Here is a 55,978-nt window from a genome sequence, read left to right on the forward strand (position 1 = left end):
CCGGAGCGCGACCGCGGTCGTGCCTGCGCCGCCGTGGTGGACGACGACCGCGCACCGTGGGAACACGGTGGCGTGATCGACGTGGCTTTCGATGCGCACGTCGTCGGACTCGGCGGCCGCGCGTATCTCGGCGCTCAGGTCGGTCCAGCCCGCGCAGATCAGCAGCCGGCGCCCGAGGCGACGAGCGACCGTGAGAAAGGCCTCGAGGGTGGCCTTCTGCCCTCGCATCGGCATGCTGCCGAAGCCGACGTACAGCGGGTCATCACCTGCGTCCAGCCACGTCATCAGGTCGTCGCCGGGCTCCGGTTCGTCGGGCTGGGGGTCGAGGTATGGGCGGAGACCAGCCGGCAATTCGATGAATCCGACTGCCGGACGCCGGCGGAGCCGGCTGTCGCCGTCCCACGTCGGGTCGTCGCGGATCGCGAACATCGGATCGTAGGCCTGTAGTTCGACCCCGGGTATGTCCTTCATCCGTTTGGCGAACTGCCGCGACACCTTGGGCAGACCCAGCTGGGCGCGCAGTCGGTTCTCCCGGCGTCGGCCGAGCAGCGAGGTGACCGCATCGAACAACACCCAGTTGGCGAGGACCGCGGCGCTGTTGCGGGCCGGCAGGCGCCCGATGAACGGAGCCACCCGACGGTTTCGTCGGACGGGCGCGTGGTGGATCGACACCAGCGGGACACCGGCTGCTTCGGCGTAGGCGAGCGCCTGGACCTCGGTGTTGTACCCGGTGACGATCACATCGGCACCGTCGACCACCGTCGACATGTCATCGACGAGCCGATCCCAGCCGAAGACGTGCGCGGCACCGAGGTCGCGCATACGACGGATGGGTTTCCCTTCCGTCTCCCGGCGGATGCGCCGCACTTTCTCCATATGGGCGCGAGAATCGACCCCGAGGGGCCGGACGTCGAGCGATTGCCGCATGACGTCGTTGATCGTGTTCGGCGGCAACCCGATGCGGACGTCGTGTCCTCGTTCGACGAGCGCATGTGCCAGGACCAGTCCGGGTTGTGCGTCACCCCGGGTTCCGATGATGACTATGGCGACTCTCATCCTGGCACCCCGCGTCGAACCTCGGCGTTCTCCGGCATTGGCATGTAGCAAGACCTTTCGTCCCGACCGTGTCAGGTGGTGGACAACAACGTCACGGCAGCTCACCGTCGGGGACGGCCACCTCCCGACATCGGGGGTCGGCAGGCGACCGTTCACAGCGGTGAACAATCCCGGGACCGACCGTATCCGGGCGTGTGCACAACCGCAGGTTTGGAATCGATCGTGAGGGTTATTACCGGCTACACAGATCAGAACGTGGTCGAGACCGTGCCGCGGCATCCGCAGAAATCCTCGGAGGTCGATTCTCATGTCATCCACGAATGCCAATGCCCGGGTCACTCGTTCACCCATCCGGACCGCAGCGCTAGTCGTCGGCGCGGTCTTCCTGCTGGTCGGAATTCTCGGCTTCATCCCGGGTATCACCACGGACTACGACACGCTGACGTTCGCGGGTCATCATTCCGAGGCCGCTCTGCTCGGCATCTTCCAGGTGTCGATCCTGCACAACATCGTCCACCTGGTGTTCGGCGTGGCGGGGATCCTCCTGGCCCGCACGGCGGCCACCGCGTTCCTCTACCTGGTTGCCGGCGGTGCCATCTACCTCGTGCTCTGGGTCTACGGTCTGGTCATCGACCAGGACAGCGGCGCCAACTTCGTCCCGGTGAACACCGCAGACAACTGGCTCCACTTCGTTCTCGGGGTCGGGATGATCGCGGTCGGCCTCCTCCTACGCAACCGCGGCGTGCGACCCACGACGGCGGACGTCAACCCGGCCGGTGGCCCGGCCGTCTGACACATCGCTACCCGGTGCTCCCGGTGGCTTGTTCGCCCGCAGCGGCGAGCGCCGGCAGCGCCGCGGTGATCAGGCCGAGGAGCTGCTCACGGGTGACCGTGGGCGAGGTCAGCCAGCGGATCGTCGTCTCCTCGACGAAGGCGACCCAGCCGTGGACGCTCAGCACCACCGTCGGGGTGACCTCCACACCGAAAGCCGGCGCGTGATCGAGAACGCGGCCGACCATGACCTCCCGGGTGCGGTCGAAGACGTCGCGCATCGCGGGGTCCGAGCTCGACGCCCCGCGGATGAGAGCGGTGTATGCCGAACGGTTCTCGCTGACGAAGTCCACGAAGGCCGCCATGGATGCGGTCAGGATGGCGATCGGGTCGCCGAGGGATTCGTCCGGTTCGGTACAGGCCAGCATCCGGTCGGCCTGCGCCTGGGCGATCGCGACGTGATAGTCCTGCTTGGACGCGAAATAATGGAACAGCAGCGCCCGCGACACCCCGGCCGCGTCGGCGATGGCGTCGATGGTGATCTCGTCGAGGGGGCGGTCCCGGACCATCTCCAGACCGAACTCGAGGAGCTGATCGCGACGGGCCTCGGGACTCATCCGGGTGCGCTTGGACGCGGTCGGCTTGTCCCCGATCACCGGCGTGGCAGCCGTTCCTCTACTGGTCACCCGGTCAGACTACCCCTATTGAGGCTTGTTCAATAACTATTGACACGTGTTCAGTATCACCCCTATGGTGGCACCATGACAACGAACGATGTAGAGATCGCCATCATCGGGGCCGGCTTCTCGGGGCTGGGTGCCGCCATCCGGATGAGGCAGCACGGATTCGACGACTTCGTGCTCCTCGATCGAGGTCGCGACTTCGGCGGCACCTGGCGCGACAACACCTACCCCGGCGCCGCCTGCGACGTGCCGTCGCAGTTGTACTCCTACTCGTTCGCGAAGAACCCGACCTGGTCGCGGTCGTACTCGCACCAGCCGGAGATCCATGCGTACATCAACGATGTCGCGGCTCGTCACGACATCGCGGCCCGGTCACGCTTCGGCACCGAGGTCACCAACGCCGCGTGGAACGAGGACGAGGAACGCTGGATCATCGACACCGAGCGCGACGGCACCACCGAACAGGTCCGCGCCCGCGTCCTCATCGGTGGCGTCGGACCGCTCTGCGAGCCGAACCTCCCCGACATCGAGGGCATCGAGTCCTTCGAGGGCAAGATCGTCCACTCGGCCCGCTGGGACAACGACCACGACTTCACCGGACAGCGCGTCGCGGTCATCGGCACCGGCGCCTCGGCCATCCAGCTGGTCCCGGAGCTGGCCAAGGTGACCTCGCGCCTCGACGTCTACCAGCGCACCGCACCGTGGATCGTCCCCCGTACCGAACGCGCGTACACCAAGCTCGAGCACTGGGCGTACAAGAACGTCCCGGGCTACCAGTCGGCCGTCCGCGGCGGGATCTATGCCGCCAACGAGGTCATCGCCTTCGGCCTGACCTACTCCCCCACCGCGCTCAAGCCCGTCGAACTGCTCTGCCGCGCAAACATCGCGCGGGGCATCGGTCGCGACGCCGAGCTGCGCCGTAAGGCCACCCCCACCTTCCAGGTGGGCTGCAAGCGCATCCTGCGGTCCAACGACTGGTATCCCGCCCTCGCCCGCCCCAACGTCGACCTCGTCACCGACGGGATCGAGCGGATCACCCCCACCGGGGTCGTCGCCAAGGACGGGACGACCCGCGAGGTCGACGTCATCGTCGTCGCCACCGGATTCCACGTCACCGACTCCCCCGTCTTCGACAAGATCGTCGGCAAGGACCAGCGCAGCCTGGCCGACGTCTGGGCCGAGATCGGCATGCAGGGCTACAAGGGCTCGTTCGTCCACGGTTTCCCGAACATGATGCTGATGGTCGGGCCGTCGACGGGCCTCGGCCACACCTCGATGGTGTACATGATCGAATCGCAGCTGAATTACCTCGTCGACTACCTCAAAACCGTTCGGTCGCAAGGGATCACCCGCACCGAGGTGAAGCTGTCGGCACAGCAGGAGTTCAACGCGGGCATCCAGCACAAGCTCCGCAACAGCGTGTGGGTCAACGGCGGCTGCGCCTCCTGGTACAAGGACGCCAACGGCAACATCACCACGCTGTGGCCCGGGTTCACCTTCGCCTTCCGCAACACGACCCGCCGGTTCGACATCGCCGCATACGATGTCACCCGCGGCGCACGACGCCCGGCGACCTCCACCCCGGATCACGGCGACGAGTCGAAGACCGACCAGCCGGCGGCCGTCAACGCCTGAGCGTTCGACCCCCCGCCACTTCGACACCATCTCGAGGAGACAACTCATGAAGGACTTTCGCGACAAGGTCGTGGTCATCACCGGCGCCGGTTCGGGCATGGGCCGCGACATCGCGGTCAAACTCGCCCGGCAGGGTGCACGCCTCGCCATCTCCGACGTCACGCCCGACGGCCTGGCCGAAACCGAGCGTCTCGTGAAAGCGGCCGGAGCAGAAGTGCATTCGCAGCTGCTCAACGTCGCCGAGCGGGAAGCCGTGCTGACCTACGCCGACACCGTCAAGGACCGTTTCGGCGTGGTCAACGTGATCTTCAACAACGCCGGCATCGCACATCACGGCGAGATCGAACGCACCGAGTTCAAGGACATCGAGCGCGTCATGGACGTCGACTACTGGGGAGTCGTCAACGGCACCAAGGCGTTCCTGCCGCACCTGATCGCCTCCGGCGACGGCCACATCGTCAACACCTCGTCGCTGTTCGGCCTCCTCGCCGAACCCGGTCAGGCCGCGTACAACTCGGCGAAGTTCGCCGTCCGCGGCTTCACCGAGGCCCTGCGCCAGGAGATGATCATCGCCAAGCACCCGGTCCAGGTGAGCTGCGTGCACCCGGGCGGAATCAAGACCGCGATCGCCCGCAACGCCACCGTCTCCGGCGACCACGACCAGAAGGCGACCGCCGCCTTCTTCGACCGTTACCTCGCGCGCATGTCGAGTGCGGACGCCGCCGACGTGATCATCGAGGGCGTGCGAAAGAACAAGGCGCGCATCCTCGTCGGAGCCGATGCGAAGATCCTCGATCTCGCGGTGCGCATCGTCGCATCGAAGTACCAGTGGGTCTCGGCGAAGGTCACCGGCTGGGCGCTCTCGAAGGCGAACTGAGCAGCTACAGGCCGTGTTCGGCCAGCCACTCGAGCGCGACGTCCCGCGGATCGCTGCCGGTCTCGACCTCGCCCGCCATCGTGGCGAGGTCGGCGGTGGTGATCTCGCCGGCGACCTTGTTCATGGTCTTGACCTGATCGCGGTTGAGTGCGGCCGACCGGAACACGGGCACGAGCACCTCGGCGCGCGGTCCGGTCTGTTCGGCCGCGGGCTCGCGCTCGGTGCTCGCCTCGACCCCGGCCGGCGCGTTGTCGGGGGTGTCGCCGCCGCCTTCCGAGTTGCGTAGTGCCTGGACGTCGGACGATGCGCCCTCGGCGTCCTCCCCTGCGATGTCGAGTGGCGTGAGGAGACCGACCGCGTTGCCGTCGGCCGCGCGCCGCAGGACTTGATCGGTGGTGTCGACCGTTTCCACGGGTCCGAGTCGGCACCCGGCCGAGGTGAACGCGTTGAGCGTCGCCGGATCGGGGTCGGAGGTGGCGACGACCGGGAGTCCGGCTGGTAGCAGTGCGCAGTCGTCGAGGCCGGTGGCGCCCACGCTGCCGGCGAGGGTCGTCGACACGAAGATCTGCGGCGCGCCGGAGACCGGCGTCTCGTCACCCACCGAAACACCTTGCGGCAGTGATCGGTTCAGCTCCACGTAGACGTCCTCGGCGCCGACCGCGGTCGACGACGGGGAGAGCATCGTCAGCAGGTCCCCGGTGAAGGCCGGGAAGAGGTCCAGGTCGGCGCGATCCATCTCGTCGAGCAGCGTCGCGTCGTCACCGCGAAGCCGGTCGGCGGACACGATGGAACCCGCGTTGCGCAGTGCACCCGCGTACACCTCGGCCATCACCCGCATGGCCGCGTCGTCCGACGAGCCGATCACGATGCCCCGCGGTGGCGACGCGGCTTCGTCCCCGCACCCGGCGAGGACGACGGCCAGTGCCACGATCAGCCCGGTGGCCACCACGAGACGCTTGCGGACGAGACGTTTACGCACGGTGCCACCGTATCTGCTGTGCACCTCCCTGTTCAGACACCCTCGGCGGCACGGCCGAGATCCCACCGGCGGGAATGACGCAGTCCCCGCGCGTACCATCGGCAAACGTGGCGACGATCCCCAGGCCCGGTCCGCGCGGCCTCCCGCCGCGTGGGGAGGCACACCCCTCGCCGAGGAAGATCCCGGTGCCCGCGGCACGCGCGGTCGTCGACTGCGCGGTCTATGTCGACGGCCACCGCCGGCCGGGTCGCATCGGCTACCGCGACGCACTGGCTCAGGTTCGTGAATCGGGTGAGGGCTTCGTGTGGGTCGGGTTGCATTCCCCCGACGACTCCCAGATGGCCGATGTGGGCAAGACCTTCGGTCTGCACGAACTCGTCGTCGAGGACGCCGTGCACGCACACCAGCGGCCGAAACTCGAGGTCTACGACGACACGCAGTTCCTGGTGCTGCGGACCGTGCAGTACGTCGAACACGAGTCGATGGCGAAGGCCAGCGAGGTCGTGGAGACCGGCGAGATCATGGTCTTCGCCGGACCCGACTTCGTCCTCACCGTGCGGCACGGCGAGCACACCGAACTGTCGGGGATGCGGCGGAATCTCGAGAGCCGACCCGAACGGCTCGCACTCGGCCCGACCGCCGTGCTGCACGCCGTGGCCGACAAGGTCGTCGACAGCTACCTCGCGGTGACCGAACGCATGGACGTCGACATCGTGGCGATCGAGGAGTCGGTGTTCAGCCGGCAGAACCGCTGGCTCGACATCGACCCGGTCTATCTCCTGCGGCGCGAGGTCCTCGAACTCCGACGCGCCGTCACCCCGCTGTCCGAGCCATTGCGGATGTTGACTGCCGGCGGAAACCCGTTGGTGCCCAAGGAGGTCCGCCGGCATTTCCGCGATGTCGCCGACCATCTCACGACCGTCATCGACCGTGTCTTGGAATACGACGAACTGCTGAACTCCCTGCTGCAGGCCGGCGCGGCGAAGGTGGGCATCCAGCAATCGACCGACATGCGCAAGATCTCCGCATGGGTCGCGATCGCGGCGGTGCCGACCATGGTCGCCGGTATCTACGGCATGAACTTCGATCACATGCCCGAACTGCACCAGACGTGGGGTTATCCCGTCGTCCTCGGTGTGTTGGTGTCGGTGTGCGTCACGCTGTTCGTGGTCTTTCGGCGCAGCCACTGGCTGTGAGGTGATTGCTCGATCGCCACCTCGGGTAGTCACAAGACCATGAGCGATACCGACACCGACGACACCGTGAAGGCCCTGCTCGAGAGAGCCGGTCGCACCTACGCCGAGGATGCGGGGATCACGCTGAAGGACACCCCGTCGCCACTGTTCGAGCTGCTCGTCCTGTCCCTCCTGCTGAGCACGCGGATCTCCGCCGACATCGCGGTCGCCGCAGCTCGCGAACTGTTCTCGTCGGGGTACCGGACCCCGGAGAAGATGGCCCGGGCGTCGTGGCAGAGCCTCGTCGACGCGCTGGGCCGGGGACACTACAAGCGCTACGACGAGAGCACCGCCACCCGGCTCGGGGAGGCCGGCCGGAAGGTGCTCGACGACTATCACGGCGATCTCCGCGAACTCGCCGAGAAGGCCGACTCCGACCCGGACAAGGCCGCGAAACTGCTGCAGGAGTTCACCGGCATAGGTCCGGTCGGCGCCGAGATCTTCCTGCGGGAGGTGCAGTCCGTGTGGGGCTGGGTCGCACCGCGTTTCGACCGACGGGCCCTCGACGCCGCCAAGGACCTCGGTCTTCCCGACGAGCCCGGGCGGCTCGCCGACCTCGCCGGCGGCAGGCCCGAGGTCCTCGCCGCCGCCCTGGTGCGCGTTTCACTCGACGACGCCCTGCTCAGCGCGGTCAGATCCGGGTAGCGGCGGCCTATTCTGGGATGACGGTCACCGGTATGGCAGGTTTGGGCCAGGCCGCCCCCGGATACCCGGGGAACGATCCGCGTCCGCGCCAGGCGTCGCGGACCAGAGGAGTGAGGAGTGCTGGTGTCAGCTGAGGCGATCGCTGCGGATCCGACCACGGTCGGAGTCTTTCGCATCCCGACGCTGCCACAGGCACGCGGTCCCCTGTCCGAGGCGGTGATCGACCTGCTGCGCAGCGATCCCGATACGACACCCACCGTCGACGTGACCGCAGCACTGCACGACCCGGCCCCCTACGGCGACGACCTGCAGCTCGCGCTCTACCTCTGCTACGAGATGCACTACGTCGGATTCGCCGACGCCGATGTCACGTGGGAGTGGCAGCCGGCGCTGCTGTCGCTGCGCGCCGAACTCGAGCGGCGGTTCCTGGAGGCCCTCCACCGCGACGTACCCGCGGCCGCCGAGGACGAGTCCGTGCAGGTCGAGATGGACGAACTCTGCATCGAGAACCTCGACGGCGACGGCGCGTCGTACTTCCTCCGCGACAACGGGACCTGGGAGCAATACCGCCAGATGTTCGCACTGCGGTCGCTGTATCACCTCAAGGAGGCCGATCCGCACGCCTGGGCGATCCCGCGACTACGCGGGCAGGCCAAGGCGTCTTTCGTCGCAGTCGAATTCGATGAGTTCGGCGGGGGTCGCGGTCGTGCCGTGCACCAGGAGCTCTTCGCCGACCTGCTCCGCGCGTCGGAGCTGTCCGCCGACTATCTCGGCTACCTCGACTCCGTCCCCGCCGCCGCCCTGACGCCGGTGAACCTGATGTCGCTCTTCGGTCTTCACCGCCGCTACCGCGGTGCGGCCGTCGGACACCTCGCGGCCACCGAGATCACCTCACCGCCCGGGTCCCAGCGACTCCTCGCCGGACTCGAACGGCTCGACGCACCCGAGGCCTGCCGGCACTTCTACCGCGAACACGTCGAGGCCGACGCGGTCCACGAGCAGATTCTGCGCACCGACGTGGTCGGCGACCTCGTCCGAACGGATCCGAGCGCCGAGGCCGACGTCATCTTCGGGATCCGCGCCTTCTTGTTCGTGGAGGACGCACTCGAAGCACACGTGATGGGTGCTTGGGAACGCGGCGAGAGCGCTTTCCCCGGGATCTAGAAGAACGAACTAGTCAGCCGAGCGCCGACGTCGCTTGCGATGACTCGTGTCGCACAGCGGATAGTTCTTGCTGCGACCGCACGCGCAGATGGCGACCATGAAGCGGTCGGACTGCACACGGCAGCCATCCGGTAGTTCGATGTCGACCGGCCCTTCGACGAGCACCGGTCCTCCGCGGACGACCCGCACCGCGGTGCGCTCGGTGCCCGCGCCGTTCTCGGTTCGCGCCACGGTGACGTCCTCCAGGGTCATGCCGAATGCTCCGTGTCAGTAGTGTGACCCTCTGCCGGCTCCCCGTCGACCTTCCGGTCGCCCGGTGCGACGGCTGCGATGCCGACCAGTCGCTCGACGCGGCATCCGCGCTCGAGCAGTCCGCGTTCCTCGAGCCACTCGGCCCGGGCGGTCATGACGGGACCGAACGGGATGAACCGCTCCGAGACGACCTCGGCGTGCAGACCGGCGGCATGAAGAGCCCGCAGCGACGCCTCCTCGTCGGCGAACTCGGAATGCACCAGCAGGAACGCTCCGCCGGGACGCAGCAGCGTCGGGACGTGTGCACACAGGAGGTCCAACACCGCCCGACCGTCGAGGCCCGCATCCCAGGCATGCGACGGTCCCGCCGGGTGATAACGGGGATCGTCGACCGGGGGGGTCGGTACGTAGGGAGGGTTGCAGGTCACGACGTCGTACTGCCCGACGTGACGGGTCAGATCTCCGTGTTCGACGGTGATGGACACCCCCGCCGATCTCGCGGACCGGCGCGCATACGCGACCGCGTCGGCGGAGGCGTCGACGGCGGTGACCTCGGCGGCGCCCCGACCAGCGGCTGCGATGGCGATCGCACCGCTGCCGGTACACAGGTCGAGGACGCGTTTGCCGTCCACTCCCAGGGAGTGCACCAGGTCGATGAGCAGCTCGGTGTCCTGCTGGGGCAGATAGACCTCGCCGACCGCGGAGGCGGCGACCGTGGCTCGCGGCGATGCGGGCGATGCGGATGTCAGCGTCACCAGTGCATCGTTCCCGCCGGGGAGCCGCACGAAACCTCAGCCGGGTGTGGCCGAGGCGCGATTTGGTTCGGCGACATCGATGCCGGCCTCCTGCCAGGCGTCGCGCAACGCCTCAGCCCCCTTCAGTCGTACCCAGGCCGCCTCGTTCGCCGTGATCGGCACCGCCCGCAACAGACGGACGGAATCCATGGGGTCGGGCAACTCGACCTCGCCGAGTTCGTCGTCGGACAGCAACACCGCGGTGCAGGTGGCGCCGTCCCAGAGCGGTTCGCCCAGGTCGACGAGGGCGTCGGCGTCGAGGATCAGCCCCTCGACGGCGGGTGCGGCCGCCAGCGTCGCCAAGCGCCTGTGCAGACCGGGGAGCGGCGAACCCGCCCGCATGCGTACCACCAGTTCGGCCCGCGGCCCCCGCACCGGGTCGGCGTGGAGGTCGGTCGGATCGGTCATCGGGTGGCGTGCACACCCCGACGTGACGTACACCAGCTCACCGGGGGCGGAGTCGCCGAGCACGAACCGCAGGACGTCGATCGGCTCCACACCGAGGAACGTCACCGACGCTCGTTGTGGTTCGGCGCCCAGCCGTTCCCTGACATGTCGCCCGACGAGTTCGGTCACCGCTTCAGTCACGTCCGTCAGGCTACCGAGAAGACTGTGACCGATTTGAGCCCTCGTCTAGCCTGGAGCAATGGTCCGGGTTCTGGCGGTCGCCGACGAGGTGGTGGACTCTCTCACCTTCGGCATCGGGATCGAGGGGCGTCCCGACCTCATCCTCGGCGCGGGCGACCTCCCGTTCGACTATCTCGAGATCCTCGCCTCGCTGTGCGACGCACCCTGTGTCTACGTCCCCGGCAACCACGACCGTGAACTCCGCGGCTACCACCGCGGACGCACCGGGTGGACCCGTGCGGGCCTACCCACCGTGGATCCCGGTCCGCGCGGCGGGATCAACGCCGACGGTCGGACGGTGACGGTCGCCGGACTGCGGATCAGCGGTCTCGGCGGAAGCCGGCGATACAACGGCGGCACAAACCAGTACACCGACACCCAGCAACGACTCCGGTCGATGCGTCTGCGCTGCGGAAACGTTCTGTCGAGGCCCGTCGGTCCGGGTCGGGGCGGCACCGACATCCTGCTCACCCACAGCCCGGCGCGCGGGGTCGGCGATGGCGACGACACCCCGCATCAGGGTTTCGACTGTTTCCACCCGCTCGTGCATGCGTTGCGCCCGACGCTACTGGTGCACGGGCACGTCCATCCCTACGGCAGCAAGTCGCGCGATCTGCCGATCGGCGAGACGACGACGTCGATGAACGTCGTGGGCTTCTGCCAGTTCGACATCGATCCGGCGAGCCGGAACGTCGAGATCGTGAGACGCAGACATGGCGCGTGACACCGGATTCCCCGACGCCGACGCCGGCAACGACTTCGCCCGGCTGCGCCGCCAGGCCGAACGTGCCCGTCTCGCACAGTGGTTCATGCGTCAGCCGGCGGACGTCAACACCATCCTGCCGTTCGACGAGGTCGTCGCGGCGCTCGGGGCGACGGGCAAGACCGTACTCGGACTCCAGGTCGTCGAGGTGTCCTCGATCGTCGGAAGCTTCGACCGCACCAAGGATTTCGACCGCTACTTCCGCCCCACCTCGTCGCGGCTGCGGGAACGGTGGCAGCGGATCGCCGCCGCGCAACGCCGCGGTGAGTCGGTGCCGCCGGTTCAGCTCTACCGGGTCGGCTCGATGCACTTCGTCATCGACGGCCATCACCGTGTGTCGATCGCCATCGCCCGCAACCTGACCACCATCGACGCCTATGTGACCGAGATCCACACACGAATCTCACCGGAGGGCATCAACGCACCGTCGGACCTGATCCTCAAGGATCACCGCCGGCTGTTCCTGTCGCGGGTGCCGCTCGAGGGTGCGCAGGCCGAGGCCATCACCCTGACCGACCCGTTCGACTACGCCGAACTCGCGGAGAACGTGGAGGCGTGGGGTTTTCGGCTGTCTCAGGAGATCGCTGAGTTCCTGAGTCGCACCGAGGTCGCCCGGCGCTGGTTCGGCGAGGAGTTCCTGCCCGTCGTCCGCATGGCCCGCCGGGCCGGCATCCGCGACGATCTGACCAGCGACGCCGAACTGTACATGTGGGTGGCCTGCGAACGTTATCGGCTGGTACGCAGGCACATCTGGGACGAGAAGGTGTTCGACGAACTGCGCGACCACTCCCACCAGAGACGGCGGTAGTGGTCGCGCAGCGAGTCGATAACCGGGTTCAACGGCGGCGCAGCGACTCTCCCGAGCTCTGATCGAACACCGCCACCTTCGAGGCGTCGTAGAACAGCTCGGCGGTCGAACCACGGCGGACCATCGAATCCGGCGACAGGCGGGCGATGAGCTGACTGCCCCCGAGGTCGGCGCCGGAGTCGGCGGACAGCTCGGCGAGCGCGTCGCTCGACGCCCGGCTCGATCCGTCGCCGATGCCGAAGTAGGCGTAGATGTCCGAGCCCATCGATTCCAGGACTTCGATGTTCGCGGTGAACGTCGCACCCTGCCGACGCGTGGTGTCGTCGACCAGTGACGCGTCCTCGAGGTGCTCGGGGCGGATGCCGATGAGAACCTCACCGCTGCTTCCGACGTCGCCTGCACGCGACACCACGGCGCGGTGATCGTCGAGGGCGATCGTGCCGATCGCGGTCTCGATGCCGTCCGTGCCGAGGCGGCCGGACAGGAAGTTCATGGCCGGCGAACCGATGAACCCGGCGACGAACACGTTGGTCGGGTTGTTGTAGAGCTCCTGGGGCGTACCGATCTGCTGGACGTGCCCGCCGCGCAGGACGACCACACGATCGCCGAGGGTCATGGCCTCGGTCTGGTCGTGCGTCACGTAGACGGTGGTGGTCCCCAGGCGCTGCTGCAGCTGGGCGATCTCGGTCCGCATCTGCACGCGCAGCTTGGCGTCGAGGTTCGACAGCGGCTCGTCCATGAGGAATGCCTTGGGCGAGCGCACGATCGCGCGGCCCATCGCGACGCGCTGGCGCTGGCCACCGGACAGGTTGGCCGGCTTGCGGTCGAGGTACTGACCGAGATCGAGGATGCGCGCGGCCTCGTCGACCTTGGCGGCGATCTGATCCTTCGGCAGTTTCTGCAGGGTCAGCGGGAAGGCGATGTTGTCGCGCACCGACATGTGCGGGTAGAGCGCGTAGCTCTGGAACACCATCGCGATGTCACGGTCCTTGGGGGCGCGCTCGTTGACGCGCTCCCCGCCGATCCGCAGCTCGCCCGAGGTGATGTCCTCGAGGCCCGCGATCATGTTCAGCGTCGTCGACTTTCCGCAGCCCGACGGGCCGACGAGGATCACGAACTCGCCGTCGGCGATCTCGATGTCGACCCCGTCGACCGCGGTGGAGCCGTCCGGGTACTTCTTGGTGACCTTGTCCAGAACGATGTCTGCCATGGGTTATCCCTTCACGGCGCCGGAAGTCAGACCGGCCACGATTCGACGTTGGAAGAACAGCACGAAGATGATGATGGGGATGGTGATGACGACCGCGGCGGCCGAGATCGAACCGGTCGGCTCCTCGAACTGAGAGCTGCCGGTGAAGTTCGCGATGGCCACCGGTGCGGTGATCGCCCGTTCGGTCGAGGTCAGCGACAGGGCGAGAAGCAGGTCGTTCCAGGCGAAGATGAACACCAGGATCGCCGCGGTCACCACACCCGGCGCGGCCAGCGGCGCGATCACCTTGCGGAAGGCCTGCCACGGGGTGGCGCCGTCCATCTTGGCCGCCTTCTCGAGTTCCCAGGGGATCTCGCGGAAGAAGGCCGACAGTGTGTAGATCGCCAGCGGCAACGCGAAGGTGATGTACGGCAGGATCAGGCCCGGCCAGGTGTCGAAGAGACCCAGACGCCGCTCGATGTTGAACAGCGGTGTCACCAGCGAGATCTGCGGGAACATCGCGATCAGCAGCGCGGCCCCGATGAGGACCTTCTTGCCGGGGAACTCCAGTCGCGCCACGGCGTAGGCGGCCATCGTGCCCAGGATCACCGCGATCAGGGTGGTGATCAGACCGACGCCGATCGAGTTGATCAGCGCCGAGGTGAAGGCACTGGTCTCGAAGATCGACTTGTAGTTGTCGAGGGTGAACTCGGCCGGGATGAACTTCCCGTCGGTCACGCTCGACGCCGGCTTGAACGACAGGCTGATGATCCACAGCAGCGGGATGAGTGCGTACAGGATCACCAGGATGTTGGCGATCGTCCACCACGCCTTGGACTTTCCGCTCGAATTCACCGGATTACCTCCCCTCGTCGTCGGAACCCGGTGCGGCGGTGCCGAACCCCTTGATGAACACGAACGCGATGATCGCCACGCAGATGAAGATCAGGATCGAGATCGCCGATCCGACGCCCAGGTTGAACGCGCCGAACAGGTTGTCATAGCCCAGCATCGACACCGAGTAGGTGTTGTTGGACCCGCTGGTGAGAACGTAGATGTTGTCGAACACGCGGAACGCGTCGAGGGTGCGGAACAGCAGCGCGACGAGGATGGCCGGCTTCATCAGCGGAAGGATGATGCGCCACAGGCGCGTCCACGCACCGGCACCGTCGACCTGGGCGGCCTTCAGCAGGTCGTCGGGCACCAGCGCCAGGCCCGCCAGCAACAGCAGCGCCATGAACGGGGTGGTCTTCCAGACCTCGGCGAGGACGATGATCGCCAGCGACGGCCACTGTTCGGTGAGCGGCGCACTGCCGTCGGGCAGCAGGTTCGCCAGATAGCCGGTGCCGGGCGTCCACGCGTAGTACCACGAGAACGCCGCGGCCACGGTCACGATGCCGTACGGGATCAGGACGACGGTGCGGATCGTGCCGCGTCCGAAGATGGTGCGGTGCATCACCAGTGCGATGGCCATGCCGAGGACGAGCTCGATGAGCACCGACACGACCGTGATACCCACCGTGACGCCGAAGGCCGTCCACCAGTAGTTGTCGGTCAGCACCGTCGCGTAGTTCGAGAACCACACGAACTCCCGCTCTCCGGGCGCGGACAGGCTCATCTTGTTCAGCGAGAGCCAGACCGCGTAGATGATCGGATATCCGGTCACCAGCAGCATCATCAGCGCGGCGGGCGCGACGAGCCAGAAGGCCAGCCGCCGCTCGGCCGTCTTGCCCTCACTGCGCTTGCGGGGCTTCGGTGCCGCTTCATCGCGGCGTCGTTCGGCCACCGCGGTGGCGGCTGCCGATGACCGTGCCACGCCGACGGATCCGGGATTCGACCCGACCGGGTTCGCGGGCGCCGAACCGACCCGGGCCGAACCGGGTGGAACCTCGTGGCGTCCTCCCGGTGGCGCCTTCCACAACTCGTCGGAGTGCACGGGCGGGCTGTCCCCCACGATGGGGATCGGGCCGGTCTGGGCGGGCGCATCGTCGGGCAGCGCATGACGGCCGGGGCGGAACGCGGACTCGTCGGCGGAGTCGTCCTCGTTCGGTGCGCGCCCGCCCGGAGTGTTCCCGCCGGGTGTGTTGTGATCGGTCACGGAACCAACCCTTCCCCGTCGATTGCCTTCTGGACGGCCTCGGCGAGTTCGTCCACCAGTGTTTCCGGATCCCACGCCCCGACCGGACTCAGCTTTGCTTGCAGCAGCGTCGAGATCGCCTGGTAGTCAGGAGACTTCGGACGAATCGCAGCATGGTCGGGTTCGAGCTGACGCTTGATTTCCTGCGCCATCGGATAGGCGAGGCGGAAATCTGCGTCGTCGTAGATGGATTCGATCACCGGGGGCGGACCCGCGTTGAGCGAGAAGTTCTTCTGCGACGCCTCGCTCGTGATGCACTCGGCCGCACGGAAGGCCAGGTCCGGCTGCTCGGAGGTGCTGGCGACGGCGATGTTGATCCCACCGAGGGTCGTCTTGGTGGGCAGGCCCTCGAAGCCCGGGTACGGGGCGAAGTCGAAGACCTTCTGCATCTCCCGGTTGAGCGGGAGCACATCCCGGTCGGACGGCGGATTCTCGCTGTCGGCGTACAGGTCGGCGTACTTCGTAAGGTCCAGGAACGGGACGGATCCCGCGACGGCGTTCTCGCGCATGCCGGGGAACACGAAGGGCCAGTTGACCTCATAGAGCGCCTCACCGCTCTCCATGCCCAGGCGGGCGGCACCCTCGTCGGAGTTGGTCAGCGACGGGTCGGCGCCCGGTGCGGTGGCCACCGCCTTGAGTGTCCGGAGGGCGCGGACCGTGGCCGCGCGATGCTCCGGAGTGTCGTTGAGCGTGACCTTGTCGGGGTTCTCGGGGTCGACGACCTGGCCGCCGGCACTGACGAGTACCGAGTTGAACCAGACCATCAGGCCCTCATATTGCCTGCCCTGCACCATGATGTAGGTCGGTCCGCCGTTGCGGCCGCTGACCAGTGCATCCTCGAGCATCCCGTCCCATGTCGAGGCGGGACGACGGCGGTCGACCTTGTCCTGCAGCACATCCTTGCGGTACCAGAGCAACTGGGTGTTGGTGGAGAACGGGATGGCGTAGAGGCGTTCGCGCTCATCCTCATCCGTCTTCCACACCGCGGTGTCGAGCGGACCGCCGAGGGTCCGCGCGGACACCTCCGCGGCCATCGCGTCGGGCACCGGGACCATCCAGCCCGCGTCGGCGAACTCAGCGGTCCACACCACGTCCATGCCCATGAGGTCGAGCCCGGAATCGTTGCCGGCGAGGCGGCGGGCCAACTGCAGCCGCTGATCGTCGGCACCCTTCGGCAGGGGCGTCGTGACGATCTTGTACTCACCGTTGGATTCGGCGGAACACTTGTCGCCGATCGCGGCGAAGGTGTCGGCACCGTCGGCGGGTGGATAGAAATTCAGTACGCCCGCTTCATATCCCGAGCCGCACGCCGACAGCACGGGGAGCGCCGCGGCCGCGGCGACCGCCGCCGCGAGGACCTTTCGCCTTACGCGACTTGTGGTTCGATACCTGCTGACCCTGCTCCGCACGCAGCCTCCTCGATGTCGTACGCGGCGGAGTACCCGAGGTGCTCCGCCGTGAGCGTCCGAGGTGCAACGCTATACGTCACGATTCGTGACATGCAACACATTCGGCATGGGCGTGCCACTCCGTCGCCGATTGTGATCGCCCCGTGTCCGCCGACGGTCGAGACCTCACATCGTCAGGCGCGCGAGCATGTCGCGGGCTTTCTCTGCACTTTTGGGATCGCAGAGGACGTCGTAACGGCCGGCGACGAGCTGCATGGTCGACGCGAAGTCGCGCTGGCCGCGTGTCGCAGCATACGGAATCGTCGCCGAGATCACACCGAAGACCATGCCGCCGACGAGACCGACCAGGATCGGCCCCAGGGGCGAACCGGCGAAGACGAGTGAGACCAGGATGCCGAAGAAGAGGCCGAGCCAGGCCCCCGAGACCAGACCTCCGCCGATCACCTTGCCCCACGTCAGGCGTCCGATGACACGCTCGACCTGCATGAGGTCGACGCCCACGATCGTGACGTCCTCGACGGAGAAGTTCTCGTCGGACAGATAGTCCACCGCCCGCTGCGCCTCGGCGTAGGTGCTGTAGGAGCCGATCGGCCACCCCTTGGGCGGCGTCGGCAGTCCCGGCGTCTCCCGACCCGGGCGCATGGGATTCGTCATTTCGGGACCTCCCTGTGAAGTCGAGTCTGCTGTTCCGCGCTCGCCGACGGCGTTGGCCGAACCGATGGCACTACCCTTACTCCCATGTCGTCGGTGAGCAAGGTGTTCGTGGCCAGATTAGTCGGGTTGGCCGTCCTTGGTCCCGATGGTGAATCCATCGGGCGGGTCCGCGACGTGGTGATCTCGATCCGATTGTCGGGTCAACAACCACGCGCACTCGGCCTCGCGGTCGAATTGACCACCCGCCGAAGGATTTTCGTTCCCATGCTGCGCGTCACCGGGATCGAACCGCAGGCGGTGACCCTCAACACCGGCACGGTGAGCCTGCGGAAACTGCATCTTCGCCCCGGCGAGGCCCTGGCGATCGGCCAGATCCTCGACACCCGGGTCCGGGTCACCGACCCGGACCTGCCCGAACTCGCCGACGCCGACGTGACGGTGGTCGATCTCGGCATCGAACGCACCCGCACCCGGGACTGGGTCGTGTCGCGGGTCGCCATCCGCGCGGGCCGACGCGGTCTGCGCCGGCGTCACGAGACCCACGTCGTGGAATGGTCCAGCGTCCAGGGCATCACCCAGTCCGCCCTCGACCTGCCCGGCCAGGGCGTCGCCCAGGCGCTGATGCAGTTCGAGGGGATGCGCCCGGCCGACGTGGCCAACGCGCTCCGGGAGCTGCCGGCCAAACGACGTGGTGAGATCGCCTCGGCGCTCGAGGACGAGCGGCTCGCCGACGTGCTCCAGGAACTGCCACCCGACGATCAGACGGCGATGCTCACCGCCCTGGGTCGCGATCGGGCCGTCACCATTCTCGAGGAGATGGACCCCGACGACGCGGCCGACCTCCTCGGCGAGCTCCCCGACACCGAGGCCGAGGCGCTGCTCGAGGAGATGGACCCGGAGGAATCCGAACCGGTCCGTCGACTGCTGCTGCACTCCCCTGACACCGCCGGTGGTGTGATGACCTCCGAACCGATCATCGTCACCGCGTCGACGACGATCGCCGAGGCACTCGCACGCGTCCGCAACCCCGACCTCACCCCCGCTTCGGCGAGCATCGTGTTCGTCGTGCGTCCCCCGACCGCGACGCCGACGGGCAAGTATCTCGGCTGTGTGCACCTGCAGGCCCTGCTGCGCGAGCCGCCGGCCCACCTGGTCGGCGGAATCCTCGACACCGACCTCGCGCAATTACACCCGGAAGACTCGCTGGAGACGATGACGCGCTATTTCGCGACCTACAACCTCGTCTGCGGCCCGGTGGTCGACGAGGCCGGCCACCTGCTCGGCGCCGTCAGCGTCGACGACCTCCTCGACGAGATCCTGCCGCGCGACTGGCGTGAGACCGAACCCGAGGACGTCGACAAGCGGACCGGCGCCGGCGCGCAGGTGAGGATCCGATGAGCGAGCAGGGCGGTCGCAAACTCGACATCCCCAGCACCAGGCGCACCATCTCGTTCAACCTCGATTCCGACGTCGTCGGGATGTACAGCGAACGTGTCGCCCGGTTCCTGGGCACGGGCCGGTACCTGCTGATCCAGACCGTCATCGTCGTGGTGTGGATCGCGCTGAACCTGGTCGCGGTGACGATCCGGTGGGACCCGTATCCGTTCATCCTGCTCAACCTCGCGTTCTCCACGCAGGCGGCCTACGCCGCGCCGCTGATCCTGCTGGCCCAGAATCGTCAGGAGAACCGGGACCGCGTGGCGCTCGAGGAGGATCGGATGCGGTCGGCGCAGACCAAGGCCGACACCGAGTTCCTCGCGCGTGAGCTGGCCGCCGTCCGCCTGGCCGTCGGCGACACGGTGACGCGCGACTACCTGCGCAAAGAACTCGACGAGCTACTCGATGAGCTGACCGAACGGTTCGGTGCACGCAACGAAGCCTCGGACGACGCGGACGGCGTCGAGAAGTCCCGTTGAGCGGACCACGTCTCCAGGAGGTCCCGGCACCGCCCGATACCACTCCGTGACGTCACTCCAGTAACTTCTCTCCCATGGGTTTGCCGCCGTAACTTCTCGCGGCGCAGCGACGAAGTGAGTGACGACGAGTAAATGCGGAGTTCGCCATTGGGTCATCAGACCCAATATGTATGGTGGGTCACAGTTCGGCCGGATCCCGGTGTCGGTCACGACGCCAGACCCGGTTCGGACACATCCGCTCTCGGCTCCAGGCCGTGCGGCCGGAGCGGGCAATCACTGCGTCCTCGGGGGGCAGACGTGTGGTGTTGTGACAACGGAGTACATGTGATCGAGAAATCGGTGCTGGCGAACCGCCGGGGCGGTGGCCGATGAGCCCGCTGAACCTGGTGCGCCGCCGTCGTGGGCCGCAGCGTCCCCTGCACTTCCCGCGGCGAGCCGCGACGATCGTCGTCGGTGGCGCACTCGTCGGCACGATGGTGCTGGGCACGGCGTCATCGAGTGCGCACGGCGTGCTCGCCGCAGCGACCCCCGAACCCGAGGCCCCGGTCGTCGTCGCAGATGTCGTGCCGGGTTCGCCCGTGACGCTCCTGGGTTTCGCGCCGCCGCCGGAGAAGCCTGCCGCCGCGCTTCCCGCGCCGCAGTTCCGACTCGCGAACGATCTCCCCTCCGGTCCTCTCGGCATCCCCGGCGTGGTCCTGCAGGCCTACAAGCTCGCCGCGAACCGGGTCGGCGTCGAGAGTCCCCAGTGCAAGCTGCCCTGGTTCCTGCTCGCCGGCATCGGCCGCATCGAGTCCAATCATGCGAGCAACGGTTCGGTCGACCAGTACGGCACCACCATCAACCCGATCGCCGGGCCCGTGCTCGACGGTTCCCTGGCCGGCAACGCGGTCATCAAGGACACCGACGGTGGACGCATCGACGGCGACCCCGGGCACGACCGGGCCATGGGACCGATGCAGTTCATCCCCAGTACCTGGGCGTCCTGGGGCTCCGATGCAAACGGCGACGGCAAGTCCGACCCCAACAACATCTTCGACGCCACCTACTCTGCGGGACGCTACCTGTGCGCCGGGGTCAGCGACATCATGAGCGAGGGCACCCGCGTCGCGGCGGTGCTCCGGTACAACCGCTCGATGGAGTACGTCGCGAACGTACTCGGCTGGGCCGGCGCCTACGCCACCGGCGTCATGCCGACCAACCCGATCCCGGAGGCGAAACGCAAGGCGTCGAGTTCGTCGAGCAAGAGCAAGTCGAGTTCCTCCTCGTCCTCCACGCCGCCGTCGGGTCCGTCGTCCTCGTCGCCGTCGGTACGCAGGCCCGCACCGCCGCCGCAGAACTGTTTCATCGTGTGCCTGCCGACGATCACCCTGCCCGGACAGGTGCCCCCGCCGCCGCCCAAGAAGCAGGCTCCGGTGACCAAGAAGGCCCCGCCGGAGAACCGGTCGGGACCGGCGACGACACCGGTGCCCGTTCGCTGATCCGGCACCGCACGACCGCCTGCCGGGACCACCACCGTGGTCCGTCGGCGGCGCCGGTAGGCTGGACCAGATGACAACAGGAGTCGCGCCCACGGAATCGGCAGTTCGCGCCGCCCTGGGCAAGGTCAAGGATCCGGAGATCGGCAAGCCCATCACCGACATCGGGATGGTCAAGTCGGTCACCGTCAACGACGATGCGAGCGTCGACGTCGGGGTGTATCTGACGACGTCGGGGTGTCCCCTGCGCACCGAGATCGTCCAGCGGGTGGAGACCGCCGTCGCCGATGTCGCCGGTGTCGGTGCGGTGCGCGTCGAACTCGACGTGATGGACGACGAGCAGCGCACCGAGTTGCGCAAGAAGCTGCGCGGGGACAAGGCCGAACCGGTCATCCCTTTCGCCCAGCCCGGGTCCCTGACCCGCGTCTACGCCGTCGCATCCGGTAAGGGTGGCGTCGGAAAGTCCAGCGTCACGGTCAATCTCGCGGCCGCACTGGCCGAGCGCGGACTCAGCGTGGGTGTCCTCGACGCCGACATCTACGGCCATTCCGTCCCCCGGATGCTGGGCAGTGACGCCAAGCCCACCCAGGTGGAGCGGATGATCATGCCGCCCATCAGCCACAACGTGCGATTCATCTCCATCGGCCAGTTCACCGAAGGCAACACCCCGGTCACCTGGCGCGGACCCATGCTGCACCGCGCGCTGCAGCAGTTCCTCGCCGACGTCTACTGGGGCGACCTCGACGTCCTGCTCCTCGACCTGCCCCCGGGCACCGGCGATGTCGCGATCTCCATCGCGCAGCTGATCCCGGGTGCGGAGATCCTCGTGGTCACCACACCGCAGCAGGCCGCCGCCGAGGTCGCCGAGCGCGCCGGTGCGATCGCGCTCCAGACCCGCCAGAAGATCCTGGGCGTCGTGGAGAACATGTCCTGGCTCGAGCTCCCCGACGGCACCCGCATGGAGCCGTTCGGCTCGGGTGGTGGCGAGCAGGTCGCCGAACGCCTCACCCGTGCGGTGGGCGCACCCGTGGAGCTCTTGGGTCAGGTCCCGTTGGAGACCGCACTGCGCGAGGGCGGCGACGCGGGTGTTCCGGTGGTCTTGTCGGCCCCCGACTCCCCCGCCGGCTCAGCGCTGCGGTCGATCGCCGCGAAACTCGCCGTCCGCAAGCGCGGACTGGCCGGGATGAGCCTCGGGCTCGACACCGTCCGCCACTCCTGAGGAGTTCCGATCAGGTCGCGTCCCAGTCGGTGACGGCGGGACGGCCACCTGTACGACGCTCTGCCGGTGCAGTGTCGGACGACGGCTGTGCCGGGGTGTCGGTGTTCTTGTCGAGCGACATCGGCGCCGACACCGGCTTGATCGGTGGCGCCGGGGTGGTGCTGCGATCGACGGTGGTGGCGTCCTCGCCCAGGCGGAACAGCGAGTCGTCGCCGTCGAGAAGGTGCTTGGTGACGATCGAACGCGGCGTCATCCCCCGCAGCTCGTTCAGGTCCGCGAGAGGTTTGCGCAGATCCTCGAACTCCGGACCGAGTTCGTCCTTGAGCTGGTTGGTCGCACCGGTCGCATAGTCGCGGACTTTGCGGAGCGACTGCATCGACCAGGACACCGCGCCCGGGAGTCGTTCGGGCCCGAGGATGACCAGGGCGGCCACGACCAGGATCGCGATCTCGCCCCATCCGATACTGCTGAACATCTGCCTCGTCCCGGTGTCAGTCGCTCGCCGGCGTGATGGTGCCGTTGAACGTACGCCCGTCCCGCCAGTACTGGAACGGGATCTCTTCACCGATCTTCGCGGTCCGGACCGCGACATTCAACTCGTCGGCGCTCTCGATGGGCCGGTTGTTCAACGAGGTGATGACGTCGTTCTCGCGAACTCCGGCGCGTTCGGCCGGTCCGCCGGACACCACATTGCGCACCTGGGCGCCCAGGACACGCTCGTTGCGGACCGAGCTCGCGTTGATGCCGATCTGGGGGTGGTTGACCTTGCCGTCGCGGATGAGGGCTTCGGCGATGGGCTTGGCCTCGTCGATCGGGATGGCGAATCCGAGCCCGATCGAGCCGCCGCCGGCACCGAGCCGACCCGCGGTGTTGATGCCGACGACCTTGGCGTCGCCGTTCACCAGCGGACCGCCGGAGTTGCCGGGGTTGATCGCCGCGTCCGTCTGGATCGCGTCGATGACCGCGTCGGTGTCGGATTCGGCGTCGGGCGTGAGCGCCACCGCGCGGTTCGTGGCACTGACGATGCCGCTCGTCACCGTCCGGTTGAGCCCGAGCGGCGATCCGAAGGCGACGACCTCCTCGCCGATCTGCAGGTCCGCGGAACTACCGAGGACCGACACGGTGGGATTCCTCACGTTCTCGACCTTGAGCACCGCGAGGTCGGTCTTGGGGTCACGTCCGACGATGCGTGCCGGGACACGCTGACGGTCGAAGAAGACGACCTCGAGCTTGGCGCTCTTGTCGTTCGCGGCCATCGAGATCACGTGGTTGTTGGTGAGGATGTACCCCGCCTTGTCGATGACGAAGCCCGAACCGGTCGAATAGGCCCCCGACGCCCGGACGTCGATGGCGACCACGGATTTCTCGACGGAACGCGCCACCTCGGCGATCGGCGAACGCGGCTCCGAACCGTTTCCGGGGTCGTCGGTGGACAGCTCCACGGAATCGGTGGTCAGCGGCGCCGCGACCTCGGCGGTCCACCGCCCCATCAGACCGCCGACGACGGCGATGAGCAGCGCGATGATCGCGAGCGCCGCGAGCGCGCTCCAGCTGATGCGGTTGCCCAGCAACACATCCCGGACGCCGAGTTTCGGGCCGGGGTCGGTGGCCGGCGTCGAGGCGCTGGTCGGCAGGGCGGGATCGACGAGCCGCGCGGGGCTCTCCGGATCACGCCAGGGGTCGTTGCGCGGCGGCTCGTCCTCGGTCTGGCCGTAGGTGGCGAGCGGATCGCGCTGGAGGGTCTCGTCAGAGCCGGGCGGACGCCCGAATGCCTCGGCGAGGACGGGGTCCGGGTCGGCGACGTGCGGTTGCGGCGCGGAATGGCTGCCGGCATCGGCGGCGAACGAACCGCGCACTCCCGAGGGCCGGCCGAAGACCTGCGCCGTTGCCGGCGATACGGGGGCGTGCCGCGGCCGCCCGGGCGTCAGCCGTTGCGAGTGTGGGGGTTCTTCGCGACGCGCGAACTCCGCGTCACCGCCGGGAGTCGAGGTGTCCTCGCCCTGGGGTCCGGTTCCGTCGGTCACGTTCACCTACCCCGACGGCGGAAGTTACGGCCGCGGCCGGTGTCGCGCATGAGCGGGTTCACGGGCGGGCGCATCGCCTCGCGGGCGCCTGGGATGCCGTCGGTCGGGGTGTCCGAGCCGAGGTCGATCTCGCGGGTCGGGATCTGAGAGAGCGCTCCGAGCAGCGAGGCGGGCACCGACACCTGGCCGGACTCGCGCAGGCGGGTACGGGCCAGGGACTGGGCGTCGACCGCCGCCACACACTCCGGGCAGAGCGCCAGATGGTGGGTGGCGCGAGCATGCGCCGACATACCGAGCTCACCGTCGACGAAAGCGGCGACCGCCTCGGGGGCGAGATGTTCGGTCGGGGCGAAACGGCGTCCACCGGCGGTGCCCGGCGCGCGATAGCCGCGGTTGGGCAGGAAGGACGACGGGGCCGGAGTCCACGAGTCGGCACCCCAGGAGGATCGCCGGCGACGAAGATTGGGGGTCGGGGGCTCGACACCGCCGCCCGGGGTCGGACGCCCGCGATCGCCGTCCATCATCGTCGGTCACCCCTCTCCACGACGTGTCCGCCGTACTCCGTTGTCATCACCTCTGCCGAGTCTGCTCGCCACGGTACTCACCGTCGGCGGGCTGTGCCGCCGCACGGGGTGTGACCGGGGCCGCACGCAACGTCTCAGCTTATCCGAGTCAGACAACGACGCTCATCGACTCGTGGTTCCCGAGCCTGACGAGCCGGGGATCGTCAGCTGTGCGCGCCGATCGCGACCGAACGGCTGCTGGTGTGCCCCTGGGCGGCCAGCGCGTCGCGGATGCTCTGGCGGCCACGGTGGATGCGACTGCGGACGGTGCCGAGCTTGACACCCAGGGTCGCGGCGATCTCCTCGTAGGACAGCCCCTCGATGTCACACAGGACGACGGCGGCGCGGAAGTCGGGCGCCAGCGAGTCGAGGGCGCGCTGCAGATCCGGGTCGAGGTTGGTGGCGTCGAAGATCTGCTGGGGGTCGGGGGTGTCGGCCGGCACGCGGTCGTACTCCTCGGGCAATGCCTCCATGCGGATCTTGCTGCGGCGGCGGACCATGTCGAGGAACAGGTTGGTGGTGATGCGGTGCAACCAGCCCTCGAAGGTGCCGGGGCGGTAGTTCGACAGCGATCGGAACACCCGGATGAAGGTCTCCTGCGTGAGATCCTCGGCGTCGTGCTGATTCCCCGACAGGCGGTAGGCCAGGCGGTAGACGCGGTCGGCGTGCTCGCGCACCAGTTCATCCCATGACGGCATCAGCAGTTCGTCGCCGGTGGCGTCGAAACCTGCGGTGCCCGCCGGAACGGCGGGCACTTCGTCGGTGGAATCGCGGGAATCGGTCATGGTGGGTGGTCGGTTCCTCTCTCGTGAACACAGCCCGGTGACCCAGAGCACTCACCGTGTCGAACAACGTCGCACCGGTCCGGTATTCCCAACGCGCCGGGGCTTCACACCGACTCGCCGGGCAGTACCGTCAACCGGACGCACTCACCCTCTCGTATCGGAGTGTGGTCGCCGTATGAGTCCCCTGAGTGTTCCCTGAGGATGTGACGGGCTCCGACCGCGGCCCGGGATTCGCCCAGGTCGGCGTGCCATGTCCGCGTTGACCGGGCCTGCGGTCTAACCTCGACGCGTGACCGAGTCAACCCCGTCCGCCGGCCCCGATCTGATCGCCTACGCCGAGTCGGCGATCGTCGAGGACGACGCCGTCATCGCCGCCCGTGCCCGCGCAGAGGAACTGGGTGCCACGCCCGTGAGCCCAGCGGTCGGTGCGCTGCTCGCACTCCTGGCCCGCACCGCCGACGCCAAGGCCGTGGCCGAGATCGGCACCGGCACCGGCGTGAGCGGTCTGTGGTTGCTCAACGGCATGGCCGCCGACGGGGTCCTGACCACCATCGACCCCGAACCCGAGCACCATCGTGCGGCGCGGGCGTCGTTCGCCGGGGCCGACATCTCCCCCGGCCGCACGCGCCTGATCAACGGCACACCCACCGACGTGCTGCCGCGTCTCTCGGACACGTCCTACGACCTGGTCTTCATCGACGGTCCCTTGCTGGACCTGCCGCGGTTCGTGACCGAGGCCGTCCGCATGCTGCGCGACGGCGGTGTCGTCGTGGTGCACAACGCGACGGCCGACGGCACCGTGGGCGATCCGTCCCGCACCGACCCGCCGACCGCGGCCGCGCGCGAGGCGGCCCTGCTGATCGCCGACGACGAGCGCCTCCTGCCGGTCGTGATCCCGCTCGGGCCCGGTGTGCTCGCGGCGGTCAAGACCCGCTGACCACAACGCAAACCCACCCATTTTCGGCAGATCCGCCCCCTGAGGGGGTGCTGGGTTTGCCGAAAAAGGGTGGGTTTGCGGGGTCTCACACGCGCGCCGAGTTCGCGAGGCGCCTCACACGTCAGTCGAGAAGCGGATTCCGTTGTCGGGGATCTCGATTCCCGGCCACACGCGTGCGCCGCGCAGGAGTTCGCAGCGCGCACCGATGTCCGCGCCGTCGCCGATGACGGTGTCGCGGATCAGTGCCCGCGGACCGATTCGTGCGCCGAAACCGATGATCGAGCGCTCGACGACCGCACCGGCCTCGATGACCGCGCCGTCGAAGACCACCGCACCGTCGAGGCGGGCGCGGGGCCCGACCTCCGCGCCTCGGCCGACGACGGTGCCGCCGATCAGCAGGGCACCCGGGCCGACGCCGGCACCCTCGTGGACCAGCGACTCGCCGTGGCGATCACCGAGCGCCGGTGACGGTGCGATGCCGCGCACCAGGTCGGCCGAGCCGCGGACGAAGTCCTCCGGGGTGCCCATGTCGCGCCAGTAGGCGTGGTCGACGTGGGCGTGGACGTGCTTGCCCTCGGTGAGCAGGCGCGGGAAGACCTCGCGCTCCACCGAGACGGGCACGCCATACGGGATCGACTCGATGATCTTGCGGTTGAAAACGTATGTGCCGGCATTGATCTGATCTGTCGGCGGGTCCTGGGTCTTCTCCAGGAAGGCGGTGACGCGGCCGTCGCCGTCGGTCGGCACGCAGCCGAACGCGCGCGGATCGCTCACCCGGACGAGGTGGATGGTCACGTCGGCGTCGGCCGCGCGATGGCTGTCGATGACGTCGCGCACATCGGTGCCGCCGAGCACGTCGCCGTTGAACACGACGATGGTGTCGGCGGTCAGCTCGTCGAGGACGTTGCGGATGCCGCCGCCGGTGCCGAGCGGCTCGTCCTCGGTGACGTAGCGCAGACGCAGGCCCAGTTTGGAGCCGTCGCCGTAGTACTCGCTGAACACCTCGGCCTTGAACGAGGTACTGAGGACGACGTCGCGGATCCCGGCCGCGTGGATGCGCGACAGCAGGTGCGTGAGGAAGGGCAGGCCCGCGGTGGGCAGCATCGGCTTGGGCGCCGAGAGCGTGAGCGGACGGAGCCGGGTGCCCTTGCCGCCGACGAGGACGACCGCCTCGACGCCCTCGGCAACAGGCGCCGATCCGCCGACGGACGCGCGCCCCACCGACTCGCGCACGGTGTACTGATCCACTTGATCGGTCCCTTCTTCGTGATGTCCGGTATTCACTTCAGCACTCATCCGTTGTCTTCGCTCGTCGAGGTGTTCTCCGTCGACGTGGTCCGGCGGGCCGCTCGGACCGCAAGACGCGACCGCGCGGCCAGGCCGACGCGCAGCGCGAGCCGCAGCGGTGCACGCCACACACCGGGGTTGCGGTCGGCCTGGAACCGATAGGCACTCTCGTGGTGTGCGGGCAGCATCTTCTCGGGGTTCCGACCGGCGCTGTGCCCCTTGGTGTGCACGATCTCGGCCGAGGGGACATAGACGTTCTGCCAGCCGGCCTTGCCCAGGCGGTCGCCCAGGTCGACGTCCTCCATGTACATGAAATAGCGGGGGTCGAAGCCGCCGACGGCGTCGAAGGCCTCCCGTCGAACCAGCAGGCACGACCCCGAGAGCCAGCCGACGGCCCGTTCCGACGGCGCCTCGTCGTCGGCGCGATAGGCCGCGGTCCACGGATTCTTTTTCCACACCGTGCCGAGGATGGCGTGACCGGTGCCGGAGACGAGGTCGGGAACGCGTCGCGCCGACGGGTAGATGGTGCCGTCGGGTTCCCGGATGAGCGGTCCCAGCGATCCCGCACGCGGCCAGCGCCGCGCAGCGTCGAGGAGTTCGTCGATCGAGCCCGGCTTCCACTCGACGTCCGGGTTGGCGATGAGCACGAACTCGATGTCGGGATCGATCTCGGCGACCCCGCGGTTCATCGCGCGGCCGTAGCCGAGGTTGCCGCCGGTGCGGACCAGTTTCACCGACTCGTAGTCCTTCTCGGCCTGTTCGGGTGCACCGTCGTCGGAGCCGTTGTCTGCGATGACGACCTGCGGCATCACATCGGTCACGGCGTCGAGACTGCGAAGGAATGTCGCGAGGTGATCACCGGAGAAGTAGGTCACCGTGACGACGGCTAGCTGAGCGGGCACCGGCTCAGGGTAACGAACCGCCCGGCTCGACGATCGACGCGTGCAGCGCGGCGCGCCAGTCCCGTAGCGGCGTCAGCCCCGCCGCGGCCCAGGAGCGTCCGGAGAGCACCGAATACGCCGGACGCGGTGCCGGGCGCCGGAACTCCGCCGTGGTGGTGGGCAGCACGCGTGAACGTTCGGCGCCGACCTCCTCGAAGACGGCCGCCGCCACCTCGAACCACGTCGCGCGGCCCGCGTTGGTGGCGTGCAGGACGGTTCCGGTGACCTCGGGGCGGGGCCCGGCGGCCACCAGCTCCCACAGCCCGTCGGCGAGGTCGATGCAGTAGGTGGGCGAACCGAGCTGGTCGTCGACGACCGACACGGTGTCGCGTGTCTGCTCGAGACGACGCATCGTCCCGACGAAGTCGCGGCTCTCGGGTCCGCCGGTGTAGACCCACGCGGTGCGCACGACGGTGGCACGCGGGTCCGCGTCGAGTGCGGCGCGTTCACCGGCGAGTTTGGTTGCCCCGTAGACGGTTGCCGGTTCGCCGCTCACGTCATCGGGTTCGTAGCCGTCGGGACGGTCGCCCGCTGAGCCCGGGCCGTCGAGCGGGGTACCGGGAAAGACGTAGTCGGTGGAGACATGGATCAACCACGCCCCCGCGGCGGCGGTCTGGGCGGCGAGCAGTGCCGGACCGGTGACGTTGACCCGGCGCGCACCCTCCGGATCAGACTCGGCACCGTCGACGTCGGTGTAGGCGGCACAGTTGACCACGACGTCGCCGGCGCCGAGGTCGCCCAGCGCGGCCGCGACCGATGTCTCGTCGGTGATGTCGATGTCGGCGGAGGTCAGCGGACGCCACACCACGGAGTCGGGTGCCTGGGCAGTCCTCTCCTGGAGTGCGGTGCCGAGCTGCCCGCCGGCGCCGACGATGTACACGGTGGGGGTGCTGGGCGTGACACGCATGGCCACCATCGTGCCGCAGACCCCGGCGTGCCACGACTCGGCCGTCCATCAACACGTGACGACCGCTACTCGACTTCTCGGCGTTGCGTTCTCGAATTCCCGAATCACTTCAGTAGCCTGGCGACAGCAACATCAGCTTTCACTCCTGCACCGACAATCCCATGGCGCGGACCGACCGGACGCCACCGTCGAGCAGCACGACGACCACGAAAGGGACCGCGGACCAGTGGATTCACCATCCGACGGCGCACGTGGGCGGCCGCGCCCCAGGCGTGCGGTACCGCCGGAGCCGGGCAGCCGGCGCACTCCGGATGCCGATCACGGCCGACGGCCGGTGCGCGGCGAACGCACTGGTGAACCGGGGTGGCCGCCTCAGGGCGCCCGCCCGCGTCCCGCCGACCCCGAGCCCGGCGCTCCCCGACGCCGGGTGGTGCGTGGTGCTCCCACGACGCAGTCGCGAGCCGAGTCCGCACAACACGCACGGCGCCAGCCGCCGCCCGAACGGATCCCCGCCCGGGATGCCGAAGGCAGGCCTCGTCGACGCCCCGCGGAGCCGCGCGACCCCCGCAGGCGTGTGCCCCCGCAGGAACCGGCGTCTCCCCGCCGGCCGCGGCGTGGCGACGAGCCTCTCGGCCGACGCTCGTCCGGCGAGATCCACACGCGGTCGGCACCCGCCGAACGTAAGCGTTCCGCGTCACCGGATTCCGCCCGCAAGCGCGTCCCTCGACCCGACGCCGAGAAGGCTCCCGCGAAGAAGGCCGCACCGAAGAAGGCCGCACCGAGGAGAACCCCACCGAAGAAGGCCGCACCCGGGAAGCACGCTTCGGCAGGAACAGCCCGAAGTGCTGCCGCGGTGACCGAAAAGCTCTCGGCCACTGCAGAGTCCACCACACCGACCGCTCCGCCGACCGCTCCGCCCGGCACCGTCACTCGCCCTCACGCCGGATGGGCGTCGGGCGCCGGATGGGGTCGCGCGTTGATCGCGATCGCATCGGTCGCCGTGCTGCTGTGCACCGGTTACGCATGGAACACGATGTCCGACCTGGAGACTCGCATCACGCAGCTCGGCGGACTCGGTCTGGGTGGTGCGAAGGACGGCGCCGTCGACATCCTGTTGGTGGGCACCGACTCCCGTACCGACGCGAAGGGCAACCCGCTCTCGCCGGAGGAGGTCAAGCTCCTGCGTTCGGGCGAGGAGGTCGCCACCAACACCGACACCATCCTGCTGGTGCGCATCCCCGAGGACGGTTCGTCGGCCACCGCGATCTCGATCCCACGTGACTCGTACGTCGACGTACCGGGTATCGGCATGAGCAAGATCAACGCGGCCTACGGCACCACCCGCGAAGGCGTGCGCGCCCGCGCCGTGGAAGCCGGGCAGTCGCCCGAGAAGGCGGAGAAGGAAGGCACGCTGGCCGGCCGGAAGGCGTTGGTGGACACCGTCGCCAACCTCACCGGCGTCCAGGTCGACCACTATGCGGAGGTCGGCCTGCTCGGCTTCGTCCTGCTGACCAATGCGGTCGGCGGCATCGACGTCTGCCTCAACGCCCCGGTCCGGGATCCGTTCAGCGGCGCGCGTTTCCGCAAGGGTGTCCAGACCCTCGACGGGCCCAGGGCACTGAGCTTCGTGCGCCAGCGTCACGGACTCCCGCGCGGCGACCTCGACCGCATCACACGTCAGCAGGCGTTCATGGCGTCACTGACCCAGAAGGTGTTGTCCGCAGGCACTCTCACCGATCCGGGAAAGCTCTCGGAGATGCAGAACGCGGTGGCGCGGTCGATCGTCATCGACGACGGTTGGAACATCATCAACTTCGCGGAGCAACTCAAGGACCTCAGCGGCGGCCGCGTGAAGTTCTCCACCATCCCGATCGTCACCGAACAGGGTTGGAGCGAGGACGGTCTGCAGAGCGTCGTCCAGGTGGATCCGCAGGCGGTGAAGACGTACACCAGCGACCTCCTCACCCCGAAGCAGGCCGGAGCCGACGCCCAGCGCGGCGATTTCAAGGTCGACGTCGTCAACGCGGGCACCATCGACGGACTGGGTTCGAACGTGGCGAACATCCTGACCAACAAGGGTTATCAGTCCGGTGAGACCTCCAGCGGCAAGGCCGACACCAAGGACTCGGTGATCTACGCGAAGGAGAACGGCGACGCCGCGCGGCTGCTCGCCAAGGACCTCGGCGGCGTGAAGGTCGTCGAGGACCCGAACCTCGCCGACGACCAGCTCAAGGTGGTCCTCACCAACACCTACGCCGGACCGGGCGGGCTCGGCGACACCGGCGACCAGTCCGACAACACCCCGGCCAGTGAGCGTGTCGGCAACAAGCGCCCGCCGATCACCGCCGCGAACAAGGGGCCGATGTGCGTGAACTGAGCAGTCCGAACACCGTCGCCGACGCGATCTTCGGTGCGGTGGCCGATCATTCGCGTCCGCTGCTGACGTACTACGACGAGGCGACCGGCGAGCGCACCGAACTGTCGGCGGCCACCCTCGGCAACTGGGCGGCCAAGACTGCCAACTATCTCGTCGACGAGATCGGGGTGGGCGCGGGGGACGTCGTGGTGGTGGACCTCCCCGAGCACTGGCAGACGGCCGGGATCGTGATCGGCTCACTGTGGGCCGGCGCCGACGTCCACCTCGCGGACGCCGATGCCGCGGAGGCCGCTTCGGAGCCACGGGTGGTCTTCACCTCGCGCGACCGGCTCGACGACCATCCCGACGCCGACGAGGTCGTGGTGGCGTCACTCGATCCGTTCGCGCTGCCGTTGCGTGATCTCCCGCCCGGGGTCGGCGACTACGGGAGCGTCGTGCGGGTGCACGGCGACCAGTTCGTCTCGCGGTCCCCGGCGGTCGAGGCGCTCGACGGGATGCCGACCGCCGAGGTGGTCACCGAGGCACGCACCGTCGCGGAACGCGACGGCATCGCCGCCGGTACCCGCGTGGTGTCGACGCGTCCCTGGCACACCGCGCCCGGCGTGCTCGCACACCTGCTCGCACCTCTGGTCGCCGGTGGCAGTCTGGTGCACGTCGCGAACGCCTCCGCCGAGCGGGTGGCGGCGGTCGCGGAGGTCGAGAAGGCCGGAGTCGTCCTCGGAACACCCTCCGAATAGCCGCAATTGCCGCACGGCCCGCGTCGCAATTACCGCACGGCCCGCGGGAGCGCAGTGCACAAGAACCTGCGGGATCGCAGTTGATACGGCCCTGCGAGATCGCAGTGCGCACGACCCGCGGGAGCGCGGTGCACAAGAACCTGCGGGATCGCAGTTGATACGGCACAGTGGGGACATGCGACTGCCCAACGCACTGGCCCGTTTCAACAAGATCGTCACCAATCCGATCCAGCGGCAGTGGGCACCCCACCTGCCGCCCTTCGCGATGGTGGAGCACGTCGGCCGCAAGTCCGGAAAGACCTACTCGAATCCGGTGCTGGCCTGGGTCGATCGTGACAAACTCACGATCATCCTCACCTACGGCCGGCACACCGACTGGGTGCGCAACGTTCAGGCGGCCGGGTCCTTCGCCATCGTCCGCAAGAACGAGCGTTATCAGGTCACCGGTCCGCGCATCGTCCCGTCGGACTCCCCCGACATCGCCTCCGGCGCGAAGATCCCCGCACGGCTCTTCGAGTCGGCTCTCCTCGGCACCCTGCACAAGGCCTGAACCCCGGTGGCCGACGACCCGCTCGACGATTTCACCGCCGAGGACGTGACCCTGCGCGGCGACACCCGTCGCGTCTACCGCAAGGGCACGGGTCCTGCGGTCATCGTGATCGCCGAGATGCCCGGGATCAGTCCGAAGGTCGCCGACGTCGCGCGGCGCATCGCCGATCTGGGGGCGACCGCCGTCATGCCGTCGCTGTTCGGCGTCGACGGGCGCGATCCTCGCCCGGACAACCTCGGCCGGGTCGGCTCGATGCGGTCGATGCTGGGCACCATCGCCAAGACCTGCATCACCCGCGAATTCACCATTCTCGCAACGGGAAAGACCTCACCGGTCACGGCGTGGCTGCGCGAGCTCGCCGCCCGCGAGCACGACCGTTGCGGCGGTCCCGGGGTGGGTGCGGTCGGAATGTGTTTCACCGGCGGCTTCGCGCTCGCGATGGCCACCGACGAACGGATGCTGGCGCCGGTGCTCTCGCAGCCGTCGCTGCCGTTCGCGGTCCTCCCCGGACGCGCACGCGCGATCGACGTCGGCGAGGCCGACCTCGAGAAAGTGCAAGCACGATGCGCCCGCGGCCTGGAGGTGATTGGTCTGCGTTTCGCCGGTGATCAGCTCTCGCCGCGTTCTCGATTCGCCCGTCTCCAGGAACTTCTCGGCGACTCGTTCATCGGCATCGAACTCCCCGACGACGCCGCGAACCCGGATTCGATGTTCCCCCGGCCGCATTCGGTGCTGACCGAGGACCTCTACGACGAACCCGGACAACCCACGAGGGAAGCCTTCGACCGGGTGCTGGACTTCTTCACCGACAAACTCGGCTTGTCCCCCGCCACTCCGGGATCGCCTGCGGCAGAGGGCTAGTCGCCGAGCAGTTCCTGCTGGAGCGCGGCGTCCTTGTCGAGGACCATCTGCTCGAGGCCCTTCTGGAACGACACCATCCGTTCCTGCAGGACGGGGTCGGAGGAGGCGAGGATGCGCACGGCGAGCAGTCCGGCGTTGCGGGCGCCGCCGACCGAAACCGTCGCGACGGGCACACCGGCGGGCATCTGCACGATGGACAGCAACGAGTCGAGGCCGTCGAGGTGTCGCAGCGGCACCGGCACACCGATCACCGGCAACGGCGTCGCCGAGGCGACCATGCCCGGAAGGTGCGCTGCCCCACCGGCTCCCGCGATGATGACCTCGATGCCGTTGGCGGCGGCACCGGCCGCGTAGTCGAGCATCCGCTGCGGTGTGCGGTGTGCCGAGACGACACCCACCTGGAATGGCACGTCGAACTCGGCGAGTGCCTCCGCGGCCGCCTTCATCGTCGGCCAGTCGGAGTCGCTGCCCATGATCAGGCCGACACGAGGGCCCCTGTTCTCGGTCATGAATGCACATCCCATCCGTCGGTCCACGTCGCGTGCGACATCCACTGCGCAGCACGCTCGGCGCGCTCGCGCACCGATTCCATCGATTCACCCGGCCGGCCGACGATGTTCACGTGGCCGATCTTTCGGTCGCGCCGCTCACCCTTGCCGTAGAGGTGCACCTTGGCCTCGGGCATCCGCGCCATCAGGTGGTGCAGGCGCTCGTCCATGGACATCTCCGGTGCGCTCGGCGCGCCCAGGATGTTGGCCATCACGGTCAGCGGCGCGGTCGGCGCGGTGTTGCCGAGCGGGTAGTCGAGAACGGCGCGCAGATGCTGCTCGAACTGCGAGGTGACCGCGCCGTCCATCGTCCAGTGCCCGCTGTTGTGCGGACGCATCGCGAGTTCGTTGACGACGAGTTCGCCGTCGACGGTCTCGAACAGTTCCATCGCCATCACACCGACCACGCCGAGTTCGCCGGCGAGACGCAACGCCATCTGCTGCGCCTGCTCGGCGACGTCGTCGGAGAGATCCGGTGCGGGCGCGAGCACGACGGCGCACTGGCCGTGACGCTGGATGGTCTCCACCACCGGCCACGCCGCACCCTGCCCGAACGGGGACCGGGCGATCATGGCCGACAGTTCGCGCCGCATCGGCACCTTCTGTTCGGCCAGCAGCGCCGGCGCGTCGGACGGGTACTCGTCGAAGACCGCGAGGGCCTCGTCGGCGCCGTCGACGAGCCAGACCCCGCGACCGTCGTATCCACCGCGGACCGCCTTGATGACGATCTCCCAGTCGTTGGCCGCGCCGAACTCGGCGAGACGCGCGCGGGCGGCCGTCCGGTCGCCGGCGAGGTCGGCGAACTCCGGGACCGGCAGACCCAGCTCGGCCAGGCGAACCCGCATCGCCAGCTTGTCCTGGGCGAAGTGCAGCGCCTTCGACGGCGGGAGGACCGCCACTCCTTCGGCTTCGAGTGCCTGGAGGTGATGCAGCGGCACACCTTCGTGGTCGAAGGTCAGTGCGGCGGCACCGGCGGCGGCGCGGCGCAGGTCGTCGAGTTCGTCGTGTGAGCCGAGGACGATGTCGGCACTCACCTGCGCGGCCGGGTCCGAGTCCGACGCGGCCAGCACGCGCAGACACTGTCCGAGTGTGATCGCGGCCTGATGCGTCATCCGCGCGAGCTGTCCGCCACCGATCATCGTGACCTTCGGCATACCCGACGCCGCGCCGGCGCTACGCGCCGCTTCCGGGGTGGGTGGCGCGGAATTCGAGGTCATCGGCCCGTTCACTGGCGCTCCATCCGCCTCGCGTGGATTCACGCGAACCATCGTGGCACGTCCGCTCTGTCATCCGCACAACCGCCCGGAGAACTTCCCCGGCGCTGTTGTTTCGTACACTCGGATCTTGTGCCATTGATCGACGAGCTGATCGCTCGCCTCCCAGCGCCGGTCCGACGGCTCGTGATGCGGCACCACGAACTCATCAAGTTCGCCATGGTCGGCGGTACCACCTTCATCTTCGATCTCGCGATCTTCTACAGCCTCAGCCTCACGATCCTCGAGCCGAAGCCGGTGATCGCCAAGATCATCGCCGGGGTGCTGGCGACGATCCTCAGCTACATCCTCAACCGCGAGTGGGCCTTCAAGAACCGCGGCGGCCGTGAACGCCACCACGAGGCACTGCTGTTCTTCTTCATCAGCGGGATCGGCGTCATCCTGCAGGCCGCACCGCTGTTCGTCGGCAACAACGTCTTCGACATGCGGTCCAACCTGAGTGTGTCCGAGGTCGTCGTCGTCGACTTCGTCCTCGGCTACATCATCGGCAACCTGATGCAGATGGCCTTCCGCTTCTGGGCGCTGCGCAAATTCGCGTTCCCCGAGGAACTCCTCCGCGGTGGCGAAGCCGGGTCCACCGACCTGCACCCCTCGCTCGCCGAGCTCAACGATGAGGAACTCGGTCACGCCTGACGTCGGTGTCCGTGCCGCCGGGACCCGGGTCGTCCTGCTCGTTCGGTTCCTCGCCGTATCCGCTCGCATATCGGGCCGGGACGACGATGGCGAACACCGGGGGACGTCGGACCGTGAGTTCCAGGCGCCCGCCGTCGGCCTCGATCAACGCCCGCGCCAGCGACAGTCCGACGCCGCTGCGCCCGGCACCGGGCCGCTTCCCGGCCGAGAAACCGCGGCGGAAGATGTGCGCGGAGATCTCGTCGGCGACGCCGTCGCCCTCGTCGGCGACCGTGATGCGGACCAGATCGCCGGCCTGCAGGGTGCTCACCTCGATCCGGCACGTCCCGCGACCGTGCTGTAGCGCGTTGTCGACCAGCACACTGACTGCCTCCCGCAGGCGTCCGGACTGCGAGGTGAGCGCCTGCGGTGCACCCTCGACCACCGCGATCAGCTGCCGACCCTGCGCCTCGAAGGCGTGACGGAAGTCCTCGACGAGTGTGGCGAGCATGTCGCCGACGTCGATGAAATGTGGTTCGGGTTCGTCGGCACGCGAGGCTTCCACCAGTTCGTCGAGATCGGTGGCCAGTCGCTCCACCTGGTCGAGTGCTTCCTCGGCTTCGCTGACGACCGCCGGATCGTCGTGCAGCGCCAGCTCGTCGAGCCGCAGCTGGATGGCGGTCAGCCGGCTGCGGAGCTGATGCGACGCATCGCCGGCGATCTCGCGTTCGCGTTCGAGCCTCAGGGCCTGCGCGGTGTTGGCGTCGGCGAGCGCTCGCGACACCCGGTCGAGTTCGGCGATGCCGTACATCTTCCATTCGGTACGGAAGTCGGCACGGCCGAGAGTCGCCGCGCGGTCGGCCAGATCGGTCAGGGGGTCGACGATCCGGCCCGCCGACACCGCCGCCACCACCGAGCCGCCGATCACCGAGGCGACGACCACGAGCAGGACGACGCCGGCCGCGGTCATCTGGTCGTCCCGGACCTCGTTGCGCGGGATGGACAGGGTCAGCGTGCCGGCGGTGCCCAGACCGATGGATTCCGAGAGTCGGGGCCCATCGATGTCGGCTCCGACGACCATCCGCCGATCGACTCCCCCGAGATCCGGGTAGGTGATGGTCAGCTGGCCGTCGGGTGGCAGCAGCAGTTCGAAGGACTGCCGGTTGACGGCCTCGGACGGGATGCGACCGTCGGCCCCCTCCTGCCGGATGAGCTGGTCGGCGACGATCTTGAGCCGGTTGTCGAGAGCCTGATTCGCGTTGTCGGCCACCCACCACCAGGCCACGACGCTCAACGGGATGCCCAGCAGACAGCCGACCGCGATCAGGACAGCGGTCATCGTGGTGAGCAGGCGCCGGCGCATGGAAGCCGGTCGCATCGATGCCGGTCGCATGGAACTTCCTAGGGGTCGAACCGGAAGCCGACGCCGCGCACCGTCACGATGTGCCGCGGGCGGTTGTGGCGGTCGTCGCCGATCTTCCGGCGAAGCCACGAGATGTGCATGTCGAGGGTCTTCGACGACCGCAGATCCGCCGAACCCCAGACCTCGGTGAGGATCTCCTCACGGGTCACCACCTGACCCGCACGCTCCATGAGGAATCGCAAGAGATCGAACTCGCGGTTCGCGAGGGTGAGGTCCTCCCCGTCCACCAGGACTCGCCGCGCCCGCGCGTCGAGTCGGATCGCGCCGCCCTCGAGTACGGGCTCGCCGTCGTCGGGCTGACGCCGGCGGAGCAACGCCCGCACACGGGCGAGGAGCTCGGCGAGGCGGAACGGTTTACCCACGTAGTCGTCCGCACCGGCGTCGAGGCCGACCACGAAGTCGACCTCGTCGGTGCGCGCGGTGAGCATGAGGACCGCGAGCGCGGGACGCTGGGCGCGCACCCGCCGGCACACCTCGAGGCCGTCGAGGACCGGGAGTCCGAGGTCGAGGATGAGCAACTCGTAGCGGCTGTCGAGGGCCTTCTCGAGCGCGTCGGCCCCGGTGCTCACGACATCGCACCCGTATCCCTCGCGGGAGAGGGCCCGCGCGAGCGGTTCGGCGATCGCGGCGTCGTCCTCGGCGAGCAGCACGTTGGTCAACGCTCCCGCGCCCCTCTGCTCTCGGGACGGTCGGCGGGGCCGCCCGGGACGCCGTAGTCGTCTTCCGCGTCGTCGCCGTACATCTCGAGCACTTCGTGGTAGAGCAGCGAATGGACCTTCTCCACCTGCGGGATGTCGTCGAAGGACAGCGGTTCGTCGGAGGCCGACTCGATGACCAGCGTGCCGGTCCGGAGCATCCGGTCGATGACGCCGTGGCGGAACTCGACGGTGTTGATCCGCCGGATCGGGATGTCGATACCCGACCGGGTGAGGATTCCGTTGCGGAACATCACCCGGCGGTCGGTCAGGACGAAGTGCGTCGTCTTCCAGGACAGCAACGGCCGGACGAAATACCACACGAGGCCGAGTGCCCACACCACGCCGACGACGAGCAGCAGCACCGTCCGCGGGGTCGAGCCCAGCGACGATCCGGCGATCACGCCCGCGAGGACACCCGCGGCCGCGGTGATGATCCCGAACAACAGGAACGGACCGAGCAGACACTTCCAATGAGGGTGCCGGTGGAGAACGACACGTTCACCGGGCGCCAGGTTCTCCCGCGGGTAAGCCATGCGGCTCAGCATAATCGGGACGGCCCTGCCCGGGGCCACGCTGAGTAGACTGCGAGACACCAATACCGATCGACTGCCGGGCACGTTGGGGCGGTCGGCGAGGAGAATTGTCATGACCTACCAGGACCCGCGGGGCCCGCACCGCGATCCCGACCCACGGACCGCTCGCTACGAATCCGGGTACAACCCCGACTCGCGTGCCTACAGCCGGCAGGATCCGTATGCCGAGCCTTACCGGGATCCGTACCGCGCCGACGGCCCCGCCGCACCGGGCGGCTACGTCGAGCAGCCACGGCCGGACCGGGCGCCGCGCCGCGGACCCGACGTCAACCCGGTCACCTTCGCCGGTGGCGTGGTGATGACCGGTGTGGTCACCGGCCTCGCTGCGTGGCTGGTCGCCTGGATCATCGCGGCGTTCGTCGAGAAGGTGAACGAGTCCGGCAAACTCGGTGTCTGGAACCCGGTGGCGGCCAGCGAGATCTGGTTCGGTGTCGTGGGATTCCTGTGCGCACTCGCCGCCGGCGCGCTCTGGTATGTGCTGCAGCTCATCACGCCGGCGCCCAACCAGTTCTATCGCTGGATCGTGGGGCTGCTCCTGGTGGCGGCGGTGCTGATCCCGATCCTCACCTATCAGCAGACCTCGGTCGGCATCGAGACCGCGATCCTGCATTTCGTCATCGGTCTTCCGCCGTTGACGATCATCCCGGCGATGGGCGTCAAGAGCCTGCAGCGCTAGGCCCCGTCTGTCGCCGGCTGAGCCCCGTCGAAGTCAGACCGGCCGCAGGTGCGTGACGTCCCCGGCGGCCGCGATCACCTGACGGCCGTCGGCGTCGACGACGATCCGCCCGGACGCGTCGACGCCGGTTGCGGTCCCGATGACCTCCTCGTCGCCCGGCAGCACCAGGCGTACGCGGCGCCCGATGGTGTCACTGTCCTCCCGGTAGCGCGCCGCGAGTCCGTCGACGTCGTTCGGCCACCGGTCGAGCAGATCCGACAGTGCCCGCAGGTACGACGCCGCCAGCTCGGTGAGCGGGACGTCCTCACCGGTCGCCAACTGCAGCGAGGTGGCGGTCGGGACCGGGAGCTGGTCCTCGGACATCGTCGTGTTGAGGCCGGTGCCGATCACGGCCACCCCGCCGTCCCCGTGCCTGGTATGGGGTGAACGCGTGTACTCCGAGAGGATCCCGGCGGTCTTGCGCCCGTCGATCAGCACGTCGTTGGGCCACTTGAGACCCGGCCGCACGCCGATCGCCTCACTGATTCCCTGCACCGCGGCGAGCCCGGCCAGCAACGACAACCAGCCGAGGTGTTCGGTGTGCTCGCCGACGTCGACCGCCGCCGACATCGCCAGCTGCGTCCCGCGCGGCGCGGTCCAGGTCCTCGCGTGCCGTCCGCGACCTGCGGTCTGGTCGGTGGTCAGGCGCACCGTGCCGTCGACCGGTTCGGTCGCCGCGCGGGACACCAGATCGGCGTTGGTCGACCCGGTGGAATCGACCACCTCGATCCGGTGCCAGCGCGTGTCGGCGAGTCGGGTCCGGAGCAGGTCGGCGTCGAGGGACATGTCTGAAGAACCTAACAAATGAACAACCACCGACCGATCGCTCGGGAACCTGAGGGATATCTCACGTTGATCCGGTTGACGTGGCTCACACTCGGGTAGTTAGCATCGACAGTCATGACCACAGCTTCACGCGACGATGCCGCCGCTCCCGACATCCACACGACAGCGGGGAAGCTCGCCGATCTGCGCAATCGCCTCGAAGAGGCGAAGCACCCCGTGGGCGAGGCCGCCGTCGAGAAGACTCATGCGAAGGGCAAGCTGACCGCCCGTGAGCGGATCACCCACCTGCTCGACGAGGGCTCGTTCGTCGAACTCGACGCGCTCGCCAAGCATCGCAGCACCAACTTCGGTCTCGCCGAGCGTCGACCGGTCGGAGACGGTGTGGTCACCGGCTACGGCACGATCGACGGCCGCGAGGTCTGCGTGTTCTCGCAGGATTCCACCGTCTTCGGCGGCAGCCTGGGCGAGGTCTACGGCGAGAAGATCGTGAAGGTCATGGACCTCGCCATCAAGACCGGCCGCCCGCTGATCGGCATCAACGACGGCGCCGGCGCCCGCATCCAGGAAGGCGTGGTCTCGCTCGGCCTGTACGGCGAGATCTTCCACCGCAACGTCCGCGCCTCCGGTGTCATCCCCCAGATCTCGCTGATCATGGGTGCAGCCGCCGGCGGCCACGTGTACTCCCCGGCGCTGACCGACTTCGTGGTCATGGTCGACCAGACCAGCCAGATGTTCATCACCGGCCCGGACGTCATCAAGACCGTCACCGGTGAAGAGGTCACCCAGGAAGAACTCGGCGGCGCAAGCACCCACATGGCGAAGTCGGGCACCGCGCACTACGTCGCCTCCGACGAAGAGGACGCGCTCGAGTACGTCAAGGAACTCCTGAGCTACCTGCCGAGCAACAACCGTGCCGATGCCCCGCGTCTGCCGGTCGCGCAGCCGGCCGCCGGCTCCATCGAGGACACCCTGACTGACGAGGACCTCGAGCTCGACACGCTCATCCCGGATTCGCCGAACCAGCCGTACGACATGCACGAGGTCATCCGTCGCATCCTCGACGACGACGAGTTCCTCGAGATCCAGGCCGATTACGCGAAGAACATCGTCGTCGGTTACGGCCGCGTCGACGGCCGCAGTGTGGGCATCGTCGCCAACCAGCCCACCCAGTTCGCCGGCTGCCTCGACATCGACGCCTCGGAGAAGGCCGCCCGTTTCGTGCGCACCTGCGACGCCTTCAACATCCCGATCGTCACCCTGGTCGACGTCCCCGGCTTCCTGCCCGGCACCGACCAGGAGTACCGCGGCATCATCCGCCGCGGCGCCAAGCTGCTCTACGCCTACGGCGAGGCGACGGTCGGCAAGATCACCGTCATCACCCGTAAGGCCTACGGCGGCGCATACGACGTCATGGGCTCCAAGCACATGGGTGCCGACGTGAACCTCGCATGGCCCACGGCGCAGATCGCTGTCATGGGTGCCTCCGGCGCCGTCGGATTCGTCTACCGCAATCAGCTCAAGGAGGCCGCTGCGAAGGGCGAGGACGTCGACGCACTGCGCCTCGAGCTGCAGCAGGAGTACGAGGACACCCTCGTCAACCCGTACGTCGCCGCCGCCCGCGGTTACGTCGACGCGGTCATCCCGCCGAGCCACACCCGCGGCCAGATCGCGACCGCACTCAAGCTGCTCGAGCGCAAGATGGTCAACCTGCCGCCGAAGAAGCACGGGAACATCCCCCTGTGAGTGAGAGCCCAGCGAACGAGGCATCCGTGAACGAGAACACCGAGAAGGCAGCCGAGAAGCCGTTCCTGACCGTCGTCAACGGCAACCCGACCGATGAGGACCTCGCCGTGCTGGTGAGCGTCCTGGCCGGCGCGGGTGCCGGCGGTGGTGAGCCGGAACCGGAGATCCGCAACGACTGGGGTCGCCCGGTCGATCGACTCCGTCCCCAGTGGGGCGCACCGTCGAGTTTCACCAATCTGCGCTACTGACAGTGCCTGATTCCCAGATCGGGTCGAACACACACGAGACCGGGCCGGCCACCGCCGGCCCGGTCTTCGTGCTCGGGTCCGCCTCCCCGGCCCGACTGCGGGTCCTGCGCGCCGCCGGTGTCGAACCGGTGGTGCGCGTTTCCGACGTGGACGAGGACGCGCTGCTCGAACAGTTGCCGCCGGCCACTCCCGCCGACGCCGTCGTCGCCGAGCTGGCACGGGCGAAGGCCGAGTCGGTCGCCGCACTGCCGGAGATCGCCGGTGCGGCCGAGAACGGCGAGACGGTCGTGGTCATCGGCTGTGACTCGATGCTGCATCTCGACGACCGCCTGCTCGGCAAGCCGCACACGCCCGAACGTGCACTCGCGCAGTGGGCCGAGATGCGCGGCCGCAACGCCGACCTGCTCACCGGCCACCACCTGATCCGGCTCGATCCCGATGGCGGCTCGACCAGCGCGACCGGGACGAGTTCCACGACAATCCATTTCACCGATGCCGACGACGACGTGGTCGCTCGCTATGTGGACAGCGGCGAACCGCTACAGGTCGCTGGTGCGTTCACCCTCGACGGACTCGGCGGCTGGCTGGTCGAACGCATCGAGGGCGATCCTTCGTCGGTCATCGGGATCGGTCTGCCGCTCGTCCACCGGCTCCTGACCGAGGTCGGGTTGTCGGTCACCGACTTCTGGAAGCACTGACCACCCACACCCATTCTCACTGCCTCGAAGGGTCACCCCACCTCGAAGAACTCCGGCCAGTACCGCTGTAGGCAGTCCACCGGCTGTCCCTGACGATTGAACTGCGGTCCGGTCAGGCCGATGGTCAGCGCCCGCGCGCGTTCGGTCGCCGACCCGTGCCCCATCGCGCCGCCGGTGTCACCGATGATCGGGAGCAGGGTCGCAACCTGCAGGATCTCCTTGGCGCCCAACGCATCACGCTGGTAGGCCGTGGCCGCCCAGTTGGATGCGAGGCAGTCGGCGATCAGTTCGCTGTTCTTGCCCTGAGGCAGTCGCCGCTCCGGGATGCCGAACGCCTCGGCCATCCGGAACACCACGTTGTGTCCGTACTCGTGGGCGACGACGATCGCGGCGGTGAAGTCCCCGACGATCGGCGACGGCACCCCGAAGACGTTCCCGTCCCAGATGGCGGCGAAGGTGTCGACCGGCAGCACGATGCTGCCCTCGGTCTCCTGGCCGTCGCCGTTGGGTTCCTCGTCGACCCCGCAGAAGAAGGCGTTCGCCTCGTCGGACGGAATCCGGTTGGACGCCCCGTCCTCGTCGATGCATTCGGTGGCGAACGAGGTGCCCGACTCGATCAGGGCCCGTCCCGGTGCGGGGTCACCCCAACCGAGTTCACCGAACCATCCACCCCACGTCTGGTCGAGGTCGTCGAGCAGCGTGGTGAGGTACTTCGGTACCGCGGTGTCGACGTTGGACGAATTCACCCCGCTGGTCATGAGTTCCGCCGTCGGCGTCGCCAGCTTCGGGCAGTCGTCCGGACGGCATCCCCTGGGGTCGGCGTCGCCCGGCGTCGACGACGGGATGCTCGACCGTGTACTCGGTGTCGGCGATCCCGGTGACGAGGAGGTCGACGTCGAGGCCGACGCCGACGGCGCCGGCGCCGGGCTCGACGGGTCGTCGGAGGAGATGAGCGAACATCCACTCGTCACGGCGAGCACCAGCACCGCCAACGGAACGCTCCACCGGACCATTCGCGAGACATCCCGGCGCTCCACGCGAGCCCCACGTCGATCGATCATTGGGCGAACTTAGCAGGCAACCACCCGTTGACCTGGGGTTTGTCATCCGTCCGAAGCACGCCCTCACCAGCTGCGACAGACGGGAGCCCGTCTGCCACCGGGCAGTCGGACGCGCCCATGCCCTACCCTTTGTATCCGGGACCGGTCACGGTCCGCGCGATGTATGTCGAGACGCCCGAACGCACCAAGCTGGAGAACAGACCGTGAGTGTTGAAACCGACCCGAATCCGGCCTTCGCCGAGTACGCCCACCCCGAGCGGTTGGTGACCACCCAGTGGCTGTCGGCTCATCTCGGCGCCAAGGGCCTCAAGATCATCGAATCCGATGAGGACGTGCTGCTCTACGACATCGGCCACATCCCGACCGCGCAGAAGATCGACTGGCACCTGCACCTCAACGACCCGGTCACCCGCGACTACATCGACGGTGAACAGTTCGCAGAACTGATGCGCAGCAAGGGAATCGAGCGCGACGACACCGTCGTCATCTACGGCGACAAGAGCAACTGGTGGGCGGCGTACGCACTCTGGGTGTTCACGCTGTTCGGTCACGAGGACGTGCGCCTGCTCGACGGTGGTCGCGACGCGTGGATGGCCGAGGACCGGGACACCTCCTTCGACGTCCCCGAGTACCCGCGGTCGGACTACCCCGTCGTCGAGCGCGACGACACGAAGATCCGCGCCTTCGCCCCGCAGGTCCTCGAGGCGCTCGGCACCGAGCCGCTCGTGGATGTCCGCTCGCCGCAGGAGTACACCGGCGAGCGCACCCACATGCCCGACTACCCCGAGGAGGGCGCGCTGCGCGGCGGTCACATCCCCACCGCGGTGTCGATCCCGTGGGCCAGGGCCGCCGCTCCGGACGGCCGTTTCCGTCCCCGCGCCGAGCTCGACGAGATCTACGGCGACTTCGACAAGGGCACCCCGATGATCGCCTACTGCCGCATCGGCGAGCGTTCCAGCCACACCTGGTTCGTGCTGACCCATCTGCTTGGGCACACCAGGGTTCGCAACTACGACGGATCGTGGACCGAGTGGGGCAACGCGGTTCGCGTACCCATCGCCGTCGGCGACGAGCCGGGTGCCGCGCCCGGCCGCAAGTGAGCCCCGACCGACGATGAGCTTGCCCCCAGCCCTGGCAGAAATCGTCGAAGACTTTGCCGCACTTGGTGATTCCGACAAGATCACCTTGCTCCTGGAATTCGCCGGCGAACTCCCCGACCTCCCTGAGCATCTGCAACAGGAGGCGATGGAACCGGTACCCGAGTGCCAGTCACCGGTGTTCCTGTCCGTCGACGCCGGCGATCCGGAATCGGTACGGCTGTACTTCACCGCGCCGCGCGAGGCGCCGACGACGCGCGGATTCGCGGCGATCCTGCACCAGGGTCTCGACACCGCGTCGGCGCAGGAGATCCTCGACGTCCCGTCGGACTTCTACTACGACCTCGGTCTGGGCAGCGCGGTCAGTCTGCTCCGCCTCCGGGGTATGGCGGGCATGCTCGGCCGGATCAAGGCGCAGGTGCGCGATCAGACGGCCGGTTCCGGGTCCGACACACCCGGGGTATGAAGTTCATCCAGATCCGCGACGAGCCGATCGCACCGGGGGGTCTCGTCGAGTGGACCCCCTATGTCTCGGGCGGGTTGGGCGCCTGGCGTCCTGATCCCCGCCTGACCTCGCACAACCACGAACAGCATCTGCGTGCCGCCTTCGACTATCGGGTGCGGACCCAGCGCGAGGGTGGGCGGGAGGCCTGGCTGGGCCTGTCGATCGAGTTCGACGAACCATTGTCGATCCCGGCGATCCGCTCGGTGCTGACCCAGTGGATCGACCGTCACGAGGTCCTGCGCAGCCACGTCGTGATCAAGGGGACGGGCCTGCAGCGGCTCACCACCGACCCCGGCACCGTGAAACTCAAGATGGGACGCATCGGCTGGTTCGCCGAGCCCGGCCCCCTCGTCGAGCAGCTGGGCGGCTCCTTCGACCGTGCCACCGCGCCGCTGCACTGGCCCGCCTACCTGTTCGCGACGGTGGGACGCGCCGACTCGTTCACCCTGCTGTTCGCCGCGGACCACTCCCTGGTCGACGGCTACTCGCTGATCATGGCCCAGCAGGAGCTCGTCTCGCTGTACCGCGCGGCGCGCGAACACCGGACCGCCAACCTGCCCGCGGTCGGCAGCTACGTCGACTTCAGCGCCGAGGAACGACGCCGCGCCGACCAGACCGGCGGCGACCATCCGGCGGTGGCCCTGTGGTCGGAGTTCCTGCGCACGGGCGCCGGCGACATGCCGGCCCTGCTGCGGTCCCCGGAGGGCACCAGCGGCGGAATCGGGGACGAGGCCGATCAGGAGTACTTCGAGGAGACGACGATCCCGCAGGAGTCGCTGTGGGGCGTCGTCGCCGACGACGAGACCGCCAACCGGTTCACCGCGATCTGTTCGGAGGCCGGCGGAACGCTGACCGCGGGCATCCTCGCCGCGTTCGCGATGGTCCATCACGAGATGACCGACGACGCGGAGTTCCGCTGCGTGCTGCCCCGGCACACCCGTGACGACACGCAGTGGCTGACCGCGCTGGGGTGGTTCGTGGGCGTCGCGCCGTTCTGGATGGACATGTCCGACTCCCCGACCTTCGATCAGGCGGTCACCCGCGCCACGGCCGTCCTCAAGCGCGGTCGCCGGGGCGCCTCGCTACCCTTCCTTCGCGTGGCCGACCTGATCGGCCACCACGGTGAGCCGCGGTTCGTGATCTCGTTCATCGACACCCGGTACGCGCCGGGCGCCGGGGCGGCCGACGCCGGCCGCGCGAAGGTGATTCGCAGCCACAGCTACTCCCCGCACGAGGTCTACATCTGGATCAACCGGACCCCGTCCGGTTTGCGCTATTCGGCCCGTTTCCCGCGCGAATCCCCGCTCCGCGAACTCGGCGTCGCCGAGTCGTCGACCGACATTCCCCCCGTCGGGGCCCCGATGCCGGATGCGTCACCTTTTCCGCTCGACGCGGAGGCGAGTGACATCGACCCGACCCTCGGTCCCGTACACGCCTACCTGCACAATTTCGCCGAACTCGTACGGCGCCTCGGTGATGCGAGCACATTCTCCCGCGCGTTGTGACCCACGGCTCCACCGAACGATTGCTCGGTGGGCTACTGTATTTGCCGGAAGGTCGCGACGCCCGGACTCCCGGCGTCGTCCGCGCCCTCACCGTCCGCATCCCGGCCGGCGAAGGCTGCACCACCGTCTTGACCGTTGTCCGACAACCGTGTCGCACGCGCCACCGCGCGTCGTGAGCACCTGAGTACGAGTAAGGCCCAGGAGAACAAGTGCCCAGTACCGCAATCAGCAAGGTCCTCATCGCCAATCGAGGCGAGATCGCTGTCCGTGTGATCCGCGCAGCCCGGGATGCGGGCCTCGCGAGCGTCGCCGTGTACGCCGAGCCCGACGCGGACGCACTGTTCGTCAAACTCGCCGACGAGGCTTTCGCACTGGGCGGCCAGACCTCGGCCGAGTCGTACCTGGTCTTCGACAAGATCCTCGACGCCGCCGCCAAGTCGGGCGCCGACGCGATCCACCCCGGTTACGGCTTCCTGTCCGAGAACGCCGACTTCGCCCAGGCCGTCATCGACGCCGGGCTGATCTGGATCGGACCGTCACCCCAGTCGATCCGCGACCTCGGCGACAAGGTCACCGCCCGTCACATCGCGCTGAAGGCCGACGCACCGATGGCGCCCGGCACCAAGGACCCGGTCAAGGACGCCGACGAGGTCGTCGCCTTCGCCAAGGAGCACGGCGTGCCCGTCGCGATCAAGGCCGCCTTCGGCGGTGGCGGTCGCGGTATGAAGGTCGCCTACACCATCGAAGAGATCCCGCACCTGTTCGAGTCGGCGACGCGTGAGGCCATCGCCGCGTTCGGTCGCGGTGAGTGCTTCGTGGAGCGCTACCTGGACAAGGCCCGCCACGTCGAGGCGCAGGTCATCGCCGACCAGCACGGCAACGTCATCGTCGCCGGTACCCGCGACTGCTCGCTGCAGCGTCGTTTCCAGAAGCTCGTCGAGGAGGCCCCGGCGCCGTTCCTGACCGACGAGCAGCGCACCAAGATCCACGAGTCCGCCAAGGCCATCTGCCGCGAGGCCGGCTACTACGGCGCGGGCACCGTCGAGTTCCTGGTCGGCAACGACGGCCTGGTCTCGTTCCTCGAGGTCAACACCCGTCTGCAGGTCGAGCACCCGGTCACCGAGGAGACCGCGGGCATCGACCTCGTCCGTCAGCAGTTCCGCATCGCCAACGGCGAGAAGCTCGAGTTCACCGAGGATCCGACCCCGCGCGGCCACGCCTTCGAGTTCCGCATCAACGGCGAGGACGCCGGCCGCAACTTCCTGCCGGCCCCCGGCCCCATCTCGGTTTACAAGGAGCCCACCGGACCCGGCGTGCGCGTCGACTCCGGTGTTGTCGAGGGCGACGTCATCGGCGGCCAGTTCGACTCGATGCTGGCCAAGCTGATCGTCACCGGCGAGACCCGCGAGCAGGCGCTCGAGCGTTCGCGTCGCGCACTCGCCGAGTTCCAGGTCGAGGGCCTCGCCACGGTCATCCCGTTCCACCGCCACATCGTCTCCAACCCGGCGTTCATCGGCGACGGCGAGAAGTTCGACGTCTACACCAAGTGGATCGAGACCGATTGGGAGAACCCGATCGAGCCGTACACCGGTGGAGAGCCGATCGAGGAAGACGACGCCGCACCGCGTCAGAAGGTCGTGGTCGAGGTCGGCGGACGCCGCGTCGAGGTCTCGCTGCCGGGTGATCTCGCCCTCGGTGGCGGCGGCGGCTCGACCAACGGTGTCATCCGCAAGAAGCCGAAGGCCCGCTCGCGCAAGAAGGGCGGCGGCGCAGCCGTCTCCGGTGACGCCGTGGCCGCTCCGATGCAGGGCACCGTCGTCAAGGTCGCCGTCGAAGAGGGCCAGGAGGTCTCCGCCGGTGATCTGGTCGTCGTCCTCGAGGCGATGAAGATGGAGAACCCGGTCACCGCCCACAAGGACGGCGTGGTCACCGGTCTGGCCATCGAGGCCGGCGCCGCGGTCACCCAGGGTACCGTGCTGCTCGAGCTGAAGTAACCCACTCGCTGCCTGAGGTGCGAGGAACCACCCTCGCTGCCTGAGGTGCGAGGAACCACCCTTGCTGCCTGAGGTGCGAGGAACCACCCTTGCTGCCTGAGGTGCGAGGAGCGATAGCGACGAGCCACGAAGGCCTGGTGAGGCAACCTCGCCGGCCTTCGTGGCCCGCTCCCTGAGTAGCGAGCTTGCGAGCCACCCGCTCCCTGAGTAGCGAGCTTGCGAGCGTATCGAAAGGGGACATCGTGCAACCAGTCGAGATCAACGCCGGGACGTGGTATCTGCGTTCGCTTCGTGCGGACGACCGGATCACCGACGTCCCGGCGTTGTCTCTTCTCGGGGTCGACTCCCCCGCCGATTACGTCGAGGCAGCGAACTCCGACTGGCACACCGAGACGCGTTTCGTGTGGGCCATCTGCATCCCCACGACCGGCGAGTTGATCGCTCTCGTCGGGGTGACGCCGGACGGCGCCTCGGGCCGGTTGTGGGGTCAGGCGCGCGACGGCTACGACGCGGCGCTCGACGCTGCGATCGGGCCAGTGTCACGGTTTGCCGAAGGTGCGCTGGATCTCACTGTGGCCGAACCCCTCTCGCGTTCGATCGGCTGAATCGACCGAGAGTGTCAGGTGTCGCTCTCTCCTCCGAGCTTTCAGCGCCTGTCTGCATTGGCCCGTACAGTTCGGCACGGCCCAGAACGCGTTCGGGAAGCTCTGACACCCTCGTCTCGAACCTGCCGGTCGCAAGCCGACATAGCTGCGACGGCGTTGGTAATAGGTCGTTGGTAATAGGTTCAGAGACATGAACCAGATCGACCCGGAAATCGACGACTACCTGACCCGCTATGCCGCTACGCTGAGTGCCTTCGACTCGACCGCGGCCGCACAGTTGTGGGCCATCCCGGGCATGATCATCGATGATCGTTTCGCCGGTGTCGTCGACGACCGCGAGACCATGGCACACAGCCTTGAGCAGGCCTACCCGCTCTACCGCGAACTCGGCTTGGCATCGGTCAGCCACGAATGCCTGAACGTCGAACACCTCACCACCGCGATCAGCCTGGTCAAGGTGCGGTGGATCTTCTACGGGGCCAACGGTGATCAACTCACCGACAGCAACGCCTACTACATCGTGCGCCGCGACGACGATGGCCTACACGCCTGCGTGTGCATCCAACTCGACGACGCCGAGAAGCTCCGAGCACTGGCCGCCGAACACGACATCGACATCGACATCGCCGAGTACACCCGCGAGTAGTCGAAACCAACGATCGCCGGCAACGGGTGAGGGCGTGTTCGGCGTCGGTCACAGCTTCTTTTCAAGTCCCTGCGCGTCAAGATCCTGCACTCAGCGCGCCCGCCAGAATGCTTGACGCACTGGAGACCACTTGACTCGAACACATATTCGAGTACTGTTGTGTCATGGCGCGGGGGGCGGGCAGCGAATCCACGGATTCGGCAGGCATCACAGAAGACTCTGTCGAGCCCACGCTGCGTCCCGATACCGAACTCTCAGCCCCTGAGCTGATCGAGGTCTTGAATCACTGCGCCGGGCTCGCCGCGTCGACAGCCCACCGAATGATGACCGTTGCCAGCCTCATTCACGACGAACGGGAAATGGACTATGCCGCGCGTCGCGCCGAGGCGCACAGCGGACAACTCGACTCGATCGAGGCGTTCGACGAGCTGGCTGCTCGAGCGGCCGCCAGTGAGAACCCGTACGCACAGTTCGGGCCGAACGGTCTCGAGCAGGCCATCGCCGAGGTCGGCGCCACCTTGACCATGACGCCGGCAGAGGCCCGAGAACTCATCATGGCCGGTGACGCCCTGCGGTATCGACTGTCGTTCACCGGTCACGCACTGGCCTGCGGCCGCATCGACAAGAAGCGTTTCCTCATCGCGATCAAGCGAACCGACCTCGTCACCGACGCCGATGAGATGCAGACGGTGGATGCACATCTGGCCGAGGCCATCTTCGCCCGCGCACCGATGTCGACGACCCGGTTCACCGCCATGGTCGACGCCATCGTCGCAAAGTGGGCACCCGAGGCAGTGCGCAGGCGTCGCGAGCGAGCCACCGACGACCGCAAGGTCACCGTCGGACCCGATCGGTTCAACCCCGGACAATCCCGCCTGTCCGGGACACTACCGATCGCCGACGCTGCCGCGTTCGACGCCCGCTTGTCCGCGATGGCGGCCGAAGTACATGCCGCCGACCCTCGCACCGTTGCACAACGTCGCGCCGATGCGCTGGTCGCACTGGCTCGCGGCGCGACTTCACTAGCCTGCACATGCAACGATTGTTCGTCTTCCGCAAGAGAATTCGGGGAGACCGCTGAACCCGAGGATGCCCCGACGGTCGACCCTCACCACGTCGACCCAGGACCCATGCCGTGCTCCTGCGCCGCCGACAAGACAGCTCCGCGGGCGAACTACTTCATCATCGCCAATCTTTCCACCCTCATCGGCCTCGACGATGATCCGGCGTTTCTCGATGGTCAGGGCATCATCGACGCCGAAACCGCACGCAAGCTGCTCGCTGAAGCCCGACGCACCTACCTGCACCCCACCGTCGCACCCAGCCCGGAATCGGCGCTGCGTTGCGTTACGTTCCGTCGAAGAAGCTGCAAGCCCTGGTGCGGGCCGGCGAACTGTGCTGCACCTTCCCGGGATGCAATGCGCCGGTGTGGCAGATCGACCTCGATCACACCCGGCCGTTCGACCATCAGCATCCCGACCGTGGTGGACGCACCCTCGAACGCAACCTGAAACCACTCTGCCGGTTTCACCACCGGATCAAGACCTTCACCAGCTGGCAGGACTACCAGGACGAGTTCCTGACCGCCTGGTTCACCACACCCACCGGACACATGTTCGTCGGCAACGCCTACAACGGCCGTGATCTGTTCGGCCATCTCGCACCGATTCGCTCACCCGATCATCCGGCGCGCGTCCGGCACGCCACTCAGCGAGACACGAGGTCCCGCCGGGCCCGACGCGCCGAACAGCGTTGGAACCAAGCAAACCCGCCACCCTTCTGACAGGCAATCGAACAGAAGTCGCCACGCACCTGTGCGTTCGGCGACTACTGTTCGTTGACCAGAGGCCGTCCGAGCCGATGGAGGTCGCGGTGAGTCACACCGGAGTGAACGCAGCCGAAGAGTTCGACGCCATCATCGTCGGCGCGCGCTGCGCCGGATCTGCCACCGCGATCGCACTCGCCGGCCGCGGATTGCACGTCCTGGTCATCGATTCGGCGCGCTTCCCCTCCGACACACTCTCCACGCATCTGCTGTGGCCGTCGACCCTGGCCGAGATCCACGCACTCGGCGCCCTGCCCGCCGTCGAGGAGGCGGGCGCGCCACGTCTTCCCATCGCCGAGGCCATCCTCGACGAGATCGGCTGGCGCACCGGGTATTCGCCGGTGTCCGGTATCGACTACGGAATGTGTCTGCGGCGTTCACATCTCGACGACGCCCTCGTCCGGACGGCGTCGTCCCTCGGAGCCGACATCCGGCAACAGTGTCGGGCAACGGGATTGATCTCCGATGACGGGCGCGTCACCGGCATCCGTTATACCGATCCCGACGACCACGAACGGGCGGCGATTGCTCCCATCGTCATCGGGGCCGACGGCCGCAAGAGCGTCGTGGCCCGCGAGGTGGGAGCGCAGACCCCGCTGATTTCCTCCAGGAGTGGCCGATCGTGCTACTTCGCCTACTGGACGGACCCACGCGAAGACCTGCGCCACATCGCCTCCCAATGGCGGGTCGACGGGTTACTCGGCACCGCATTCCCCTGCGACGACGGCCAGACGCTGTGCCTGCTGCAACCGCCTGTCGAGCTCGATGACGCGTTCCACGGGCGTAAGGTCACCGATGCCTACCGCGCGGGCGTCGCAGCGCTGCCTGGCCTGGCACGACGCCTCGAGGGCGCGGAAATGGTGTCCCGGGTGCGGTCGTGCACCGGAATCGAGTCGTACTTCCGCCGGTCGAGCGGACCGGGATGGGCACTGCCCGGCGACGCCGGCCACTTCAAGGATCCGGTCACCGCGCAGGGAATCCGCGACGCCTACCGGTACGGCCGGTTGCTCGGCGAGCGACTCGCCCCGATTCTCGGCTCTCGCGGTGGTCCCGACCCCGAGGCGGTCGACGCCGCCACCGCGGAATGGGCCGCTCGACGCGAGCAGGACTGCGTCGAGATCTATCAGTGGACGAACGTGCTGGCGTCTGGCTCGCCGCCCTCGCCGCTCGAATACGAGCTCTACCACCGCGCTCGGGATCGCCCCGAGTACGCTCAGATCCTGAGCGACATCTACAACCGCGTCCAGGCGCCGTCGTCGATGCTTCCGCTGACCGCTCTTCCCAGCCTCATCCTCGGCGCACTCCGCCAACCCGCGTCGTCGACGCGGGAGGTCGTCGCCGATGTGCGAACCCAGGTCCGGCGTATCCGCGATGACCGGAACGAGAGGCGAGCCCTGGTGCGAGCATCCGCCGGATGAGCCCGCCCCTCGTCCGGTCTAGGTCGTCGCGTTGGCGAACGTGTCCAGATTGCCGGTCGCCTCGATGTACTCGGTCACCCAGCGCTCGATGACCGCCGACGTCTTCTCGACCTTGCGGAACTGCCCGACCACCTGACCGACGGGATTGAAGGCGACGTCGATGCTCTCGTCGGGATGCTTGTGCGTCGCGGCGACCGCCATACCGGAGACCATGTACTGCAACGGCATCCCCAGCGGATCGGGGTTCTCCGGGTTTTCCCACGCCTCGGTCCAGTCGTTGCGCAACATGCGACACGGCTTGCCCGTGAACGAGCGACTGCGAACGGTGTCACGGCTCGACGCATCGATGTAGGTCTGCTGCTGGACAGGGGTGTTCTCGGCCTCTTCGACCATCAGCCACTGCGATCCGCTCCACGCGCCCTGCGCGCCGAGCGCGAGCGCAGCCGCGATCTGCTCGCCGCTGCCGATACCACCGGCGGCCAGAACCGGCACGGGCGCAACCTCTTTGACGACCTGCGGCCACAGCACGATCGAACCGACCTCACCGCAGTGACCACCGCCCTCGCCGCCCTGGGCGATGATGATGTCGACCCCGGCGTCGGCATGCTTGCGCGCCTGCTTCGGGGAGCCGCACAGCGCCGCGACCTTGCGACCGGCCGCCTGGATCTTCTCGATCATGTCCTTCGGGGGCGTGCCGAGCGCGTTGGCGATCAGCGTGACCTTCGGATGCTGCAGCGCGATCTCCACCTGCGGTGTCGCGGTGGCCTCGGTCCAACCGAGCAGCTGCAGCGAGTTGTCGTCGTCCTCGGCGAGGGGCACCCCGTGGTCGCGGAGCAGCTTGCGTCCGAATTCCAGGGTCTCGTTCGGCACCATCGACTGGAGCAGCTTGGTCAGCTCCTCGCCCGACATGTTCGAGTCCATGCCCTCGTACTTGTTGGGGATCACGATGTCGACACCGTACGGGTGGTCGCCGATGTGCTCGTCGATCCAGTTCAACTCGATCTCGAGCTGCTCCGGCGTGAAACCCACCGCGCCGAGTACTCCGTAGCCACCCGCCTTGCTGACCGCGACCACCACGTCACGACAGTGGGTGAACGCGAAGATCGGGAACTCGATACCGAGTTCGTCGCAGATTGGGGTGTGCATACAGACTCCTCGCCAGGTCAGAATTAGAACGTGTTCTAATCTGAATACCAGGCTCCGCGACGACGGACAAGCGTTCCGCGGAACAGTCTGACGGGGCCTGCCAGACGACATCGTCTGCCAGGCGTCAGGTACTGCTGTGCACCAGTGGTCACATGTGTATCGGATACCCGACCGGGTCCGGCCCGTCGACGGTTTTCAGATCAAGACCGTCCCTCCGGACAGTCGACGTGGTTGAATCCGAAGACGTCACCGGAAACAACTCAACCGACCGGCGGCCGGTTCGGCTCATCGAATGATGTGAGTGCCGGTCCAGACGGTGCGGAACTATCCCACGGAGGTTCAGATGCCCCGGAACGCCGGAGACCGCTACGAGTGCCAAGGTTGTGGAGCGCGGCTCGTCTATGAGAAAGAGTGCCCATGTCCCGAAGGAATGGAACACCGGGAGATCTGTTGCGGCAAGCAGATGACGCCGGTGAAGGACTGACTACCTGACCTTCGTCTGACCTGGCCTTCGTGTCTTACGTCGAGCCCGACGACTCGGCTGTCGGACTCAGAGCGAGGGGTAGCTGCTGATCGAGATC

Annotated in this window: 59 protein-coding genes (2 of these 59 only partly in view); 32 read left to right on the forward strand and 27 right to left on the reverse strand. The window is 68.0% G+C overall.

Going from position 1 to position 55,978, the window contains the following annotated elements; translation table 11 throughout:
- Nucleotides 1-1,056, reverse strand: partial view of a glycosyltransferase gene (locus BPODLACK_RS13480; protein ID WP_159405462.1) — the 5' end (the start) only. The gene continues 1,677 nt to the left of window position 1, outside the view; the window shows 1,056 of its 2,733 coding nt (coding positions 1-1,056); its start codon is at nt 1,054-1,056; its stop codon lies beyond the left edge, outside the window.
- A gap of 307 nt (nt 1,057-1,363) precedes the next feature.
- Here BPODLACK_RS13480 and BPODLACK_RS13485 point away from each other — a divergent pair, with 307 nt between their 5' ends.
- Nucleotides 1,364-1,849: a DUF4383 domain-containing protein gene (locus BPODLACK_RS13485; protein ID WP_024497317.1), complete on the forward strand. Its 486-nt coding sequence runs from the start codon at nt 1,364-1,366 to the stop codon at nt 1,847-1,849.
- A 7-nt stretch (nt 1,850-1,856) separates the two neighbouring features.
- Here the strand turns inward: BPODLACK_RS13485 and BPODLACK_RS13490 are convergent, their stop codons facing one another.
- Nucleotides 1,857-2,513: a TetR/AcrR family transcriptional regulator gene (locus tag BPODLACK_RS13490; protein ID WP_024497316.1), complete on the reverse strand. Its 657-nt coding sequence runs from the start codon at nt 2,511-2,513 to the stop codon at nt 1,857-1,859.
- Nucleotides 2,514-2,588: 75 nt separating this feature from the next.
- On the opposite strand from BPODLACK_RS13490, the gene BPODLACK_RS13495 reads away from it, so the two are divergent.
- On the forward strand, nt 2,589-4,145 hold the full coding sequence (locus BPODLACK_RS13495; RefSeq protein WP_024497315.1) for a flavin-containing monooxygenase: 1,557 nt from the start codon (nt 2,589-2,591) through the stop codon (nt 4,143-4,145).
- 46 nt (nt 4,146-4,191) lie between these two features.
- Entirely contained in the window at nt 4,192-5,022 is an 831-nt protein-coding gene (locus BPODLACK_RS13500; RefSeq protein ID WP_024497314.1) for an SDR family NAD(P)-dependent oxidoreductase, read from the forward strand.
- 4 nt (nt 5,023-5,026) lie between these two features.
- Here BPODLACK_RS13500 and BPODLACK_RS13505 read toward each other — a convergent pair whose 3' ends face one another.
- Nucleotides 5,027-6,001, reverse strand: a complete 975-nt coding sequence (locus BPODLACK_RS13505; RefSeq protein ID WP_024497313.1) for a glycine betaine ABC transporter substrate-binding protein — start codon at nt 5,999-6,001, stop codon at nt 5,027-5,029.
- Nucleotides 6,002-6,108: 107 nt separating this feature from the next.
- On the opposite strand from BPODLACK_RS13505, the gene BPODLACK_RS13510 reads away from it, so the two are divergent.
- The 3 genes from BPODLACK_RS13510 (at nt 6,109) to BPODLACK_RS13520 (ending at nt 9,045) form a co-directional block, all read left to right on the forward strand.
- A complete protein-coding gene (locus tag BPODLACK_RS13510; RefSeq protein WP_024497312.1) occupies nt 6,109-7,197 on the forward strand; it encodes a magnesium and cobalt transport protein CorA in 1,089 nt (362 codons plus the stop codon).
- Nucleotides 7,198-7,236: 39 nt separating this feature from the next.
- Entirely contained in the window at nt 7,237-7,881 is a 645-nt protein-coding gene (locus BPODLACK_RS13515; RefSeq protein ID WP_024497311.1) for an endonuclease, read from the forward strand.
- Between the two features lie 117 nt (nt 7,882-7,998).
- On the forward strand, nt 7,999-9,045 hold the full coding sequence (locus BPODLACK_RS13520) for an iron-containing redox enzyme family protein (RefSeq protein WP_024497310.1): 1,047 nt from the start codon (nt 7,999-8,001) through the stop codon (nt 9,043-9,045).
- Between the two features lie 9 nt (nt 9,046-9,054).
- Here BPODLACK_RS13520 and BPODLACK_RS13525 read toward each other — a convergent pair whose 3' ends face one another.
- From BPODLACK_RS13525 to BPODLACK_RS13535, 3 genes are read right to left on the reverse strand one after another with little or no spacing between them, the layout of a single operon-like run.
- Nucleotides 9,055-9,297: a CDGSH iron-sulfur domain-containing protein gene (locus BPODLACK_RS13525; RefSeq protein ID WP_024497309.1), complete on the reverse strand. Its 243-nt coding sequence runs from the start codon at nt 9,295-9,297 to the stop codon at nt 9,055-9,057.
- The gene (locus BPODLACK_RS13530) at nt 9,294-10,052 is read right to left on the reverse strand and encodes a HemK2/MTQ2 family protein methyltransferase (protein WP_024497308.1); all 759 of its coding nucleotides are present in this window, start codon (nt 10,050-10,052) and stop codon (nt 9,294-9,296) included. The genes BPODLACK_RS13525 and BPODLACK_RS13530 overlap by 4 nt, the downstream gene beginning before the upstream one ends.
- A gap of 36 nt (nt 10,053-10,088) precedes the next feature.
- Nucleotides 10,089-10,679 carry a suppressor of fused domain protein gene (locus BPODLACK_RS13535; protein WP_024497307.1) on the reverse strand — a complete coding sequence of 197 codons (591 nt, stop codon included), beginning with the start codon at nt 10,677-10,679 and terminating at the stop codon, nt 10,089-10,091.
- 58 nt (nt 10,680-10,737) lie between these two features.
- On the opposite strand from BPODLACK_RS13535, the gene BPODLACK_RS13540 reads away from it, so the two are divergent.
- Both BPODLACK_RS13540 and BPODLACK_RS13545 read left to right on the forward strand, forming a co-directional pair.
- Entirely contained in the window at nt 10,738-11,442 is a 705-nt protein-coding gene (locus BPODLACK_RS13540; RefSeq protein ID WP_024497306.1) for a metallophosphoesterase family protein, read from the forward strand.
- Entirely contained in the window at nt 11,432-12,289 is an 858-nt protein-coding gene (locus tag BPODLACK_RS13545; protein WP_159405463.1) for a chromosome partitioning protein ParB, read from the forward strand. Before BPODLACK_RS13540 ends, BPODLACK_RS13545 begins: the two co-directional genes overlap by 11 nt.
- 28 nt (nt 12,290-12,317) lie before the next feature.
- Here BPODLACK_RS13545 and BPODLACK_RS13550 read toward each other — a convergent pair whose 3' ends face one another.
- From BPODLACK_RS13550 to BPODLACK_RS13570, 5 genes are all read right to left on the reverse strand, one after another.
- On the reverse strand, nt 12,318-13,499 hold the full coding sequence (locus BPODLACK_RS13550) for an ABC transporter ATP-binding protein (protein ID WP_024497304.1): 1,182 nt from the start codon (nt 13,497-13,499) through the stop codon (nt 12,318-12,320).
- 3 nt (nt 13,500-13,502) lie between these two features.
- On the reverse strand, nt 13,503-14,333 hold the full coding sequence (locus BPODLACK_RS13555) for a carbohydrate ABC transporter permease (protein ID WP_006437251.1): 831 nt from the start codon (nt 14,331-14,333) through the stop codon (nt 13,503-13,505).
- Between the two features lie 4 nt (nt 14,334-14,337).
- Entirely contained in the window at nt 14,338-15,576 is a 1,239-nt protein-coding gene (locus BPODLACK_RS13560) for a sugar ABC transporter permease (protein ID WP_081712364.1), read from the reverse strand.
- Nucleotides 15,573-17,024 (reverse strand): extracellular solute-binding protein, encoded by a 1,452-nt coding sequence (locus BPODLACK_RS13565; protein ID WP_191834893.1) that lies wholly within the window; start codon nt 17,022-17,024, stop codon nt 15,573-15,575. The genes BPODLACK_RS13560 and BPODLACK_RS13565 overlap by 4 nt, the downstream gene beginning before the upstream one ends.
- 165 nt (nt 17,025-17,189) lie before the next feature.
- On the reverse strand, nt 17,190-17,678 hold the full coding sequence (locus BPODLACK_RS13570) for a general stress protein (protein ID WP_024497301.1): 489 nt from the start codon (nt 17,676-17,678) through the stop codon (nt 17,190-17,192).
- Nucleotides 17,679-17,762: 84 nt separating this feature from the next.
- Between BPODLACK_RS13570 and BPODLACK_RS13575 the strand changes: the two genes are divergently transcribed.
- From BPODLACK_RS13575 to BPODLACK_RS13590, 4 genes are all read left to right on the forward strand, one after another.
- On the forward strand, nt 17,763-19,076 hold the full coding sequence (locus BPODLACK_RS13575) for a magnesium transporter MgtE N-terminal domain-containing protein (protein ID WP_024497300.1): 1,314 nt from the start codon (nt 17,763-17,765) through the stop codon (nt 19,074-19,076).
- On the forward strand, nt 19,073-19,594 hold the full coding sequence (locus BPODLACK_RS13580; RefSeq protein WP_024497299.1) for a DUF1003 domain-containing protein: 522 nt from the start codon (nt 19,073-19,075) through the stop codon (nt 19,592-19,594). Before BPODLACK_RS13575 ends, BPODLACK_RS13580 begins: the two co-directional genes overlap by 4 nt.
- A gap of 368 nt (nt 19,595-19,962) precedes the next feature.
- On the forward strand, nt 19,963-21,072 hold the full coding sequence (locus BPODLACK_RS13585) for a lytic transglycosylase domain-containing protein (RefSeq protein ID WP_159405464.1): 1,110 nt from the start codon (nt 19,963-19,965) through the stop codon (nt 21,070-21,072).
- A 70-nt stretch (nt 21,073-21,142) separates the two neighbouring features.
- Nucleotides 21,143-22,288, forward strand: a complete 1,146-nt coding sequence (locus BPODLACK_RS13590; RefSeq protein ID WP_024497298.1) for an Mrp/NBP35 family ATP-binding protein — start codon at nt 21,143-21,145, stop codon at nt 22,286-22,288.
- Between the two features lie 10 nt (nt 22,289-22,298).
- On the opposite strand, the gene tatB is transcribed toward BPODLACK_RS13590, so the two are convergent.
- The 4 genes from tatB to sigE all read right to left on the reverse strand — a co-directional run bounded on the left by tatB (nt 22,299) and on the right by sigE (nt 25,660).
- Complete coding sequence (tatB, locus tag BPODLACK_RS13595; protein ID WP_024497297.1) at nt 22,299-22,763, reverse strand: Sec-independent protein translocase protein TatB; 465 nt, start codon at nt 22,761-22,763, stop codon at nt 22,299-22,301.
- A 16-nt stretch (nt 22,764-22,779) separates the two neighbouring features.
- A complete protein-coding gene (locus BPODLACK_RS13600) occupies nt 22,780-24,318 on the reverse strand; it encodes a S1C family serine protease (protein ID WP_040004856.1) in 1,539 nt (512 codons plus the stop codon).
- Nucleotides 24,315-24,836 carry a hypothetical protein gene (locus BPODLACK_RS13605; RefSeq protein WP_006437241.1) on the reverse strand — a complete coding sequence of 174 codons (522 nt, stop codon included), beginning with the start codon at nt 24,834-24,836 and terminating at the stop codon, nt 24,315-24,317. Before BPODLACK_RS13605 ends, BPODLACK_RS13600 begins: the two co-directional genes overlap by 4 nt.
- 203 nt (nt 24,837-25,039) lie before the next feature.
- A complete protein-coding gene (sigE, locus tag BPODLACK_RS13610) occupies nt 25,040-25,660 on the reverse strand; it encodes an RNA polymerase sigma factor SigE (RefSeq protein WP_006437240.1) in 621 nt (206 codons plus the stop codon).
- A gap of 289 nt (nt 25,661-25,949) precedes the next feature.
- Here sigE and BPODLACK_RS13615 point away from each other — a divergent pair, with 289 nt between their 5' ends.
- Entirely contained in the window at nt 25,950-26,597 is a 648-nt protein-coding gene (locus BPODLACK_RS13615; RefSeq protein WP_006437239.1) for an O-methyltransferase, read from the forward strand.
- A 114-nt stretch (nt 26,598-26,711) separates the two neighbouring features.
- On the opposite strand, the gene BPODLACK_RS13620 is transcribed toward BPODLACK_RS13615, so the two are convergent.
- The 3 genes from BPODLACK_RS13620 to rfbD are packed head-to-tail and all read right to left on the reverse strand — an operon-like array spanning nt 26,712 to nt 29,741.
- On the reverse strand, nt 26,712-27,845 hold the full coding sequence (locus tag BPODLACK_RS13620) for a sugar phosphate nucleotidyltransferase (protein WP_006437238.1): 1,134 nt from the start codon (nt 27,843-27,845) through the stop codon (nt 26,712-26,714).
- Nucleotides 27,846-27,889: 44 nt separating this feature from the next.
- Entirely contained in the window at nt 27,890-28,786 is an 897-nt protein-coding gene (locus tag BPODLACK_RS13625) for a glycosyltransferase family 2 protein (RefSeq protein WP_006437237.1), read from the reverse strand.
- Between the two features lie 4 nt (nt 28,787-28,790).
- On the reverse strand, nt 28,791-29,741 hold the full coding sequence (gene rfbD, locus BPODLACK_RS13630) for a dTDP-4-dehydrorhamnose reductase (protein ID WP_040004855.1): 951 nt from the start codon (nt 29,739-29,741) through the stop codon (nt 28,791-28,793).
- 565 nt (nt 29,742-30,306) lie between these two features.
- Here rfbD and BPODLACK_RS13635 point away from each other — a divergent pair.
- The 4 genes from BPODLACK_RS13635 (at nt 30,307) to BPODLACK_RS13650 (ending at nt 34,257) form a co-directional block, all read left to right on the forward strand.
- The gene (locus tag BPODLACK_RS13635; protein ID WP_236577673.1) at nt 30,307-32,109 is read left to right on the forward strand and encodes an LCP family protein; all 1,803 of its coding nucleotides are present in this window, start codon (nt 30,307-30,309) and stop codon (nt 32,107-32,109) included.
- On the forward strand, nt 32,097-32,846 hold the full coding sequence (locus BPODLACK_RS13640) for a TIGR03089 family protein (protein ID WP_024497290.1): 750 nt from the start codon (nt 32,097-32,099) through the stop codon (nt 32,844-32,846). Before BPODLACK_RS13635 ends, BPODLACK_RS13640 begins: the two co-directional genes overlap by 13 nt.
- 175 nt (nt 32,847-33,021) lie before the next feature.
- On the forward strand, nt 33,022-33,396 hold the full coding sequence (locus tag BPODLACK_RS13645; RefSeq protein ID WP_024497289.1) for a nitroreductase family deazaflavin-dependent oxidoreductase: 375 nt from the start codon (nt 33,022-33,024) through the stop codon (nt 33,394-33,396).
- Nucleotides 33,397-33,402: 6 nt separating this feature from the next.
- On the forward strand, nt 33,403-34,257 hold the full coding sequence (locus tag BPODLACK_RS13650) for a dienelactone hydrolase family protein (protein WP_024497288.1): 855 nt from the start codon (nt 33,403-33,405) through the stop codon (nt 34,255-34,257).
- On the opposite strand, the gene purE is transcribed toward BPODLACK_RS13650, so the two are convergent.
- Both purE and BPODLACK_RS13660 read right to left on the reverse strand, forming a co-directional pair.
- On the reverse strand, nt 34,254-34,766 hold the full coding sequence (purE, locus tag BPODLACK_RS13655) for a 5-(carboxyamino)imidazole ribonucleotide mutase (protein WP_006437231.1): 513 nt from the start codon (nt 34,764-34,766) through the stop codon (nt 34,254-34,256). The two genes, BPODLACK_RS13650 and purE, sit on opposite strands and share 4 nt — an antisense overlap.
- Nucleotides 34,763-36,022: a 5-(carboxyamino)imidazole ribonucleotide synthase gene (locus BPODLACK_RS13660; protein ID WP_191834891.1), complete on the reverse strand. Its 1,260-nt coding sequence runs from the start codon at nt 36,020-36,022 to the stop codon at nt 34,763-34,765. The genes purE and BPODLACK_RS13660 overlap by 4 nt, the downstream gene beginning before the upstream one ends.
- A 129-nt stretch (nt 36,023-36,151) precedes the next feature.
- Between BPODLACK_RS13660 and BPODLACK_RS13665 the strand changes: the two genes are divergently transcribed.
- Entirely contained in the window at nt 36,152-36,712 is a 561-nt protein-coding gene (locus tag BPODLACK_RS13665; protein WP_024497286.1) for a GtrA family protein, read from the forward strand.
- Here BPODLACK_RS13665 and BPODLACK_RS13670 read toward each other — a convergent pair.
- From BPODLACK_RS13670 to BPODLACK_RS13680, 3 genes are read right to left on the reverse strand one after another with little or no spacing between them, the layout of a single operon-like run.
- Nucleotides 36,684-38,054 (reverse strand): sensor histidine kinase, encoded by a 1,371-nt coding sequence (locus BPODLACK_RS13670; protein WP_024497285.1) that lies wholly within the window; start codon nt 38,052-38,054, stop codon nt 36,684-36,686. The genes BPODLACK_RS13665 and BPODLACK_RS13670 overlap by 29 nt on opposite strands.
- 38 nt (nt 38,055-38,092) lie before the next feature.
- Nucleotides 38,093-38,773 (reverse strand): response regulator transcription factor, encoded by a 681-nt coding sequence (locus tag BPODLACK_RS13675; protein WP_024497284.1) that lies wholly within the window; start codon nt 38,771-38,773, stop codon nt 38,093-38,095.
- Nucleotides 38,770-39,345: a PH domain-containing protein gene (locus BPODLACK_RS13680; RefSeq protein WP_232513094.1), complete on the reverse strand. Its 576-nt coding sequence runs from the start codon at nt 39,343-39,345 to the stop codon at nt 38,770-38,772. Before BPODLACK_RS13680 ends, BPODLACK_RS13675 begins: the two co-directional genes overlap by 4 nt.
- A gap of 112 nt (nt 39,346-39,457) precedes the next feature.
- On the opposite strand from BPODLACK_RS13680, the gene BPODLACK_RS13685 reads away from it, so the two are divergent.
- Entirely contained in the window at nt 39,458-40,081 is a 624-nt protein-coding gene (locus BPODLACK_RS13685) for a hypothetical protein (RefSeq protein ID WP_024497282.1), read from the forward strand.
- Nucleotides 40,082-40,114: 33 nt separating this feature from the next.
- Here BPODLACK_RS13685 and BPODLACK_RS13690 read toward each other — a convergent pair whose 3' ends face one another.
- On the reverse strand, nt 40,115-40,906 hold the full coding sequence (locus BPODLACK_RS13690; protein ID WP_024497281.1) for a biotin--[acetyl-CoA-carboxylase] ligase: 792 nt from the start codon (nt 40,904-40,906) through the stop codon (nt 40,115-40,117).
- 114 nt (nt 40,907-41,020) lie between these two features.
- On the opposite strand from BPODLACK_RS13690, the gene BPODLACK_RS13695 reads away from it, so the two are divergent.
- From BPODLACK_RS13695 to BPODLACK_RS13705, 3 genes are read left to right on the forward strand one after another with little or no spacing between them, the layout of a single operon-like run.
- Nucleotides 41,021-42,649, forward strand: coding sequence for an acyl-CoA carboxylase subunit beta (locus BPODLACK_RS13695; protein WP_024497280.1), 1,629 nt, complete (start codon nt 41,021-41,023; stop codon nt 42,647-42,649).
- A complete protein-coding gene (locus tag BPODLACK_RS13700) occupies nt 42,646-42,897 on the forward strand; it encodes an acyl-CoA carboxylase subunit epsilon (protein WP_024497279.1) in 252 nt (83 codons plus the stop codon). The genes BPODLACK_RS13695 and BPODLACK_RS13700 overlap by 4 nt, the downstream gene beginning before the upstream one ends.
- A gap of 2 nt (nt 42,898-42,899) precedes the next feature.
- Nucleotides 42,900-43,595: a Maf family protein gene (locus BPODLACK_RS13705; protein WP_024497278.1), complete on the forward strand. Its 696-nt coding sequence runs from the start codon at nt 42,900-42,902 to the stop codon at nt 43,593-43,595.
- Nucleotides 43,596-43,627: 32 nt separating this feature from the next.
- On the opposite strand, the gene BPODLACK_RS13710 is transcribed toward BPODLACK_RS13705, so the two are convergent.
- Nucleotides 43,628-44,353, reverse strand: coding sequence for a metalloprotease (locus BPODLACK_RS13710; RefSeq protein ID WP_024497277.1), 726 nt, complete (start codon nt 44,351-44,353; stop codon nt 43,628-43,630).
- On the opposite strand from BPODLACK_RS13710, the gene BPODLACK_RS13715 reads away from it, so the two are divergent.
- The 10 genes from BPODLACK_RS13715 (at nt 44,352) to BPODLACK_RS13755 (ending at nt 54,251) form a co-directional block, all read left to right on the forward strand.
- Complete coding sequence (locus tag BPODLACK_RS13715) at nt 44,352-44,669, forward strand: hypothetical protein (protein WP_024497276.1); 318 nt, start codon at nt 44,352-44,354, stop codon at nt 44,667-44,669. The two genes, BPODLACK_RS13710 and BPODLACK_RS13715, sit on opposite strands and share 2 nt — an antisense overlap.
- A gap of 190 nt (nt 44,670-44,859) precedes the next feature.
- Complete coding sequence (locus tag BPODLACK_RS13720; protein ID WP_024497275.1) at nt 44,860-45,756, forward strand: sulfurtransferase; 897 nt, start codon at nt 44,860-44,862, stop codon at nt 45,754-45,756.
- Between the two features lie 13 nt (nt 45,757-45,769).
- Nucleotides 45,770-46,219 carry a SufE family protein gene (locus BPODLACK_RS13725; protein WP_006434573.1) on the forward strand — a complete coding sequence of 150 codons (450 nt, stop codon included), beginning with the start codon at nt 45,770-45,772 and terminating at the stop codon, nt 46,217-46,219.
- Nucleotides 46,216-47,763, forward strand: a complete 1,548-nt coding sequence (locus BPODLACK_RS13730; RefSeq protein ID WP_024497274.1) for a condensation domain-containing protein — start codon at nt 46,216-46,218, stop codon at nt 47,761-47,763. Before BPODLACK_RS13725 ends, BPODLACK_RS13730 begins: the two co-directional genes overlap by 4 nt.
- 209 nt (nt 47,764-47,972) lie before the next feature.
- On the forward strand, nt 47,973-49,757 hold the full coding sequence (locus BPODLACK_RS13735; RefSeq protein ID WP_024497273.1) for an acetyl/propionyl/methylcrotonyl-CoA carboxylase subunit alpha: 1,785 nt from the start codon (nt 47,973-47,975) through the stop codon (nt 49,755-49,757).
- 242 nt (nt 49,758-49,999) lie between these two features.
- Nucleotides 50,000-50,362, forward strand: coding sequence for a hypothetical protein (locus BPODLACK_RS13740; protein ID WP_159405465.1), 363 nt, complete (start codon nt 50,000-50,002; stop codon nt 50,360-50,362).
- A gap of 190 nt (nt 50,363-50,552) precedes the next feature.
- On the forward strand, nt 50,553-51,008 hold the full coding sequence (locus BPODLACK_RS13745; protein ID WP_159405466.1) for a hypothetical protein: 456 nt from the start codon (nt 50,553-50,555) through the stop codon (nt 51,006-51,008).
- Between the two features lie 320 nt (nt 51,009-51,328).
- Entirely contained in the window at nt 51,329-52,519 is a 1,191-nt protein-coding gene (locus BPODLACK_RS13750; RefSeq protein ID WP_236577674.1) for a DUF222 domain-containing protein, read from the forward strand.
- Nucleotides 52,435-52,791, forward strand: a complete 357-nt coding sequence (locus BPODLACK_RS23585; RefSeq protein WP_236577675.1) for a hypothetical protein — start codon at nt 52,435-52,437, stop codon at nt 52,789-52,791. The genes BPODLACK_RS13750 and BPODLACK_RS23585 overlap by 85 nt, the downstream gene beginning before the upstream one ends.
- 89 nt (nt 52,792-52,880) lie before the next feature.
- Nucleotides 52,881-54,251, forward strand: a complete 1,371-nt coding sequence (locus BPODLACK_RS13755) for an NAD(P)/FAD-dependent oxidoreductase (protein ID WP_236577676.1) — start codon at nt 52,881-52,883, stop codon at nt 54,249-54,251.
- Between the two features lie 18 nt (nt 54,252-54,269).
- On the opposite strand, the gene BPODLACK_RS13760 is transcribed toward BPODLACK_RS13755, so the two are convergent.
- Nucleotides 54,270-55,397, reverse strand: coding sequence for a nitronate monooxygenase (locus tag BPODLACK_RS13760; protein WP_024497257.1), 1,128 nt, complete (start codon nt 55,395-55,397; stop codon nt 54,270-54,272).
- A 550-nt stretch (nt 55,398-55,947) separates the two neighbouring features.
- A protein-coding gene (locus BPODLACK_RS13765) for a hypothetical protein (protein ID WP_024497256.1) crosses the window boundary here: on the reverse strand, nt 55,948-55,978 show its 3' end. The gene runs 431 nt beyond the window's last position; the window shows 31 of its 462 coding nt (coding positions 432-462); its start codon lies off the right edge, out of view — the gene reads right to left on this strand; its stop codon occupies nt 55,948-55,950.

The organism is Gordonia sp. YY1 (assembly GCF_009872315.1).
GTDB lineage: Bacteria > Actinomycetota > Actinomycetes > Mycobacteriales > Mycobacteriaceae > Gordonia > Gordonia amicalis.

Coding starts and splice junctions, on each gene's coding strand:
- BPODLACK_RS13485 (WP_024497317.1), top strand. CDS start 1,364: ATGTCATCCACGAATGCCAATGCCCGGGTCACTCGTTCACCCATCCGG.
- BPODLACK_RS13495 (WP_024497315.1), top strand. CDS start 2,589: ATGACAACGAACGATGTAGAGATCGCCATCATCGGGGCCGGCTTCTCG.
- BPODLACK_RS13500 (WP_024497314.1), top strand. CDS start 4,192: ATGAAGGACTTTCGCGACAAGGTCGTGGTCATCACCGGCGCCGGTTCG.
- BPODLACK_RS13515 (WP_024497311.1), top strand. CDS start 7,237: ATGAGCGATACCGACACCGACGACACCGTGAAGGCCCTGCTCGAGAGA.
- BPODLACK_RS13525 (WP_024497309.1), bottom strand. CDS start 9,297: ATGACCCTGGAGGACGTCACCGTGGCGCGAACCGAGAACGGCGCGGGC.
- BPODLACK_RS13540 (WP_024497306.1), top strand. CDS start 10,738: ATGGTCCGGGTTCTGGCGGTCGCCGACGAGGTGGTGGACTCTCTCACC.
- BPODLACK_RS13545 (WP_159405463.1), top strand. CDS start 11,432: ATGGCGCGTGACACCGGATTCCCCGACGCCGACGCCGGCAACGACTTC.
- BPODLACK_RS13550 (WP_024497304.1), bottom strand. CDS start 13,499: ATGGCAGACATCGTTCTGGACAAGGTCACCAAGAAGTACCCGGACGGC.
- BPODLACK_RS13570 (WP_024497301.1), bottom strand. CDS start 17,678: ATGACGAATCCCATGCGCCCGGGTCGGGAGACGCCGGGACTGCCGACG.
- BPODLACK_RS13575 (WP_024497300.1), top strand. CDS start 17,763: ATGTCGTCGGTGAGCAAGGTGTTCGTGGCCAGATTAGTCGGGTTGGCC.
- BPODLACK_RS13580 (WP_024497299.1), top strand. CDS start 19,073: ATGAGCGAGCAGGGCGGTCGCAAACTCGACATCCCCAGCACCAGGCGC.
- BPODLACK_RS13585 (WP_159405464.1), top strand. CDS start 19,963: ATGAGCCCGCTGAACCTGGTGCGCCGCCGTCGTGGGCCGCAGCGTCCC.
- BPODLACK_RS13590 (WP_024497298.1), top strand. CDS start 21,143: ATGACAACAGGAGTCGCGCCCACGGAATCGGCAGTTCGCGCCGCCCTG.
- tatB (WP_024497297.1), bottom strand. CDS start 22,763: ATGTTCAGCAGTATCGGATGGGGCGAGATCGCGATCCTGGTCGTGGCC.
- BPODLACK_RS13605 (WP_006437241.1), bottom strand. CDS start 24,836: ATGATGGACGGCGATCGCGGGCGTCCGACCCCGGGCGGCGGTGTCGAG.
- sigE (WP_006437240.1), bottom strand. CDS start 25,660: ATGACCGATTCCCGCGATTCCACCGACGAAGTGCCCGCCGTTCCGGCG.
- rfbD (WP_040004855.1), bottom strand. CDS start 29,741: ATGGTGGCCATGCGTGTCACGCCCAGCACCCCCACCGTGTACATCGTC.
- BPODLACK_RS13645 (WP_024497289.1), top strand. CDS start 33,022: ATGCGACTGCCCAACGCACTGGCCCGTTTCAACAAGATCGTCACCAAT.
- purE (WP_006437231.1), bottom strand. CDS start 34,766: ATGACCGAGAACAGGGGCCCTCGTGTCGGCCTGATCATGGGCAGCGAC.
- BPODLACK_RS13660 (WP_191834891.1), bottom strand. CDS start 36,022: ATGACCTCGAATTCCGCGCCACCCACCCCGGAAGCGGCGCGTAGCGCC.
- BPODLACK_RS13670 (WP_024497285.1), bottom strand. CDS start 38,054: ATGCGCCGGCGCCTGCTCACCACGATGACCGCTGTCCTGATCGCGGTC.
- BPODLACK_RS13680 (WP_232513094.1), bottom strand. CDS start 39,345: ATGGCTTACCCGCGGGAGAACCTGGCGCCCGGTGAACGTGTCGTTCTC.
- BPODLACK_RS13685 (WP_024497282.1), top strand. CDS start 39,458: ATGACCTACCAGGACCCGCGGGGCCCGCACCGCGATCCCGACCCACGG.
- BPODLACK_RS13690 (WP_024497281.1), bottom strand. CDS start 40,906: ATGTCCCTCGACGCCGACCTGCTCCGGACCCGACTCGCCGACACGCGC.
- BPODLACK_RS13695 (WP_024497280.1), top strand. CDS start 41,021: ATGACCACAGCTTCACGCGACGATGCCGCCGCTCCCGACATCCACACG.
- BPODLACK_RS13715 (WP_024497276.1), top strand. CDS start 44,352: ATGAGTTCCGCCGTCGGCGTCGCCAGCTTCGGGCAGTCGTCCGGACGG.
- BPODLACK_RS13710 (WP_024497277.1), bottom strand. CDS start 44,353: ATGACCAGCGGGGTGAATTCGTCCAACGTCGACACCGCGGTACCGAAG.
- BPODLACK_RS13725 (WP_006434573.1), top strand. CDS start 45,770: ATGAGCTTGCCCCCAGCCCTGGCAGAAATCGTCGAAGACTTTGCCGCA.
- BPODLACK_RS13730 (WP_024497274.1), top strand. CDS start 46,216: ATGAAGTTCATCCAGATCCGCGACGAGCCGATCGCACCGGGGGGTCTC.
- BPODLACK_RS13745 (WP_159405466.1), top strand. CDS start 50,553: ATGAACCAGATCGACCCGGAAATCGACGACTACCTGACCCGCTATGCC.
- BPODLACK_RS13750 (WP_236577674.1), top strand. CDS start 51,329: ATGATGACCGTTGCCAGCCTCATTCACGACGAACGGGAAATGGACTAT.
- BPODLACK_RS13760 (WP_024497257.1), bottom strand. CDS start 55,397: ATGCACACCCCAATCTGCGACGAACTCGGTATCGAGTTCCCGATCTTC.